We start from the raw sequence: 56,589 nt of genomic DNA on the forward strand, positions 1-56,589 counted from the left end.
AACCACCGTCAATCGGCCCCGGCCGGGCCACTCCATACGAGACAATCCGCACGAGTACCACCAGGAGCTGAAGGAGCACACCATGGGCCACACCGACCGCACCGCCCAGTCCGAGACATCGGACCAGTCCCGCTACGTCATCCGCGCCGGCGAGCTCGCCCACGACAGCTACGAGCTGGACCTCACCCCGGAGCGGGCCGGCTGGGAGTGGTCCTCCCTGCGCGTGGTGGCGCTCGCCCCCGGAAGGCCCCTGACCGTGCCCGCAGGCGAGCACGAGTACCTCGTCCTGCCCCTGTCGGGGGGCTGCACCGTCCAGGCCGGCAGCGAGCGCTTCGAGGTGGCCGGCCGCGAGTCGGTCTTCACCGACATCACCGACTACGTCTACGTCCCCCGCCGCACCGAGGTGACCCTCACCAGCGCCGACGGCGCCCGCATCGCCCTGCCCGGCTCCAGGGCCACCACCGACAAGCCGCTGCGCTACTGCCCGCGCTCCGAGGTCGGCACCGGCCTGCGGGGGGCCGGCCCCTCCTCGCGCCAGGTCAACAACTACGCCCTGGGCAACGACGTCGAGACCTCCCACCTGCTGGCCTGCGAGGTCCTGACCCCCGGAGGCAACTGGTCCTCCTACCCGCCCCACAAGCACGACGAGCACACCGAGGTCGAGCGGGTCCTGGAGGAGATCTACTACTACCAGGTCCGCACCGGCGAGGGCGACGTCGAGGGCTTCGCGCTCCAGCGCATCTACCCCTCGCCCGGCCACGACATCGACGTGTGCACCGAGGTGCGCGGCGGCGACGTCGTCGTCATGCCCTACGGCTACCACGGCCCCTCCGTGGCCGCCCCCGGCTACGACCTCTACTACCTCAACGTCATGGCCGGCCCCGCCGAGGACTCCGTGTGGCTCATGACCGACGACCCCCACCACACCTGGGTGCGCCAGACCTGGGAGGGTCAGGAGGTCGACCCGCGCCTGCCCATGACCCCCATGAACGACTAGCCGATCCGCCTTTCGACCGCCCCCACCACCTGAGAAGAGCAGAGAAGAACCACGATGAGCAACGAAGCCTACACCGGCACGATCCGCCTGACGGTCGCCCAGGCCACCATCCGTTTCCTGTCCAACCAGTACTCCGAGCGCGACGGCGTCGAGCAGCGCCTCATCGCCGGGGCCTTCGGCATCTTCGGCCACGGCAACGTGGCCGGCATAGGCCAGGCCCTCCTGCAGAACGAGATCGCCCGCGCCGACGGCGAGCAGGAGATGCCCTACATCATGCCCCGCAACGAGCAGGGGCAGGTGCACGCGGCCGCCGCCTTCGCCAAGACCACCAACCGCCTCCAGACCTACATGTGCACGGCCTCCATCGGCCCGGGCTCTCTCAACATGGTCACCGGGGCCGCCCTGGCCACCACCAACCGCCTTCCGGTGCTGCTCTTCCCCTCCGACCAGTTCGCCACCCGCGTCCCCGACCCCGTGCTCCAGCAGCTGGAGGACCCCACCAGCCTGGACGTCTCGGTCAATGACGCCTTCCGCCCCGTCTCGCGCTTCTTCGACCGCATCAACCGGCCCGAGCAGCTCATCCCCTCGCTGCTGAACGCCATGCGCGTGCTCACCGACCCCGCCGAGACCGGTGCGGTCACCATCGCCATGCCCCAGGACGTCCAGGCCGAGGTCTTCGACTGGCCCGTGGAGCTCTTCCGCAAGCGCGTGTGGCACGTGCGCCGTCCGGTGCCCGAGCCCGCCGCCCTGGAGCGCGCCGTCGCCCTCATCAAGGCCGCCAAGCGCCCCCTCATCATCGCCGGCGGAGGCACCATCTACGCCGGCGCCAGCGAGGAGCTGCGCGCCCTGGCCACCGCCACCGGCATCCCGGTGGGTGACACCCAGGCCGGCAAGGGCGCCATCAACTTCGACCACCCCAGCGCCGTGGGCGGTGTGGGCTCCACCGGCTGTGACTCCGGCAACCACATCGCCGATAAGGCCGACCTCATCATCGGCGTGGGCACCCGCTACTCCGACTTCACCACGGCCTCCAAGACCCAGTTCAAGAACCCCGACGTGAAGTTCGTGAACATCAACGTCACCCCCTTCGACGCCGCCAAGGAGAGCGCCGAGATGGTGGTGGCCGATGCCCGTGAGGCCCTGGCGGCCCTGACCGAGGAGCTCGCGGACTACCACGTCGAGGCGGCCTACTCCGAGGAGATCACCGCGGAGAAGGAGGCCTGGCTCAAGGCCACCGAGCGCTGCTACCACCTGGACCACGGGCCCCTGCCCGCCCAGACCGAGGTCTTCGGCGCCCTCAACGAGCTCATGGGGGAGGAGGACGTGGTCATCAACGCCGCCGGCTCCATGCCCGGTGACCTCCAGGCCCTGTGGCAGGCCCGCAGCCCGCTGCAGTACCACGTGGAGTACGCCTTCTCCTGCATGGGCTACGAGGTGCCCGCCGCCATGGGCGTCAAGCTCGCCCGCCCCGAGGCCGAGGTGGTCTCCATCGTGGGCGACGGCACCTACCAGATGCTCCCCATGGAGCTGGCCACGGTGGTCCAGGAGAACATCAAGGTCATCTACGTCCTGCTGCAGAACTACGGTTTCTGCTCCATCGGTGCCCTCTCGGAGTCCCGCGGCTCCCAGCGCTTCGGCACCAAGTACCGCCGACGCGGCGAGGGCAGCCACCTGGCCGACGAGCAGGTCATCGACGGCGTCGACATCGCCGCCAACGCCCGCTCCTGGGGCCTGGACGTCCTCGAGGTCCACACCGTCGCGGAGTTCAAGGAGGCCTACCGCAAGGCCGAGGCCTCCGACCGTCCCACGATGATCCACATCGAGACCGACCTCTACGGCCCCAACCCGCCCGGCTCGAGCTGGTGGGACGTCCCGGTCTCGGGCGTCTCCGAGCTGGAGTCCACGCAGCGCGCCTACGAGGACTACCTGCGTGACCGCAAGCCTCAGCGTCACTACCTGTAAGGCCTCTACCTGGAGGGATCGCAGGTAGGACGCGGAAACGGTGCGCTCCTGCGCCGACCGCGACGGCGGGGGTCCACGGCGAACGGTGCCGTGGACCCCCGCCGTGCGCGTTCTCCCCTCCGGGGCGGGTGCCCCTCGGCCACGGCCCCGGTGGGACGCCAAGATCACGATGTGGCCAACACCCCCATTATGTTCTGACAAAATCGCGCCATTGACCGTCTGGGACGTTAGGCTGGGGGCACATGCAAGACGCTGGGCGCCGGGCCGGTCCGCCACTGAGACCTTGGTCTGAGTCCGGCCCTGCCCACCCCCATAGGCGGGGCGGGTCCGCGAAACCGACAATCAGGAGTCGATAACGATGAGAACCATTGCGCACTGGGTTGACGGAAAGTACTACGAGGGAGACCCGATCGGCCGCTTCGCCGTCGAGAACCCGGGAACCGGTGAGGTCGAGGCCGAGCTGCTCCAGGCCTCCGACGCCGACCTCGACCACGCCGTCGAGGTGGCTCGCCGCGCCCAGAAGGAGTGGGCGAAGGTCTCGCTCGCCAAGCGCACCGCCATCATGTTCCGCATGCGCCAACTGGTCCTGGACCACACCGACGAGATGGCCAAGATGATCGTGGCCGAGCACGGCAAGAACTACTCCGACGCCGTCGGCGAGATCCAGCGCGGGCGCGAGACCCTCGACTTCGCCACCGCCATCAACCTGGCTCTCAAGGGTGAGCACTCCTTCGACATCTCCACCGGCGTGGACATCCACACCCTGCGCCAGCCGGTCGGCGTCGTCGCCGGCATCTGCCCCTTCAACTTCCCGGCCATGGTGCCCATGTGGATGCACCCCATCGCCATCGCCACCGGCAACGCCTTCGTCCTCAAACCGGCCTCGGCCACGCCGTCGGCGGCCCTGCTGACGGCCGAGCTCTACAAGGAGGCCGGCCTGCCCGACGGCGTCTTCAACGTCGTCTCCGGCAACCGCACCATGGTCTCCAAGGTCCTCGAGCACCCCGGCATCGACGCGATCTCCTTCGTGGGCTCCACCCCGGTGGCCCACATCGTCCAGAACACCGGCATCACCCACGGCAAGCGCGTCCAGGCCCTGGGCGGGGCGAACAACCACGCCATCGTCATGCCCGACTCCGACCTGGACTTCGCCGCCCAGCACATCTCCGCCGCCGCCTTCGGGGCCGCCGGTGAGCGCTGCATGGCGCTGCCCGTCGTCGTGGCCGTGGGCGGCTGCGGACCGGACCTGGCCCGCCGCGTCAAGGCCCACGCCGAGAAGATCAAGGTCGGCTACGGCATGGACGAGGGCGTCGAGATGGGCCCGGTCATCGACGCCAAGTCCAAGGAGTTCATCGTCGGCCTGGTCAACGAGGGCGAGGCCGACGGCGGTGAGGTCGTCCTCGACGGCCGCGACCTCGTCATTCCCGGCCACGAGAAGGGCCACTTCATCGGCCCGACCATCGTCGACAACGTTCCGGTGACCTCGCGCCTGTACAAGGAGGAGGTCTTCGGCCCGGTGCTCACCATCGTCCACGTCGACACCTACGAGGAGGCCATCAAGCAGGTCAACTCCTCACCCTTCGGCAATGGCGCGGCCATCTTCACCAACGACGGCGGCGTGGCCCGTCGCTTCGAGCTCGACGTCGAGGCCGGCATGGTCGGCGTCAACGTGCCGATCCCGACGCCGGTGGCCTACTACTCCTTCGGCGGCTGGAAGGAGTCGCTCCTGGGCGACACCCACATCCACGGCCCCGAGGGCGTGCGCTTCTACACCCGCGCCAAGGCGGTCACCAGCCGCTGGCCCTCGGAGAAGACCTACGCCGCGACCATGTCCTTCCAGCGCGAGGAGTAAACGCGGTCGCTCCGCCACCCGTCGCCGCGGACGCACCATAGACCTCAAGGGCTGATCCAGCAGGATGAGTCCGCGAGCCCGATGGTGCGTCCGCGCCTTGCTGGGGCAGAGGGCGCTCCCTACTTCCAGAGGTCCGCCACCGGTCGCCACAGGCGTGCGGCCGCGGGAGGGAAAAGTGTCAGGACCCGGTGGCGCAGTGCGTCCAGATCGCCGAAATCGCTCCAGACGAAGCGCTCAGTGCGCCAGCCCATCCTGACCAGCGCGTCATGGCGCTGCTTCTCCCTCCACAGTTCCTCGGGCGACGTGTACTTCAGCTGCCCGTCGAACTCCGCCAGCACCTTGAACTCCGGCCAGGCCTCATCGGGGAAGTAGAAGCGAGAGAGCTCCGGGTCCGCGATCCGCGCCTGGAGGCGCGGGGCGGGAAGGCCGAGGGCGCGCACGAACCAGTGCAGGGTCGACTCTCCCGGTGACTCCGCGAGTCCCGAGGTGATCCTCAGGACCGCTCGGGCCCGCCGTGCTCCTCGTCGGGGGCCCTGCGCGGCCACCATCTGTTCAAGCCGACGTCGAACCGCGTCCATACGCTGCTCGGAGTCCTCGGGGTGGAAGCGCGACGGACGGGCGAGGCTGCGCACGGCCGAGTCGACGACACAGATCGCCTCTCGCGCCGGCAGGTCGAAGGCGCAGTCCATAACCGTGCGCAGCACAGTCGTCACTGGCAGGCCCGAGACCGCCGTGATGTCCTTCCGCTCCAGACGGAGCCGGCGTCGTCGCAGAAAGACCCTGCCCCGTCCTCCAGGAGCCGGCGGAAGCAGCATGCGACTTCGGCGGGGGTGAAAGGGCATGACAAGACTGATATCGGGCTCGTGGTGGCGGACCCACAGACCATGGACAAGTGCTGCCGACTCGTGGCTCAGAGCAAGGGCTGAAGGGACCTGCATACAGGCGGCGGAGCAGCGGGCCAAACTGAGTTGTTGAGCCGCCTTCCACGGTTCCACTCCGCCTCTGCTGAGATCTGCGTAGAGGCCGTGCGCGACCCTCACCGGATGGTGCATCAGAGGTGGGGGACCGTTGCAGGCCAGAACGAGTGGAAGCTGGGGAGGTGCGGGGTAGGTCTCCATGCCGCCAGGTTGACGCTCGGGCGCGTGAGTAACCAGGGGAGCTTTCTGCCCTGTGGGTAAAGCAGGCTGCGGGTGCTCTTGTGGCCACCGGTATCGACGTCGTCGAGGACGCACGGTAGAGGGCGCGGGCTGCAGGGCTGGGGTCAGGTCTCGGGGCCTAGGGTGCGTCCTCGCGGAGTAGAGGAGAACTCGGTTGCCTGGGTGAGTGGAGGAACGTCAAAGATCAGACCTATTTGTTCGTACAAACCCCTAGATTGTTGGTCGGCAGCGGAGTACGCTGGATGTCACATCCGAAACGATTCGGAGATCGCCTCACGAAGGAGACAACGATGTCCAAAGCCGTCAACACCAACGACCCCAGGTACTCCAAGCTCACCATCGGCGTCTGCCCCGACCAGTGGGGCGTCTGGTTCCCCGAGGACCCCAAGCAGATGGCCCCCCGTCAGGCCTGGGAGGAGATGGCCGAGGCCGGCTTCGAGGTCATCGAGACCGGTCCCTTCGGCTACTTCCCGACCGATCCCAAGGAGCTCCAGAAGTGGTGCGACGAGTTCGGCATGAGGGTGGTGGCCGGAACCGGCTGGGGCATCCTGCACAAGCAGGAGGCCTGGGAGACCACCCTCAAGACCTTCCGCGCCATCGCGGAGACCCACGCCGCCGTCGGCGCCGAGTACATCGTCCACCTGCCCCCGCTCTACCGCGATGACAAGACCTGGGAGTGGACCGACGACCGCGTCCTGTCCGACGACGCCTGGAAGCTCTACGTCGAGCACGCCAACGCCCTGGGGCAGATGCTCCTGGACGAGTACGGCCTCAAGATGGTCCTCCACCCCCACGGCGACTCCCACATCGAGACCCCCGAGGAGATCGCCCGCATCTTCGACGCCACCGACCCCACCTACGTCAACCTGTGTCTGGACTCCGGGCACGTCGTCTACGGCGGCGGCGACCCGGTCGAGCTGTGCCGGAAGTACCCCGAGCGCATCACCTACGTCCACATCAAGGCCTTCGACGAGGACATCACCCGCGAGGCCCACGAGAAGGACTGGCCTTTCGGCGAGGCCGTCACCAAGGGCGCCTCGGTCTGTCCGCCCGCGGGCCTGCCCGAGATGCACGAGTTCGTCGACGCCCTGGCGGCCCTGGACAAGCCGATCTACGCGATCTGCGAGCAGGACTGCTACCCCTGCGAGCCCACCTTCCCCAAGCAGAACGCCATCAACATGCGCACGTACCTGGCCGAGTGCGGCCTGGGACTTGCCTGAGGCCTCCTGCCACGTCAAACAGCCGACCTACCACTGACACCACCTCAACGAGGAGACACGCATGACTGTACGCATCGGACTCATCGGCGCCGGCGGCATGGGCCGCGCCCACCTGGCCCGCATCGCGGGTGTCCTGTCAGGCGGCGAGATCGTCGCCGTGGCCGACATCAACCACGAGGCCGCGGTCTCGGCCGCGCAGCCCTACGGAGCCAAGGCCTACGACAGTGCCGACGAGCTCATAGGCGACCCGAACGTCGACGCCGTCCTCATCGCCACCTTCGGCAAGGTCCACGCCCCCGACGTCATCAAGGCCATCGAGGCCGGCAAGTACGTCCTGTGCGAGAAGCCCCTGGCCACCACCGCCGAGGACTGCATCGCCATCATGGAGGCCGAGCAGAAGGCCGGCAAGAAGCTCGTCACCGTGGGCTTCATGCGCCGCTTCGACGCCGCCTACAACGAGATGAAGAAGGTTCTCGACGACGGCGAGAACGGTCAGGCCCTCCTGGTCCACAACCGCCACCGAAACCCCACCGTGCCGGAGTCCTACACCTCGCGCATGGCCATCGACGACACAGCGATCCACGAGATCGACACGATGCGCTGGCTCCTGGGTGAGGAGATCGTCAAGGTGCGCGTCGAGCGTCCCAGGTCCACCACCCACCGCTTCGACCACCTCATCGACCCGGTCGTCGTCGTCATGTACACCGAGTCCGGCGTGCGCATCGACGACGAGGTCAACGTCAACCTGCAGTACGCCTACTCCATCGAGTGCGAGCTCGTGCTGGAGACCGCCGCGGTGAGGCTGGGCGACCAGGAGCGGATCCACGTCCGCGACATCCACGGCAACCGCAACGCCATGTGCCAGTCGCACATCGACCGCTTCGAGGACGCCTTCAACCGCGAGGTGCAGGAGTGGATCCACGCCGTGGCCCGCGACGAGCACACCGGTTCGACCTCCTGGGACGGCTACGCGGCCACCTCCGTGGTCGACGCGGCGGTCGCCTCGCTGGAGGACGAGTCCTCGCCGTTGGTCGACGTCACCCTCATCGACAAGCCCGCCTTCTACGCCTGACAGGCCCCTGTCGTCATCCCTCCCGGTGCGGCCAGGAAGCTCGCGATTGCTGCGTGTTCGCCAGTGCCCCGGTGACCGCTCTTGGACGGACGACGGCGGGGCTCACTCACCTCGATCGTCCTGGGAGGCATCCATCCCGCCTCCCAGGACGACTTTTCGGCGGCAGGACGGCATGAGTCTGCGACGCCGTCGAAGGATTCAAAAATGCTGGCCTCAACTACTTCCCCCGACGCAATTGTCATGACATTATGGGGGTGCTGACAGGGATGTCGGCGCCCGAGAGGAGACCTCCATGGTAGACATCGCCCTTGACCCGAACATGTACTACCGCACCATGCCCACGGTGCGCACGCTCTACAAGGCCGCCGAGCTGGGCTTCGAGCACGTCGAGCTCTCGCCCAACGCGGACTTCCACTTCTGGCACCACCGCCCCGCCGCCGACGACGCCTTCGTCGCCGAGCTCAACAAGGCTCAGAAGGAGACGGGTGTCAAGGTTCGCACCCTCAACCCCGTCTTCAACTGGTCCTCGCCCGACGAGGAGGAGCGTCGCGCCCAGGTGTCCAACTGGCGCCGCCTGCTCGAGCTCGCCGACCAGATCGACGTCCGGGAGATCACCTCCGAGTTCTCCGGAGACCGCAACCAGGCCCGCCGCAGCGAGGAGCAGTGGTTCCGCTCCATCGAGGAGCTCATCCCCGACTTCGAGCGCTACGGCATCCGCCTCAACATGGAGGCCCACCCCTATGACTTCGTCGAGCTGCACGATCCGGCCCTGAACCTTGTGCGCGCGGTCAACAAGGACTGGATCGGCTATGAGTTCTGCTGCCCGCACGCCTTCCACCTCTCCGACGGCGCCGGCGACGTCGAGCGCATGATCCGCACCGCCCACGAGGCCGGCAAGCTGCGTGAGGTCCACATCGCCGACGGCTTCAACCACCGCGCCAACGACGGTAACCGCTACATCGTCAACCCGCCCGGCGCCGACGTCACCGTCCACCAGCACAACGAGGTCGGCAACGGTGAGGTCGACTGGGACGCCGTCTTCTCCACGCTGCGCGACATCGGCTTCGACGGTGTGCTCTCCGTGTGCGTCTTCGGCTGGCACGAGCACGCCGATGACATCAACCGCCGAGTGCTGGCCAGGCTCCGCGAGGAGCTCGGCTGACCCTCATCGGCCCTCGCCGCTGCCGGTGAGGGCCGCTCACGCTGCCGGTTCCCGCTCCTGCGCTGCGGGGCGGTGACCGGCGGACCGGACCAACCGCTCCATCCAGCAGCGCTCTCTTTCGCTTCCGCCAACGATGGCGGACGACCCAAGGAGTTCCTTCAATGTCCACATCACCCACTTCTGCGGCGCAGTACACGCCGGAGAAGATCCAGGAGCTGGTTGACCAGACCCCCGCGTCGGGTCCGAAGCGCTCGCTCGGACTCATCGCCCTGGTCGCCACCCTCGGCTCGCTGCTCTTCGGCTACGACACCGGAGTGATCTCGGCAGCGCTGCCGTACATGTACCTGCCGCACGACGCCAGTGGCCTTCAGATCAACTCAGTGGAGGAGGGGCTCGTAGGGACCTTCCTGTGCCTGGGTGCCGCGCTGGGGGCCTCAGTCGGCGGCAAGCTCTCCGACAAGTACGGGCGCCGTCACAACATCACGCTCCTGGCCGCGGTCTTCTTCTTCGGCGCACTGGGATGCACCTTCTCCCCGAACATCTGGGTCCTCTACTTCTTCCGCATCGTCCTGGGCTTCGCCGTCGGTGGCGCCTCGGCGACGGTTCCGGTCTTCCTCGGTGAGACGGCCCCCAAGCGCATCCGTGGAACGCTCGTGGCCGTGGACCAGATGATGATCGTCTTCGGTCAGTTCCTCGCCTTCTCCATGAACGCGGTCCTGACCCAGATCCACGGCGGGCCGGAGGTCACGGTCGCCAAGGACGTCGTCAACAGCTCCGGTGAGGTTGTCGCCAAGGCCGGCGACAAGGTCGCCTGGGAGACCGTGCAGCACTTCAGCAACGTCATGGTCGAGTCCGGTAACGGCACGACCTGGCGTTACATGCTCGTGCTGGCCTCGCTGCCGGCCATCGCGCTGTGGATCGGCATCCGCCTCATGCCGGAGTCCTCGCGCTGGTACGTCGCCAACCTGCGTATCGCCGAGGCCATCGGCTCCCTCAAGCGTGTGCGCGACGAGTCCAAGGACGGACCCATCGCCGAAGAGGTCGACGAGATGCTCGAGGTCCAGCGCAGGGAGGCCGGCCAGGAGAAGTGGGGCCTGGCGCAGATCATGGGCGTCAAGTGGACCCGGCACCTGCTCATCATCGGCATCATCCTGGGCCTGGCCGACCAACTCACCGGCATCAACACGGCCATGTACTACACGCCCAAGGTGCTCTCCGCGGCCGGCCTGCCCATGAGCGACGCGATCTCCCTCAATGTCGTCTCCGGATTCATCTCCTTCGTGGGGTCGGCCGTGGGGCTGTGGCTGGTCACCAAGTTCGCCCGGCGGCACGTGGGCATCTACCAGGAGGCCAGCATCGTGGTCTCCCTGGGCCTCCTGGCCGCGGTCTTCTTCTTCCTCATTCAGCCCTACCAGGACGCCGACGGCAACATCAAGGGAGCTCCCGCCTTCGCCCCCTACCTGGTGCTGCTCATCGTCTCGCTGTTCGTCTTCGCCAAGCAGTCCGGAACGGTCACCTGGGTCCTCGTGGCGGAGATATTCCCCGCCAAGGTTCGCGGCACGGCCATGGGGCTGGCGGTCGGTGCTCTGTGGATCGCCAACGCGATCGTCGCCCTGGTCTTCCCCATCATGATGGAGAAGCTCGGAGGATCGGGCACCTATCTCATCTTCTGCCTCATCAACGTGTTCTCTCTCGTCTTCTACATGAAGTACGTGCCCGAGACGAAGTACCACTCCCTGGAGGAGCTCGAGGAGCGCTTCGAGAAGGAGTACAGCTGAGATCAAGGGGTGAGAGACTGCGGCAGTGGCCGGTGGGGCCGAACCGATCGGATTGAATCGACTGTCAGGCTCTGACACACTGTCGCAGTTCCCCCTCCCGACCTCTCCTCGTTCAGACAACTTCCCTTCCCAGCTGAGACCAACACATATCTGCCGCCCATGACGTACACGGTGACCGGTCCATGAACCCGCATCCGCCGCGCAGTGCGCCGCCAGCCCCGGCTCACCTCCGCCTGTACGCCTGGGCGGCCGGTCTGTTCCTCGGCGCCCTGGAAGGGGCCCTGGCCATCGGGGTCGCCGGCGCGCGCGGCAGCGCTCTGCCCCTGATCAGCACCCTCACTGCGGCGATGGTGCTGGGGACCGTCGCCGGTCGCCCTCCCGTCCGGTACCAGGGGCGACGGCGAATGGGCCTGCTCATGGGCGCTCTGGCAGTGCTGGGTGCCGGGGTCGCAGCCGGGCTCGGAGGCGTCGTCGGCCTGATCGGGGCGGGCCTGGTGGGCCTTGCCATGGGCGGGGTGCTCGTCGTGACGCCACTGGTGTGCCACGAGCTCTCCCTGCGCGGACACAAGCGACTCATGCCTCAGGCCATGGCCCTCGGTCCGGCCGCGGCCGGCGTGGTGGTCCTGGTGGCCTGGTGGAGTCCCTCGCGGCTCCTCATCGGCTGGGCGATGGTCGCCGTCGCCGCGCTGGTGTACCTGGTCTGCGCCCTGCTCCTGCCTGAGAGCCCGGTCTGGCTGGTGCGGCAGGGGCACGACGTCGAGGCCTTCGAGGCACTGCGCCGCCTGCACGGGACCCTGGAGGCCTCCGTGGCCATCGACTGGACCCGGCTGGACGCGGAGATGATGGCCGAGCAGCAGGCCATGTCTCCCGCTGAGCTGCGAGTGCCCGAGGTGCGTGCCGCCGTGCTCACCGGCGCTGTCCTCATCATCGCCCAGGAGGCGCCCCTGGGAACGGCTGCCCTGGTCCTCGCCCCGCTGATCGCCACCGAGCTCGGGCTCGCGTCCGCTGCGATCGCCATGAGCGCCGTGACCTGGATGGGGCTGGCGCTCCTCGCCCTGGCGCTGGTGACCCGGGTCGAGCGGCTGCGCTTCCTGCGGGTGGTGCTGGGAACGGTCGTCGCCGTCCTGGGGGCCACCTTCCTGGTGACCGGCATGACCATGGGGGGTGTGGGCGGCGCCTGGACGATCACCATCTCCCTGACGATCCTGGTCGCCAGCCAGACCGTCCTGGTCCTGCCCGCCTGCCAGGGGGCGATCGACCCGCGGATCCCGCCCTGGCTGGTTGAGGCGCAGCGGCGGGCCTCGGCGACCGGAGGGGCCCTGGCGCGCGCCGGTGTCCTCCTGGCCTCACTGATCATCGTGAAGTACTTCGGGACGCACGCCCTGTTCTGGGCGGCCTTCACGCTGTCGGTGCTCAGTGTCGCCGTCGTGCTCCTGCGGCTGCCGCGCGAGCTGAAGGTCTAGGCGAGCGCGGGGAAGCTCTGAAGAACGGTGTCCGCGCATCCGACTTCAGACCTATGATTTGTTAGGACAAATGTCGTATGGTTGGGGATGTGGCCGCAAGAGGCCACTCGGCGGCCCGACGTCGTCGACACCTGACAGAGAGGCACCTGAGCATGACGAGCAACGAGGCAGTCCAGGCCTCAGAGACAACCGTGTCCATCCCTGAGACCATGAAGGCCGCGGTCCTGCGCGACCACGAGGTCGGCCTGCAGATCGAGACCCTGCGCACCCCCCGGCCCAAGAGCGGCGAGGTCCTCATCAAGGTGGCCGCCTGCGGGCTGTGCCACTCCGACCTCCACGTCATCGGTGGCGCCATCGCCTTCCCACTGCCGGCGGTGCTCGGCCACGAGGTCTCCGGCACCATCGTGGAGCTCGGCCCCGGCAACGAGCACACCGGCCTGACGATCGGGCAGAAGGTGGCCGGCGGCTTCCTCATGCCCTGCGGCCAGTGCGACGCCTGCGCCTCGGGGCGCGACGAGCTGTGCGGCCCCTTCTTCGACCTCAACCGCCTCAAGGGCGTCCTCTACGACGGCACCACCCGCCTGGCCACCCCCGACGGCGAGCCGGTGGCCATGTACTCCATGGGTGGCCTGGCCGAGTACGCGGTCGTTCCCTCCACCGCCGTGGCCCCCGTGCCCGACACCATCGACATGGTGCCGGCCGCCATCCTGGGCTGCGCGGCCATGACCGGCTACGGGGCCGTGCGCCGCGGCGCCGACCTGCGCTACGGGGAGACCGTCGCCGTGGTCGCCACCGGCGGTGTGGGCACCAACATCGTCCAGATCGCCCGGGCCTTCGGCGCCAGCCAGGTCATCGCCATTGACGTTGATGACGACAAGCTCGCCCCCATGCTCGACTACGGGGCCACGGCCGTGGTCAACTCCGTCACCCAGGACGCTCGAGAGGAGGTCTTCCGGCTCACCGGTGGCAAGGGGGTTGACGTCTCCTTCGAGGCCCTGGGTATCCCCGCCACCTGGACCACCGCCCTGGATGTGCTGGCCGATGGTGGCCGCATGGTGCCGATCGGACTGGGGGCCGGCGTGCAGACCGCCGGGGTGGAGATCAACCGCACCGTGCGCCGCTCGCAGTCGATCCTCGGCTCCTACGGGGCGCGCACCCGCCAGGACTTGCCGGCTGTCGTCGACCTGGCCGACAAGGGCGTCATCAACTACCGCGATGTCGTCTCGCGCCGCCTGCCGCTGGAGGAGGCCGGCGCCGGCTACACCGCGCTGCGCAACCGCGAGATCCAGGGACGCGCTGTCGTCGACATGGCGCTGTGATCCCAGGCGGTCAAGCCCCGGTCGCCGAGGCTTGACCGCGCGCTCTCATCCTCGCGCCTCCTGCTCGGGCCTTGCAGGCCTGAGTGGGAGGCGCGATGCGCGATCCGAGACCGAGGCGGAGGGCGCTTGGTGTCCACATCTGCAGCAAAGGAGCCTGTGGCTCGATCAAACCGTTGATAGAACCGCAGAATCACGCGGTTTCATATTGGCGGTCCGAGCCCGGGGGAGGCCTTTGCTGCAGATATGGACATCTTGACCGCTCTTGCCGCCCAGGGAGGGCGGTAGCCGCGTCGGGAGGAGGGAGCCCTCACCGTCCTGGTTGTGCCGTAGTTCCGCCGTCACTTCCTCATGGCACAGAGGAGCGGGTATGAGAAGAGGGGCGCCGCGTGTGCGGTGCCCCTCGGGTTGCCATGGCTGCGCGGGCTTCCTTGGCCGCGCAGCCTCGTAATTTCTGCGCCCTTGCCGGGCTGGGTCCGGATCCTGCGTTGCTTGTGGTGCGTGGTCCGGATCCGGTGGAGCTCCAGTGAACTCGTTAGCATCGTCTACGCTCAGCGGGCCTCGAGGAGGTTGATGCCGGTGTAGATGCCCACTCCCATGGCGATCGCGGCCAGGACGGCGGCGGCGAACATGAGGGTCGGGATGCCGGTGACGGCACCGACGACGGCCATGACCATGACGGCGAACATGACGGCGATCATGGCGACGGCGAAGGTGAGGCGGTTGGTGTCGGTCTGCGCGCCGGTGGTCGTCTGGGTGGCGGTGCTGGCGGCGGTGGTCTCGACGGTCTGGGTGGGGCGCTCGGTGATGGTGGCGGTCATGTGAGTATTCCTCTCGGTGTGTGTCGAGCAGGTCCGCCTGACCATGAGTCGTGCGTCCCTGCACGACTGTGTGCAGCCCGTGGGCCGGACGGAGGTTTCTCCGTCACGTAGAACTCTAGGAACGCTCCACCTGATTGTCTAGACAAAGGATCGTGACGTGTGTTGCGTCGGTGGTTCGTCGATCACAGGGGTCGCAGGGAGATGGGGTGATCGCTCTTGGAGGGGTGCGCCCGAACGTGGCGTTATTGAGGGGATTGCCGGCCCCGGTGGGGCGTTGAGGGGATCAGCGTCACGCTGGTTTTGATACGGAAGCGTGACCTGTGTGGTAGGAGTGCGATGTCAACCACTGGTCTAGTCATCCTGTGGTGGCGGGCAACGCAGCGAGGTGTGTCGCCGGGCCTGGTCGCTCGCCTGTGCGGTCGTCTTCGTGCGCGGCATCAGGAGTGTGTACCGGCAGGGCGGAGTGTGGCTGACTGCTGCCCTGCCGTGGGGACGTACTCGTCGGCTGGGTCTGGGGCCTGCTGTCGTACTGCTGGTACTTGGCTGGGCTCCGGGCCGAAGAAGCGGCGGTGATCAGTAGTGGCTTGACAGGGCGCTGAAGAGGAGCGCGGCGTAGAGCATGAAGACGAGGCCGAACCAGGCGGCAATGCCGAGCAGGAGGCCTTTGATCATCGCGTGGTTGTAAGCGTGTGTGACGACGCCTAGTCCTCGAGCGGTGCTGTTGGCCGTGATCATGGGGATCAACCCGAACAGCCCGAAGAAGAAGCTGATCCAGAATGTTGGCCGTACCGAGGGCAGCAGCGCGGCGACGGAAGCGTCGTCTAAGGGGGTGCCGTCGGCGCCGATGGTCTGGTACGTGCGTGCCAGGATCGTTGGGCGTCCCGCAGTGACGCTCTGGGGTGACGTTCGTGCGGTCCAGGTGCCATCGCACCACTGCTTGAACGATGGGAAGAAGACTGGGATCGCGAGAGCGAGGGTTGCCACGCTTGCCGAAATAAAGTGTGCCTCAAAATGAGAAGTTAAATAACCACCTCCGAATGAACTACCTCTGGACACATAGTTCAACACTATCAACCCGACTCCTGCAACTATCGCCAGGAGTCGCATCATGGTGACATTCTTGCGGAGCGCCATCAGCACGAGAAGAGCGGTGCCGCAAACAAGAAGAAGGGTCGCTGCCGCAAGCATTAATAATCCGATACCGCGGAAATAATAAAGCATTAATCCGATATTGCGGAAATAATCAAGCATCCAGGTGAATAATTTAGTAGCGGTCCATAGTGAGGCGATGCCAAGGGCGCTCGCGGTGATGGCACTGCGGGGTGTGTGGGCGCGGTGCGGCAGGCGCCCCCACAGGGTGAAGCCGGTGATGACCAACAGGATCGCATAGGCGGCTGCGACAAGGGGGGTGTCGAGTTCGTCGTTGAAACCGGAGGCGGCAAGGAAAAAGTTTCTAACAAGTGAGGCAAGTGCAGTGATACTGGCTGCCACGAATGCAGTCGGCGCTGTTCTTCTGACGGTCTGAGCGATTCCTATGATGATGAGGGGCAGGTGACTGAACAGAAAAGAGCTCAGTAGGAGTGACGGTGATGCCCCTGCCCCTTCATTTTGTATATGGTTAAGATAGGCTCGATCGCCAATGGGGAGGTAGTAATACCATTGATATCCCAATGTGTACATCTCCAGGGCTGCGGCGAGGAGGGCGAGGATGAGGACTGCCAACTGTTGTCCTCGGGGCCACTGCGTGTTGCTGGCGGGAACCGCGGGCTGCAGCGCAGGTGCTGTGGCGCCTGCTGTGATGGTGGTGGCCGTCGGTGGAGGGGATGCCAGGTTCGATTGTAAGTGGGACGCCGTCGTGGGAGAGATTTCGGTGGGTGCGGCTCCTGCATCGAGTCGCTGCGGTGAACTCGCCGGTGGAGGGGGGACCGGAGCAGCCGGGAACCTACCGGTCGGCGGGGTAGGGGGAGGTGGTGTCGAGGTTTGGCGTGAAGGAGTACTGGCGGTGGGATCGTTGTTGGGAGGTGTAGTTGTAGGGACCTGCTGAGGGGGGCCAGCATCGGGGTGGGATTGCATGGAGGCGATAGTACCCGGTTCAAGTGAACCGCCCCCGGGTTTGATGGAGGCAGTGATGACACGGAAGGATCACTGCCATAGGACAGAAGAAGTAAGCGTGTTCGATGGTCTGTGCCAACCCCTCCGGCTACCCTGTTCGGGTGACGACCAGCCAGACCTCTTCCAGCGCCGTCGGCCCCGTCCTCGTGGTGGACTTCGGTGCCCAGTACGCCCAGCTCATCGCCCGCCGCGTGCGCGAGGCCGGTGTCTACTCAGAGATCGTGCCCCACTCCATGGATGCCGCCGCCATGCTGGACAAGCAGCCGTCGGCCATTATCCTGTCCGGCGGGCCCTCCTCGGTCTACGCCGACGGTGCCCCGTCCGTTGATCCGGCCCTCTTCGACGCCGGAGTGCCGGTCCTGGGGATCTGCTACGGATTCCAGGTCATGGCCCAGGCCCTGGGCGGAACGGTCGGGCGCACCGGCACCCGCGAGTACGGGCACACCCCCGCCCGCGTGGCGGAGGGCTCCTGCCTGTTCGACGGCACCCCGGACGACCAGGTGGTGTGGATGAGTCACGGTGACGCGGTCCAAGCCGCCCCTGAGGGCTTCACGGTCACCGCCTCCACCTCCCAGACCCCGGTGGCCGCCTTCGAGAACCCGGGCCGCCGCCTCTACGGGCTGCAGTGGCACCCCGAGGTCCTCCACTCCGAGCACGGGCAGGCCGCCCTGGTCAACTTCCTGCACAAGGAGGCGGGGCTACCGGCCACCTGGACGCCGGACAACATCATCGACGAGCAGGTGGCCCGCATCCGCGAGCAGGTGGGCGACGCCCACGTCATCTGCGGTCTGAGCGGGGGAGTGGACTCCTCCGTGGCCGCTGCCCTCGTCCACCGCGCCATCGGCGACCAGCTCACCTGCATCTTCGTCGACCACGGCCTGCTGCGCGCCGGCGAGCGCGAGCAGGTCGAGCACGACTACGCCGAGGGCATGGGTATCCGCGTCATCACGGTTGACGAGACCGAGCGCTTCCTGAGTGCCCTGGCCGGCGTCACCGAGCCGGAGGCCAAGCGCAAGATCATCGGCCGGGAGTTCATCCGCTCCTTCGAAGCCGCCCAGCGCCGGGTCATTGAGGCCGTGGGAGCCGAGGGCGGTGAGATCCGCTTCCTGGTCCAGGGGACCCTGTATCCCGACGTCGTCGAGTCCGGTGGGGGAGAGGGCGCCGCCAACATCAAGAGCCACCACAACGTGGGCGGCCTGCCCGAGGACCTCGACTTCGAGCTCATCGAGCCGCTGCGCGAGCTGTTCAAGGACGAGGTGCGCGCCATCGGCCGCGAGCTGGGTGTGCCGGAGAAGATCGTCGCCCGCCAGCCCTTCCCCGGGCCGGGGCTCGGCATCCGCGTCATCGGGGAGGTGACGGCCGAGAACCTGCGTGTGCTGCGGGCCGCCGATGCCATCGCCCGCGAGGAGCTCACTGCCGCCGGGCTCGACGACGAGATCTGGCAGTGCCCGGTGGTGCTGCTGGCCGACGTGCGCTCCGTGGGAGTGCAGGGCGACGGGCGCACCTACGGTCACCCCATTGTTCTGCGGCCGGTCAGCAGCGAGGACGCCATGACCGCGGACTGGACCCGCCTGCCCTACGACGTCCTGGCGCGCATCTCCAACCGGATCACCAACTCCGTGCCGGAGGTCAACCGGGTGGTGCTCGACTGCACGAGCAAGCCCCCGGGCACCATCGAGTGGGAGTGACGGGCGATTCGGCACGACTGCCTGCCGCTTGCAAAGCCCCGCCGGTGCGATGCGCCGGCGGGGCCTTGTTGTACTCGTCGCGATGAGCACGATCCGACGTGTCTGCTGGTCCTGGTTGGGGTAGGGCTGGCTGCCGGGCGGGCGGTGGGCCGGGCCTGTGGATCGAGGACTGCGATTGTCGTCGAGGACGTACGTATCCTCCAGATCACTGGGGTTTCCCCGCAGTGGTCTGTAGGAGAAGTCAGTCCTCGTGCAGGAAGTACGTCCCCGATCTGGTGAGGTATGGACTTGGGTCGGTGATTGCGTGAGCTGCAGGAATGACGGATGCTCGTCTGGGTATCAGTTGGAGTCTTGAAAAATCGCCGGCAGAACAATAGTGGTTCTCGAGTCCTGCGTTTCAATGGGCTTTGAGTCTGGGAGTGAATGATTGTTGACGCCTACTCCTTTTTCAGGGGTCGCCACATTTCTTCGGTTGGACCGTTAAGGTGCAGTGGACGATGTGCATAAATGTGCGTCCTGCGAGTAGCGTCACTCTGCTGTTGGTTGCGATGACATTAAGTTTCATTCGGAAGGTTAGTCTCCATTTTGGAATGTAATAATTCTGAATACTGTGCTTCTGGGCGTGCTGTCTGGGTGGTGTGCTGGTTACGATGAGTGGTGCAGCGGGTGTCGCTGCATTCGTTTGTCCCGTTTCGGCTTTCCGTCGAATATCAGGAGCCACAATGTCGTACCCTCCTCAGTCCATCTCTCCTCAGCAGTACCCGACTCAAGGTCAGGTTCCTGCACCGATGCAGCAGGCGCCTGCGCCGGTGAAGAAGGGACGCAACACCGTGGGCATCGTTGCTCTGGTGATGGCGATCATCGGGTTCATCTTCGCCTGCCTCCCCGGCGCGCTCATCGTTGGCTGGATCCTGCTGCCAATCTCCTTCATCGTCGGTTTGGTGGGCCTCTTCCGGAAAGGGGAGGCCGTTTGGCCTGCAGTCACCGCGGTGATCGTCTCGGTTGTCGGAACCATCGTCGGCGTCTTCGTCTTCCTGGTGGTTGTAGGCAATGCTGTCGATGAGGCGATTTCCTCCACGAGCGCCGTCTCTGCGGCACCGGCTCCCGATGGGGCGTCGTCGAACTCAGGAGGATCGGGCGCTGCAGACTCCGCACAGGGAAAGACTCGGGAGAACCCCTACCCTCTCCGTACCGAGATCTCCAGCAAGGACTGGAAGGTGGTGATTAACTCGGTCACTTTCAAGGCTGACGATAAGGTCGCTGCGGCCAATCAGTTCAACGAGCCTCCCGCTGAAGGGAAGGAATACGTTCTCATCAACTACACCGCCACCTACATCGGCAACGACCCGGCCGGAGAAACGCCTGCTTTTGTGCTGGTCGACTTCGTGACGGCGGATGGCGTCACCATTGACGGCGCCGACTCCATCGCCGTCGCCCCGGATTCCATCGATTCTCTGACAGTGCTGTATAAGGGGGCCAGCGTCTCAGGCAACGTCGTGCGCGCTGTACCGTCGGCCAACGCCCAGGATGGGGTTCTTGCGGTGACCCCCGGTCTTCTGGCAGACAAGGTCTTCGTCGCCGTGAAGTGACGACAGTGGCGCAAACCCGCGCAACGTGACGTTGGGGCCGGCCACCAGGTGGTGACCGGCCCCAAGGTCGTGTGGGACGGGTGCGCCAGCGTCCTACAGGGCCGACCGGGCCCGGGCACGCCCCACGGCCACGGCGACGGAGAAGACCGCGACGGCGAACAGGGCGCAGATGCCGCAGTTCCCAAGCAGCGGGCCAATGACGTCGGCGGACATGGAGGTCGCCTCGTACGCCCCGGAGATGGCCTGGTCCGCCCAGTAGCCGGGCGTGAGCCTCGCCGCCCGGGCGAGCGCGTCGGGCAGCCACTCGATGGGCACCCACGCACCGCCCAGGAAGGACAGAGCCATACCACCGATGTTGGCCACGGCGTTGGCCGCATGCTTGCCCACACCGATCTGCCCCATGAGGAATCCGAGCGAGACCGCCACGAGCGTGTAGCTGCCCACGGCCGCAGCGACCACCCCCAGAAGCGGCGCCGACGTCGCCACACTGCCCAGGCCGAAGACCGCCACTCCCAGCCCGAAGACCCACAGCCACCCGGCGAGCCCCACCACGAGGCACGCGCCCAGCAGCCCAAGGCTGCGGGAAGTGCCGCTGACCGGGGTGGCCTCGAGGCGTGCGCGCACCGCCCGGCGCCCCAGCGCCGCCATCAGCGTGGAGATCGTGACGATCGCAAAGGCCATGAGCGGGTAGAAGGAGAACCTGGCGTAGGTGACGAAGCTGTGGGACAGAGGCGTGGCGTCCGGGGTGATCCGTTTCGCGGGGGCGGAGTGGTTCATCGTCTCCTTGGCAAGTGCCACGGCCCGGGCCGGGTCGTCCGTGGTGGTCGTCAGGTAGTCGCTGACCTGCCCCACGTAGGAGTCGGTGCGCACATTCATAAGCGCGCCGGACGCCGACTCGTACCCGATGATCGTGTCCATGTGGGGCGGTTCGGTGCCCTCGCGAGCCGCCTGCTGCAGTCTCTGCCCGTAGCCGGCAGGAATGATGAGGATGTAGCTGATGCGGTTCTGCGCGGTGGCGTCCTGGAGGGCCTGCCTGGAGTCCTCAAGCGGCTGAGCCTCGCCGACGGACTCGACGTAGCCCTTGACCCCGCGGGAGATCGTGGAGCCGTCGCGGTCGATGACGGCCACACTCGCCGTGGCGGCCGTGACCTCATCAGAGCTGTCCTCGGACTTGGCCATTCCGGTCAGCAGGCCGAACAGGCTCAGCACCACCAGGTAGATGAGGATGTACAGCCGGTGAGCGGCCACAACCCTCACACACGTCTTAAAGGTGCTCATGGGTCATCCTCCTTGCACGGATCAGGGCGATGGTCAGGAACAGGCACGTCATGCCCAGCAGGACTGCGCAGCTGCGGGCGAAGGGCTCCAGGGAGTCGTAGTACAGGAGCCCGTAGAAGCAACGGGCCGTCTGCCACAGGGGATTGGCCTGCGCCAGCAGCGGTGCATGCTGCTCGATGGAGCTGGCCAGGGACTGGGATGCGGGCCCGTACAGGCCGGTGAACAGTGACAGCAGAGATGTGAAGCCGGAGATCATCCCGATCTCCAGGTGGGCCAGCGTCCCCAGGGCGGCGCCCACCGCGCTCGCCATGAGGCTGCAGACCCCGATCGCCACGAGGCACAGGAGCATGTGGGGCCCGAAGTCCACGCCCACGACCGAGGCCATGAAGGCGAAGGCGATGAGCAGACAGGCCAGCACGCACACCCAGGAGGCCGCGAGCGTGGCCGTTAGGACCTTCCAGCGGGGCAGACCCGCCAGGGTCTGCCGGGCGCCCACCGGCGAGACAGCCATAGTCCCCTTCACAGCCACCATGGCCACGGTCGTTCCCATGCCGCAGGCGAAGGCCAGCAGCGCGAAGTAGTAGTGGGTCTCCGGCTTGACGGGGGAGGGCGTCACCGAGATCGAGTGGGTGAAGGACTGGTCGGTCTCCAGCGCGGCCAGCTTCTCGGGAGCCGCCCCCGCCTTGGCCAGGGCCGCGTACTCGGCCTGCCTCTGGGTGTAGGAGTCCGTGACCACTCGCAGCACCCGAGTCGTCTCGGCCTCGTTGCCCTGCTGAGTCACGTGCAGCACGGGCTGGTCGCCCTCGATGGCGAGATACCCGTTGGTCTCTCCCCGCTTCGCGGCGGTCTCGGCCTGCGCGACCGAGGAGTGGATGACCTTCGTGATGAGGTGATGATCGGCGTCGTCGGAGGAGATGCGCTCCACGACGGCGTCCAGCCCCGGAGCGGTCCGGTAGGCCTCATCCTGGACGACGCCGAAGCTCATGGGGGTGGCTTCGAAGGCTTTCTCCAGGTTGGAGAACATCGCCATGAAGATGAGGGACAGGACGATGGGGAAGCCGAGCGTCCATACGAGTAGGACGCGGTCTCGCAGGAGCCTGAGCACTTGGTACAGGAAGACGGTCAACATCTCAGGCCGCCTCGTCTCGCAGGGCCCGCCCGGTGATCTCCAGGAAGACGTCGTTGAGGGTCGGGGGCTCGGAGGTCACCCGGCCGCAGGTTGCCCCCGCCGCGTCCAGTGCCCTCATGACATCGGTGAGGTTGTGAGCCCCGGGGGAGCACTCGATGAGCAGCTCACCGTCCTGGTAGGTGACCGTGCGCACATGCTCCAGGCGGCGCAGAGCCTCCAGGGCCTCGTCTCCCAGCGGGGCGGGGTCGACGACCTCCACCCGGATGCGCTCACCGGTGCCGATCATGGCCTTGAGCTCGTCGGAGGTACCGGAGGCCACCTGACGGCCGCGGTCCATAATGACGATCCGGTCGCACAGCTGCTCCACCTCCTCCATGTAGTGGCTCGTGTAGATGACGGTGGCACCGCGCTCGTTGAGACGCTTGATGCCCTCGAGAATGGCGCCCCGGCTCTGCGGGTCGACGGCGACTGTGGGCTCATCGAGGAAGATGAGGTCGGGGCCGTGGGCGATGCCGCAGGCGATGTTGAGGCGGCGCAGCAGGCCGCCGGAGAGCTTCTTGGGCTTGAACCTCACGAACTTCTCCAGGCCGACGAAGGCGATCGCCTCGGCCACCAGGCGGCGCCTCTCGGCGCGGTCGCGCACGTAGAGGGCGCAGAAGGCGTTGACGTTCTCCGCCACCGTGAGCTCATCGAAGACGGCGACCTCCTGAGGCACCACGCCGATGCGACGCTTGAGACCGTAGGAGGTGGGCGTCATCGGCTCACCGAAGACGCGGATCGAGCCCTTGTCGTAGGTGAGCAGCTGAAGGATGCAGCTGATCGTCGTCGTCTTGCCCGAGCCGTTGGGGCCGAGCAGCCCCAGCACCTGACCGCGCGGGATCGTCAGAGACAGTCCGTCCACCGCGACCAGCTCCCCATAGCGCTTGACCAGGGAGTCGACCTCCACCGCCAGGCCCGCCTCGTGGTTCTCATCCTCGCCGTCCATCTCGGGTCCTTCCTTCGTTGCGCCGGTGGTCCCCGGCTCATGACATCCATGGTCCCGGGGCGCGGGGGCGGCCAGAAGTGCCTGGTGTCATGACTGCGGCCGGCCCCCATGACTTCTGTCATGAGATGCCGCAGCGCGTCCGCCGACGGCATGCCGGGCCCACGAGCGCCGGCCATCGACCGATAATCGAGGGATGAGGGTTCTGGTCGACAAGGGCGTGCTGCTGTGCGGCTGCCTCCTGCTGGCCCTGCTCGTGGGGCAGGTGAAGACGGCGGCCGTGATCTGGCTGATCGCGGCCGTGACCGTCGCCGGCCTGAGCATGAGCGCCGACCAGCGACAGTGGGGCATCGCCGTCCCGGCCGCCTACCTCCTGGCGGGAGCCCTCTCGACGGACTCCGTGACCGGGGCGCCGCTGGTCGTCTATGTCCTGGCCCGCCTCGGTGCGCTCGGAACCCGGCACGCGCGAATGGCGGCGGCAGCCGCCTGCATTCCCTTCGCGGCTCTCATGGCCGCCCGGGTTCAGGACATACCCGTGCTGGCCCTGGCCCTGGTGTTCTGCGCGCTCGCGGCCCTCCTGGCGCTGCGCACCGTCCAGGAGGAGGCGGCACGAAGGAGCCTGCACGTGGTGCGCGACGACCTGCGCGAGAAGGTCCTCACCCTGCAGGACACGAACGCCCAGCTGCTCCAGGCCCAGGACTACGAGCTGCGCGCCGCCGCCCTGGCCGAGCGCACCCGCATCGCCCGCGAGATCCACGACGGCGTCGGCCACCTCCTCACCCGCCTCCTGCTGCAGGTCAAGGCCCTCCAGGTCGTCCACCGCGAGGAGCCGGGCGTCGTTGCCGACCTGGCCACCCTGGACAGCGGCCTGGACGAGGCCCTGGACTCCATGCGCCGCTCCGTCCACGCCCTGTCCGACGACGGCGAGGAGCTGGCCACCTCCCTCAACCTGCTGGGCTCGCGCTGCGGCATCGAGTCGGTGAGCGTGGACTGCTCCACCGACGTCGAGCCGCCGGCGGCGGTGGCGCGCTGCGTCGTCGCCGTCGTGCGGGAGGCCCTGACCAACGCCGCCCGCCACGGTGGGGCCCGCTCGGCCCGCGTGGCCGTCACCGACTATCCTGCTTTCTGGCAGGTGACGGTTGACAATGACGGCATCGTCCCCGCCGAGGGCGAGCCGGCCGTGGACGGCCGCGGCGGCTCGGGCCTGGGGCTGCGCTCCATGACTGAGCGGGTCGAGGTCCTGGGCGGCCGGGTGCGGATCACCCCGCGGCCACGGTTCACGGTCTTCGCCACGATCCCCAAGGACGGACAAGGTACACAAGGAGCATCATGAGGGTCCTCATCGTCGACGACGACGCGCTCGTCGCCCAGTCCCTGTCCACGATCCTGTCGGTCGAGGACGACGTCGAGGTCGTCGGCCTGGGCTGCTCGGGACCCGAGGCCACTGAGCGCTACCGGGAGCTGACCCCCGACATCCTCCTCATGGATATCCAGATGCCCGGCGGGGACGGGCTCAGCGCGGCCGAGCAGATTCTGGCCGAGGACGCCGGGGCGCGCATCGTCTTCCTGACCACCTTCTCCGACGACGAGTACATCGTGCGGGCCCTCAAGATGGGAGCGCGCGGCTACCTCATCAAGCAGGACGTCGCCCAGGTCGCCCCGGCGCTGCGCTCCGTCATGGCCGGGGTCTGCGTCCTGGAGGGGGAGGTGCTCGAGCGCAGCACCACCATGGGGCTCAGCGGAGGCACTGCAGGGCGGGAGCAGACCGAGGGAAGCTGGGGGCCGGCCGCCAAGGACCTGCGGAGCACCGCCTTCGCGGCGCTGACCGACCGCGAGTACGAGGTGGTCGAGGCCGTGGCCGAGGGTCTGGACAACGCCGAGGCCGCGGCGCGACTGTTCATGAGCGAGGGCACGGTGCGCAACCACATCAGCGCGATCCTGGCCAAGCTCGGCCTGCGCAACCGCACCCAGGTCGCGGTCATGTACTACCGCTCCGCCCAGGCCGGGTAGAGGGGTGCGTTGACGTACTGACGACGCCCAGGGCAGTCCGGGCGATTCCGCTTGGTGGGCTCGTCGTTCATCCGCTCGATGACGGTCTTGAGGGCACCGGTCATGCCGTGCCGGTAGACCGGAGTTCCCCATGCGAGCACGTCCGCCGCGCACATGCGCTCCCAGACCTGGGGCCACTGGTCACCGGGTGGCGATGAGCCTCGGGGGGATGGCGTAGTCGATGAGGTGGAGCGTCTCGTAGCCGGTTCCTGCAAGCAGCCTCTCCGCCATGGCAGTGGTGTTGCCGTCGCGCTTGGAAGAGGCGTTGACGAACAGCAGCATGTCAGTCCTTTCCAATGTGGCTGGCCCAAGGGCAACTGTTCACCATCGGTTGTTGAGCCTGTCCGGTGCGCTGCGCGGAGACCTTGGGATGCCTGACCCGGTTCTGCAGATCCCTCACGTCGAGTCCTGCAAACTCCTCACTCCATCACCTGCATATTCCCTACTAGGCTCCCTGCAAGTTCCTCACTTCACCTACACTATGACGTCATGGATACCGCTGAGGTCACAGGAACGAGCTACCTGCCGCGCGCCATCGATCCGCTGATGACCCGCGTCCTGGAATCGACCGGGGCGGCCATCCTTGAAGGCCCTCGCGGCTGCGGTAAGACGATGACGGGGCTGGCGCACGCGTCCTCCTACGCCCTGCTTGACACCCCCGAGGCGCAAACGGCTGCCGAGATCGACCCGCATGTGCTGCTGGCCGGAGCCAGCCCGCGCCTCCTGGACGAGTGGCAGCTCATTCCCCAGATCTGGAACCTCGCACGCAGAGAGGTCGACTTCTCTGCCGAGCACGGGCGCTTCATCCTCACCGGCTCGGCCGTGCCAGCCGCCGACCCCATCCGGCACACCGGCGCGACACGCTTCATCCGAGTCCGTCAGCGCACCATGACCTGGGCGGAGAAGGACAACCGTCTCAACGACGACGGCGTCTCGCTGCGCGCGCTGCTCGACGGGGTGCGCCCGTCGTCGTCCATGTCCACGGCTCCGCTCGACGAGATCATCCGTGGCATCCTGTGCCCCGGATTCCCCGGTCTGCTGAACGCTCCATCGGACATCGGGGCACGCAGCATGGAGAGCTACATCAAGGACATCGCAACCACAGACCTCAACCGACTTGCGAACCTGCGCTCCGAGCCGGCAGTCATCGAGCAGCTCATCACGTCACTAGCCTGCTCCACCGCAAGCGACGTCTCCCAGTCGACACTGCGTCGGGACATATCGCGAACGCTACCCGCACCCTCGGAGGCCACTGTTGCCAAGCTGCTCGAACTGTTGGAGCGCGTCTTCATCCTTGAGCCGATCCATCCCTGGGCGGTCTCCCTGCGCTCCAAGGCCCGTTTGCGTCGTTCACCCAAGTACCACCTGGCTGACCCGGCTCTGGCCGCGGCCGCATTGCATGCTGACGCCGCCCGTCTTGGCGCAGACCTTGAGACGCTCGGTTTCCTGTTCGAGTCCGCGGTCATCCATGATCTGCTGGTCTACACCGAGGCCTTGGGGGGACACCTCTACCACTATCGCGACTCCAACGGACACGAGATCGACGCGGTCATCACCATGCCCAATGGCACCTGGGCTGCCATTGAGGTCAAGATCGGTGGCGGGCAGGTACAGCGTGGAGCCCAGAGCCTGGCCTCAGCCATCGCCCAGATCGACATGGCACCTCCCGCATTCAAGGCGGTGATCACCGGGACAGGTTTCAAGGCGGCCCTGCCGGATGGCACGATCACGTTCCCACTGCACGAGCTTCGACCTTGAATCCGCATGGATAGAGCCCAGAGCGTAGACGTGTCCAAGGTGTCACCCTCGGCGAGCTGTCCTTGGCGCATGGACTGCCACGGACCCGGTCAGCGGTTGAAGAGCCTGGCCATGAACTCCCGGTCTTCAGCGAACAGGGTGTTGCCGGCGCCGTGCTGGTCGGAGGCGCCGCGCTGGGAGAAGTAGGAGCTCGGTTTAACGTCGAGCACCGTCAGCCGCGCTATCTCATCCGCACCGACACCCCGTGCCTCATGGAGTGAGACCAGCCGACGGTGACTGGCCCGGTCGGGGTTGGCGGCCTGGAAGGTGCCCTGCCGGATGATGCAGATGGGCTTGGTGCTGTTCGTGGAACCGGCCTTCAAGTCGGACGGGTTGGCCGAGGGGGAGCCCTGGGCGGCGGAGGCGGTGCTTACGCCCAGGGCCTGTACCGTGGCGAGGGACCCAAATGCCTGCCCAAGCGCGCGTCGCGTCATAGGACTCATTCGTATGTTCCTCTCAGTGTCGGGGGATGGAGGTGTCGACTGGTCGCGGTCAGGACATGACGTCCGGCCACCGCCTGGTCACTCGGTGTCGGACACCGGCTCGTACCACGCCAGCCGGTGATGAAGGCCTGGCCGCTCAGTACAGCGTCCCGCCGGCGAGCTGGTTGTTCTTTACGTAGTCGCGCAGCAGCCACATGACGGTCTTGGGGTCGTAGTGGTCGAAGATGCGCGGCAGGCTGCCGTCGTCGAGCGCGGAGAAGACCTCCATGTCCTTGGCGTTCAGCTCGAAGTCGAAGACGTCGAAGTTCTCCTCCATCCGAGGGCGGCGGGTGGACTTGGGGATGACGACGACGTCCTTCTGCATGAGCGCCCGCAGCACCACCTGTCCAGGCTTCTTGCCATACTTCTCGCCGATCTCAGTCAGGACCGGGTTGGCGAAGATGTTGTTCTGGCCCTCGGCGAACGGCGCCCAGGCCTCGTGGACGACGCCGAGCTCGGCCATGACCTCGTGGGCCTCGTCCTGCTGGCGGAAGGGGTGCGTCTCGACCTGGTTGACCGCCGGCGGCACCTCGGCGAGCAGGGCCACGTCGATAAGCCGCTCGGGATAGAAGTTGGACACCCCGATGGTGCGCAGCTTGCCGGCCTTGTAGGCGTCCTCCATAGCGCGGTAGGCGCCGGGGTAGTCGCCCATGGCCTGGTGTAGCAGCATGAGGTCGATGTAGTCGGTGCCCAGCTTGCGCAGCGACTCGTCGATGGAGGCGGTGGCTCGCTCGTAGGTCATGTTAGAGACCCAGATCTTGGAGGTGATGAAGACGTCCTCCCGCGGCACGCTGCTGGCGCGCACGGCGGCGCCGACGCCCTCCTCGTTGCCATAGGCCTGAGCGGTGTCGATGAGGCGATAGCCGACCTCGAGAGCCTCATTCACGTAGCGCTCGGTCTGATCCGGTGGGGTCTGGAAGACGCCGTATCCGAGCATCGGCATCTCGACTCCGTTGTTGAGGGTCTGGTAGAGCATGGGGTTTCCTCCTGGTTCAGCGGACTGCTTCGATCTCGTTGTTTCATGCATCAGTCTTTACGGCGATCTTCATTCTGTAAAATGCAAGTATCGGAACTGTTGATGCATGAGGTGCATCAAGGCGTGGAGGGTGCGGATGGAGCTGGAACAGCTGAGGCAGCTCGAGGCGATCGAGCGCGAAGGGACCATGAGCGCGGCGGCGCAGGTTCTGCACCTTTCGCAGCCGGCGCTATCGCGCTCGCTCGGGCGCCTGGAGAGAGAACTTGGCCAGTCTCTCTTCGATCGTGTGGGACGCCGCCTCATCCTCAACGACGCCGGTCGGGTCGCCCTGGAGCACGCAGGGCAAATCCTCAGGGCCGAGCGGATGATGCGCGAGGCACTGGCCGACGTCGCCCGTCGCACCCGTGCTCTACGGGTGGGGACTGTCGCTCCAGTACCGCTGTGGCGCCTGACCGCCCTCATGACCGAGCGGTTCCCCGGGCTGGTCCTCACCTCCTAGATGCTCGGCGAGGACGAGGTGGAGTGCGGGGTTGTCGACGGCGACCTCGACCTGGGTATCAGTCTGCGGCCCCAGGCGCTGCCCATGGTGCGCTCGACTCGGCTCATGGTGGAGAACCTCGCCGTCGTCCTGCCCTCCGAGCACAAGCTGGCGGGCAGGAGCAGCGTGAGCATGGCCGAGCTCGACGGTGAGACCTTCCTCCTGCTCAAAGACATCGGCTTCTGGCGTCAGGTGTGCGACCAGCATCTGCCTCACTCCGAGTTCATTGTGCAGGAGGACCGCGGTGTCTTCGAAGGGCTGGTGCGCAGCTCGCCGCTGCCCTCACTTCGTCACCGATGCGCCCTTCTTCTCGGACGCTGCACCCGAACGGGTCGTCGTGCCGATTCGTGACACGGCGGTGCACGCGACCTTCTACCTGCTGGTCCGTGCCGGCTGCCGTCAGGAGGCCGAAAACCTCTTCGACTGGGTGAGCCGGCAGTGACCAGCGTGCCTGACGGGAGCGACGTGTGCCGTCGGCGACATGCGTCCCGCTGGGATTCAGGAACCCTCCATATGGTCGATAAATGCCACATGCCGGATCGAAACGGCGCCACATGCCGGACTGGATGGGCGCCACCCGGAGGATCAGAACGGTGCCGGCTACCGGTTAACGGTGTCGGAAGGCCGGTGCTCTCGGTGCAACAACCTGTTTCTCGACGTCGGAGCGGGGCTGTGGTTACCTGATGAGCGTGGCCATGCAGAGGGCTGCGGAAGAGAGAGGGACCAGCATGAGTATCGGAGAGGTCATTAGCGCAGCCCGGGAGGCTCAGGGGATGACTCAGAGTGACCTGGCGGGCAAGGTCCTTGTCACCCGCCAAGCCGTCTCGAGGTGGGAGACCGGGGTGACGACCCCGGGTGTCGATATGTGCAAGCTCCTCGCCGGCGCGCTCGACGTTCCAGTCACACGGCTTCTGGAGATGCCCCCGGAGCCGTGCTGCCAGAGCTGCGCTCTCCCCTTGGGCAAAGAGGCGGACTACGGTGCCGAGTCCGACGGCACGAAGTCGGAGGAGTACTGCACCTGGTGCTATCCGGACGGGGCCTTCACTGGAGAGGAAACGCTCGATGCCTTCATCGAGCACGCCGCCCCCTATATGGCCGAGGGGGTCGGTGTCTCTCGGGACGAGGCCATCTCCTACCTGGCTGTCGTCCTACCGACTCTCAAGCGGTGGGCTCCCCGGTGACGAGGCGGACGAGGCTACGGCGCTCCAAGTGACCCTGTCAACCGGAAGCTAAGCAGATCCACCTTCTTCTATGACGCGCCATGTTCCTGCTCGAGCGCTCCCCTCTCTCCTCAGACGCCCCGAGCGGCGCAGGTCGGAGACAATACGCTCCGCTGTTCTGTGCGCGCACTCCAAATGGCCTGCCAGATCGGCAATGGTTGCACTCGGGTCAGCTTTGAAGAACGAGAGAGTCCGTTCCTGACGATCCTGGGCCGGAGAGTCTGATGCGTAGGGGATGAGGGCATCTCTGATGATCGTGAGCATGAAGGTGACAAAGGAATCGCTCGTCCCTGCCGTGTTGGAGCTCGCGATCGCTGCGTAGTAGTCGGCCTGGCGTCCGCGGATCACACTTTCAATCGGTAACCAGGCCAATGGGGATCGCCAGTGGGACAGCAGCAGCGTGTGCCATAGGCGGCCGGTGCGGCCGTTGCCGTCCGCGAAGGGGTGGATGAACTCGAACTCGTAGTGGAAGATGCAGGACACCAGCAGAGGGTGAAGGTCGGTTGACGACATCCAGCCGAACAAGTCGCCCATGACCTCGGGGAGGTACTGCGCCGGTGTCCCTGCGTGGACGAGTCTGCTCCCCTGAAAGACTCCTGCGTTCCCTGAACGGTATCGCCCGGCGTCGTCGATGAGCCCGCGCATCATGACACCGTGAGCTCGCAACAGGTCATCGGCAGAATGAGGGTTGAGGTCATCCATGAGCTGATATGCGAGACGGGCGTTGTCCACCTCGAGAATCTGCTCGGCGGGACCAAGAACCCGCTTGCCGTCGAGGATTGCCGTGACCGTCTCACGTGAGAGCGTGTTCCCCTCGATCATGAGGGAGGAATGGATAGTGGTGATGCGCAGCTCGCGGTGAAGGACAGGGCTCGTGCTGAGAGGGGAGGTTGTTCCCAAAGCGCCGACGAGCTCGGCGATCTCCATGCAGAGCTCGTCGATCTCGGCGGTGCGGTTCAGCGGTGGCTCGTAGCCCATCTGTTCTCCTCTGAGATGCTCTCGGCTTGTCGGGAGACCGTAATGTTGTCAGTGTGACGACGATTACCGCCACACTTTACCGCCAGTGGCGGTAATCGAGCGTGGTCAGGCGAGCTCGCCGGTGACGAGGCGGACGAGGTCTCGGCGCGCCCGGCGTCCCTCGGGAGTGGGGAACATTGGGTAGACGTGGTTGAGGCTCTCGCCGACGTGCAGCGTCGAGTCCACCCCGGCCTCCAGGAGCTTGGCATGGAAGAGCGCATTGTCCGGCAGGAGGATCTCCCGGGTCCCCACGAAGGTCGTCACCTTCTTCAGGCCCGACAACTCACCGTAGATGGGCGAGAGGTGCCAGTCGGTCAATGGGGTGCCGCCCGCCCAGGAGCGACCGATCTCCGTGAGGGGCCCGGGCGCCATGAGCGGGTCGGCGTCGACGTAGTCGGCGATCTCCGGGTTCACGTGGGTGATGTCGACCCAGGGTGAGATGAGGGCGAGCTCGTCGGGCTGGGCATCACCGGCCTCGGCCAGGGACAGGGCGATGACCGCCGCCAGGCCCCCGCCGGCACTGTCCCCCATGAGGACGATCCGCTTACCCGGGTTCTCCGCCACCGTGCGCCGATAGAGCTCCAGCACCAACCGGTGCGCCTCGGACCAGGTGTGGTGGGGCGTCAGCGGGTAGAGCGGCATGACAACGTCGGCCCCCGTCCTGCGGGCCAGATGATCGACCAGCCAGGCGTGCGCCGAGACCGCCGTCGAGATGTAGCCGCCGCCGTGCAGGTAGACGATGACCGCGCTCGACGGCGTCCGCGGGCGGACGTGGTAGACGGGCATGCCGGAGTCCTCGCGCCGCTCCAGGTCGTAGAAGAAGCGCCCCCAGGCCGGGAAGGTGACGGAACGGGCAGGCTCGGGGCGGCCTGCCAGACGCGCGATCCGCTCGGTGATCGGGACGCGCGCGCCCAGCGCCTTGACCGGCCGGGTGCCGTACTCCGCCAGGCTCGCCGCGGCCGAGCGACCATAGCGCTTGCGGGAGTAAAGGCTGAAGGCCCCCACCGTCAGGGCCGCACTGGCCACGCCGACAGCGATCCTGCTCCCGCTGAGTCCTTTGGGTGCCTTCATGATTCCTCCACTCCACAGAGCCCCGAGTGCTCTCCGACAACATCTCCGGATCCGGTGTCTGCTCCGTTATCGTAGGCAACAGAACACCGCGATGATGAGGTGAGCTCAGCTCGTTCACTCAGTGCGAGGCCTGCACGTGGCGCTGCCGTCGGCATGACAAGAGGAGATTGCGATATGGAAGCCTACGAGACCGACCACCTGGCCGCCATCCGCGCTCTCGCCCCCGAGTGCATGGTGCTGCTGCGCTCCAATGGCGCCTTCCCCCTGGCTGAGCCGGGCGAGATCGCCCTGTACGGCTCCGGTGCGCGACACACCATCAAGGGCGGAACCGGCAGCGGAGACGTCAACTCCCGCCACGTCACCACCATTGAGGAGGGACTGGTGACGGCCGGCTTCACCATCGTCACCCGGCCCTGGCTGGAGGCCTACGACCGTATCCGTCTGCAGGCCCATGAGGACTTCATCGCCGGCATCAGGGCCGAGGCCGCCAAGCGCGGCCTCCCCGCCATCATGGTCGGCATGGGCTCGGTCATGCCCGAGCCGGAGTACACGATCCCCCTCGACATCGAGACCGGCAGCGACCCGCGTACGGCCGTCTACGTCCTGTCCCGAACCTCCGGGGAAGGCAGTGACCGCACCCCCGAGGCCGGAGACCTCAGGCTCACCGACACCGAGATCCGTGACATCCTCGCCCTGAACGAGCGCTTCGAGCGGTTCCTCCTCGTGCTCAACGTGGGTGGCGTCGTCGACCTCAGCCCGCTCGATGATGTTGCCAATATCCTCCTGCTCTCCCAGCTCGGCGCCTGCATCGGCGACGCCTTCGCCGACGTCCTCCTGGGGCGGGCCTACCCCTCCGGAAAGCTCGCCACCACCTGGAGCGCCTGGGACGAGGGCGACCAGCTCGGCGACTTCGGCGACCCGGACGACACCCACTACCGTGAGGGCATCTACGTCGGCTACCGCTTCTACGACTCGGTCGGCAAGGAACCGCTCCTCCCCTTCGGATTCGGCCTGGGCTACACGACCTTCGACGCCCAGCCCCGCCAGGTGAGCCTCGACGGCGCCCGCGTGAGCATCGATGTCGACGTCACCAACACCGGCGGGTACCCGGGCAAGGAGACCATCCAGGTCTACGTCAGTGTGCCGGCCGGACGCCTCGACCAGCCCCTCCAGGCACTCGCAGGCTTCACCAAGACCGGTGAGATCGCCCCCGGCGCCACGGCACGGATCACCGTCGACGTCGACCTGACCGATCTGGCCTCCTACGACGAGGCCGCCCGCGCCACGGTCCTGGAGGCCGGGCGCTACCTGCTGCGGGCGGGGACCTCCAGCCGGCAACTGAGCCCCGTCGCCGTCGTCGAGCTCGCCCAGGACGCAACCGTGCGACACCTGGCCGGCGACCTGGGGGAGCCCGGCTTCACCGACTGGAAGCCCGAGCCCCCTGCGGTCCTCGACATTCCGGCCGGCCTGCCGGTGCTCGCCGTCGACCCGGACGACCTGCGCCTGCCGGATCGCGCCGCGCCCGATGAGCAGGTAGCGAGGGAGGACTTGGCCCTCACCCTGGCCCGGGACCTGTCCGACGACGAGCTCATCCATACCGTCCTGGGCGACTACCGCCGCGGTGAGGAGTCCGGCTCCATCGTCGGGGCCGCCTCCACCACCGTCATCGGCGCGGCGGGACAGGCCACCACCCGGATCCCCGGTCTGCCCGGCATCATCATGGCCGACGGGCCCGCCGGTCTGCGCCTGGCCCCCACCTACGGCGTCGACGCCGAGGGCCCCTTCTCCCTGGGCGACTCCAGCCTGCCCGCCACCTTCCTCGAGCTCCTGGACGACGCCGGACGTGAGGCCCTCGGCATCGCCGACGAGCCAGAACCCCGCGAACCCGCCGAGATTCGCGAGCAGTACACCACCGCCATCCCCATCGGCACCGCGCTCGCCCAGTCCTGGAACCCTGCGCTGGCTGAGCAGCTCGGCGACGTCGTCGGAGCCGAGATGGAGCGCTTCGGTATCCACCTCTGGCTCGCCCCCGCCATCAACCTGCACCGCAGCGTCCTGTGCGGACGCAACTTCGAGTACCTCTCCGAGGACCCGCTGCTGGCCGGACGCATCGCCGCCGCCATCACCCGCGGGGTCCAGACCCACCCGGGGCGGGGCGTGACCATCAAGCACCTGGCCTGCAACAACCAGGAGACCAACCGCCTCAACTCCAACAGCCGGGTCGGCCCCCGAGCCCTGCGCGACCTCTACCTGCGCGCCTTCGAGATCTGCGTGCGCCAGGCCCGGCCCGCCGCCGTCATGACCTCCTACAACCTCATCAACGGCGTCCACACCTCCGAGTCTGCCCAGCTGCTCGAGATGATCCTGCGCCGGGAGTGGGGCTTCGACGGACTGGTCATGACCGACTGGGTCGTCGACGGCATGACCCGCAGCGACATGAAGCACCCGCGTGCCACCGCGGCCGCCACCATCAAGGCCGGAGGCGAGCTCTTCATGCCTGGAGGTGAGACGGACCGCCAGGACCTCCTGGCGGCCCTGGAGCGGGGGAGCGCAGGGCGCGGGCCGGGTGGCCGGAGCGAGCCGGAGAACGGAGGCGCGGCCCTGACTCGCGACGAGCTCGAGACGCAGGCCGCCCGCGTCATCCGCATGGCCTGGAGGCTCGCGGGCTTTGAGCGGTGACTGCTCACGGACGTTCACGCCCGTGAGGCGCTGCTGCTCCAGTCGGGCAGAAGATCCAGGAAGGTTCTTGGTCCCTTGCGATACCCCGACAACCCCGGCATGGTTCATAGCAGTCCGCTCCGACGACGCCACCTGGGGCGCGCCGGAGGGTGCAAGGAGGAACCATCATGACCAGTATGTTCGACCTCAGTGGGAAGGTGGCGGTCGTGTCCGGGGCAAGCTCGGGCCTCGGTGCGGACGCCGCCCGTGCCTACGCCGAGAACGGTGCCGATGTCGCCCTGCTCGCTCGGCGTCTTGAGCGTTTGGAGGCTCTGGGCGAGGAGATCCGGGCGGCCGGACGCCGTGCGCTCGCCGTCCGCTGTGACGTCACCAGCGAGGAGAGCTGCCGTAACGCCGTCGAGAAGGTGGTGGAGGCCTATGGGCGCATCGACATCCTTCTCAACAACGCGGGGGTCGCCGTGCGCGGCGGTGTCGACACCCTCTCGGAGGCCGACTGGGACCGTTCCTTCGCCACCAACGTCAAGGGCATGTTCCACGTCAGCAAGTACGTCGTGCCCCTCATGCGTGAGCGCGGGTACGGCAAGATCGTCAATATCGCCTCGGTCAACGCCGTTATCGCCGACAAGCAGGACGTGTTCATCCGTCACGCCTACAACGCCTCCAAGGCTGCGGTCCTGGGGCTCACCAAGGGAATGGCCTGCTCCTACGCCCGTTACGGGATTACCGTGAACGCTGTCGGACCGGGGCTGTTCGCCTCCGAGATGACCGAGAGCACCCTGTTCAGCAGTGAGGAGTTCCTGACGGCCTACAACGCGCTGAACCCCGCCGGCCGCCCCGGAGGCAAGGGCGAGCTCAACGGGACGATCCTCTACCTCTCCTCCGACGCCTCCAGCTATGTCCAGGGACAGCTCATCCTCGTCGACGGCGGCATGGCACTGGTCTGAGAGGTCGCCCCGTCGCGAATCCGGCGACGGGGCGTAGCAAGCTCATCGCCGGGGCGGCCGACGTGACATGCTCGGATTTGAGCCGCCCGCACTGCATAAGGAGCCCCTCCATGGCGCTGACACCACAGGCACGTGAGACCTTCACCCGACTCTTTGGCCTGGAGCCGCAGCCGCATCCCACGGATCCCGAGCTCTTCGACATCCTCCAGAACGAGATCTTCGACGAGGCCTTCTCCACAGGAGTCCTCACCGACGTTGAGCGAGAGCTGCTCACCGTCACCGTCCTGGCCGCCATGCAGACCCTCCCGCAGCTCACGGCCCATGTGGGCGCGGCCCTCAACATCGGCGCCGGCCCGCTCCAGCTGCGCGAGACCATCTACCAGTGCGCCCCCTACATCGGCTTCCCCAAGACGCTCAACGCCATCGACATCGCCAACAAGGTCTTCGAGGCGCGCGGCATCTCCCTGCCCCTGGAGAGTGCCGGTACCGTCGACGCCACCGACCCCAGCGCCCGCGAGCAGGCCGGCGCCGCCATCCAGGCCCCGCTTTACGGCAACGAGGTCAAGGAGGTCTTCTCCGCCCTGCCCGAGCCCTTCGACCAGTTCGTGCCCCACCTGCTGACCTCCTCCGCCTTCGGCGACTTCGCCACCCGTGGCGGCCTCGACGTCGCCCAGCGCGAGCTCATCAGCCTCGTGGCCATCGCCGCCATCGGCGCCACCACCCAGCTGCGCCCGCACGTGGCCGGGGCGATCAGGGCCGGCTCCTCCCGCCAGAAGGTGGCCGCCGCCCTGGTGCAGGTCATGCCCTACATCGGTGGCCCCTACGCGCTGTCCGGCCTGGTCCTCGTGGCCCGTTACGACGAGAGCGCCTCGGCAGAGGCCTACCGCTGACGCTGCGCGTCCTCACCCGTCCGGCGGTCCGTCTACGATGGCCGCCGGGCCGGTTCTCGTTGCCGGCCCCAGGCAGCAAGGAGAACACGTGACGACGACGCAGCCCTACCTCTCACGGCAGGTCACCCTCACCGTCCAGGGGCAGGGGGTCGGGGGACTGACCTACGTCCCGCGCACGGCGTCGTCGTCCCCCGCGCCCCTGGTCATCTGCTGCCACGGCATGGAGGGCTCCCACACCCGCGTCGCCCCCATGGCCCGGCGCTTCGCCGCGGCCGGGGCCGTGGCCGTCTGCTTCGACTTCCGCGGGGGCGGCGGCAGCGCCAGCCAGGGCGAGACCACCGCGATGTCGGCCCTCACCGAGCTGGCCGACCTCGAAGCCGTCCTCGCCGCCGCCTGCGCCTGGCCGGAGGTCGACGCCTCCCGGGTCGCCCTGTTCGGGCTGAGTCTGGGCGGGGCGGTCGCAGCGCTCGCGGCCGCCCGTCACCCGCAGCGGATCACCGCCCTGGCCCTGTGGTACCCGGCCCTGCGGCTGGGGGAGAACCTGCGCGCCGCCTTCCGCACGCCGGCGGCCGTGCCCGAGGAGTTCGACTGGGCAGGCATCCGCCTGGGGCGCGTCTACGCCGTCGACGGCTGGAACCTGGAGGTCGGGGCCGAGCTGGCCACCTACCGCCGCCCCGTTCTCATCGTCCACGGGGACCAGGACCGCGCCGTGCCCATCGAGGTCTCCCGGGCCGCCGTGAGCGCCCTGCCCGACGCCGAGCTCGTCACCATCCCCGGCGCCGCCCACGGCTTCGGCGACGCCAACTGGGAGGAGGCCGTGCGCCGCACCATCGGCTTCCTGGCCTGGAACGGGGTCCTCGAGGAGGACTGAGCCGCGCGGCGGGCAGCGGCAGCGGGCGGCCCAGCCCGTTTTCTGACAGCGGTGGTTCCCGGGCCGCCGACGTCGCAGAATTGCTGGCATGAGCGCACACGGGACTGTGGACCTGACCAGCGTCAGCAAGACGATGCTGCTGACCCTCCACGCCAGGGCGGAGCACACGCTCTGCGAGCGGCCGCGCTTCACCGACCCCGCCGCCGTCGAGCTCGTCTCCCGGCTCGACTACGACTTCACCATGGCCAGGCAGGACCGGCTCATGGCTGACGGCGTCGTGCTGCGCACCCTCACGCTCGACCCGCTCGTGGCCGGGTACCTGGCCACCCACCCCGGCTGCACAGTGATCAACATCGCCTGCGGGCTCGACACCCGCTTCCAGCGCCTCGACGACGGGCGCGTCACCTGGTACGACCTCGACCTGCCCGACGTCATCGCGCTGCGACGCCGGCTGCTCGAGGACGGTGAGCGTCACCGCACCATTGCCGCCTCCGCCCTCGACCCCGCCTGGCCCGACCATCTGGAGGACATGAGCCGCGACGTGCTCGTCATCATCGAGGGACTGAGCATGTACCTCGAGCAGGAGGAGGTTCGCACGCTCCTGGACATCATCGCCGCGCGCCTGCCCGGTGCGACCGTCCTCATCGAGGTCATGCCCCGCCTGTTCCAGAAGTACGGCCGGGAGCGCTCAGTGGAGGACGCGGGGGCGCGCTACACCTACGGCTGCTCCAGTGCCGCCGAGTTCCGCCGCACGGTGGCCCCCGGCTACACGCTGCTCCACGACGTCCCCTTCACCCGCACCATCGCGCGCTACCACCCCCTGCTCGCGCCCCTGACGCGGCTGCCGCTGGTGGGCAGACTCTCCGAGCGCATCGTGGTACTGCGAGCGCGCCATTGAGACAGGGCCTCGGTGATCTCCTTGAGTGAGAGCTTCCCAGCGGCGACGTCCATCACCATCCGGTAGGCGTCGTCGTCGGGCGCCTCGACCCAGTGGCCGTTGATGTCCAGGAAGACCAGCGTGGCCAGCCACCCCAGGCGCTTGCCGCCATCCACCGGTGGATGATTGTGGACCAGGGAATCAAGCAGAGCCGCGGCCTTCTCATCGATGGTGGCGTAAGCGTCGCGTCCCCAGAGCGCGGTCGCAGGTCGGTGCAGCGCCGAGTCGAGCAGGCCGAGATCGCGGACCGGTCCCGCAGTGAGGTCCTCAATGAGCGACAGCGCGTCCTCGAGTGTCAGGTACTCGACCATCTCTGCCCGATCAGCGGCCGAGGCGTTCCAGGACTTCGGCGTACCGGTTGCGGATGCGGGCGGAGGCGTCTGCGACTCTCTGCTCATGTCCGCGGCGCGCGGCCGCCTCGTGGATCGCCCGGATCGTCGCCTCCTGGCGGCTGACCCCGTCCTCCTGCGCAAGGAGCGCGAGCAGCCGCTCATCCTCTTTGCTCAAGCGCAATGTCATCGCCATACGTCCACAGTAGCAGGTGGTACCAGACTGGTATCAGGTGGGTGTGTTTTCAGGATCGACCGGATTCCGCTGCGCACCCGGCCGGTATCGATGGGGTGAGCCGGCACTACTATTCTCCCTGGACGTGCCCGCAGCGCCGCGGGCACGGGTGATGAGGAGGAATCATGGGTGAGCCGATGACGACGTCGGATGAGGATGCTCAGACGGCCGAGGAGCAGGAGCGTGGCTACTGGCTCTACGTCCCGGGCGAGGGCGCCGGGAAGTGGGAGGAGTTTCGAACGGCCGGGATCATGGCACTCAACTGGGACCGGATCGGCGACCCCACGAGCTACCCGAACGAGGAAGCCGTCATCGAGGCTCTGGAGGCCGGCTACGGGGACTGGGGAGGCAGGCCGACAGGCGCGGCGGGCATGATCCGGGACTTCACCCGCACGATGCGTCCCGGCGACGTCGTCTACGCCCGGCGCGGTCCGACCGAGATCATCGGGCGCGGCGTCGTCCGCTCGGAGTTCCGCTACGACGATGCCCGGCCCTCCTACCGCTGCGTGCGTGACGTCGAGTGGACGCATGTCGGCTCCTGGCCGCTTCAGCGAGGCGTCCGCCGAGTGACACTGCAGCGTCTCACGCAGGAGACCAGTTACAACCCGGCCCAGCTCGAGTCACTGTTCGAGGATCGGAACGACCCTGACTCGTCCACGATCTCCGCCTCCGCCGCGAGTCCCCGGAGCGCTGATGAGCCCGACGTCGTCGCCGACGTCTACACACGGGAGAACTTCCTGGCGGAGGTATTCGTCGATCCCGAGGACCTGGAGCAGATGCTCGGGCTGCTGCGCCGCAAGAAGAACCTCATCCTCCAGGGCGCTCCGGGTACGGGGAAGACCTTCGCGGCCAAGCGCCTGGCATACGCCCTCATGGGGCAGACGGATGACTCGCGGGTGGAGGTGGTGCAGTTCCATCAGTCGACCGCCTACGAGGACGTCGTCGTCGGGCTGCGCCCTACGGCCGAGGGCGGGTTCGCGGCCGCCGAGGGCGTCTTCGCCAGGTTCTGCCGGCGTGCCGCCGCCGACCCTGGACGGGACTACGTGTTCATCATCGACGAGATCAACCGGGCCAACGTCTCCAAGGCCTTCGGCGAGCTGCTCATGCTTGTTGAGGCCGAGCACCGTGGGGAGGCGCTGCGTCTGCCCGTGTCCGGGGATCTGCTGTCCGTCCCGAAGCGGCTCCACATCATCGGCATGATGAACACCGCCGACCGGGGGCTGGCCCTCATCGACTACGCGCTACGGCGCCGCTTCGCCTTCTTCGAGATGAGGCCGGCCCTCGACCACCCTGGGTTCCTCAGGCACGTCGAGGCCGTGGGCAGCTCGAGGCTGGAGGCGCTGGTCGACGTCGTACGCCGCCTCAACCAGCGGATCGTCGAGGACGAGGCCCTCGGCCCCGGGTTCCAGATCGGCCACTCCTACCTGTGCCTGCCTGCGGCCGGCCCCGAGAACCCTGCGGGCATGGATGCGGACGTGACCTCGGTGGTGCGCTACGAGCTGGAGCCACTGGTGCGCGAGTACTGGTTCGACAATCCCGCAGCGATGGACGAGAGCATTCACGAGCTGGAGAGCGTCCTGGTATGACGGAGGCCCTGCCCGGCCGGGCGCGAGACGGGGCTTCCGGCCGACCGCACCAGCGTGGTCCCAGCACCGTCCTGCTCAAGAACGTCTACTACATGCTCGCCTACGCCTTCAAGGCGCTGGAGACCGGTGAGCACCGGCGCCTGGCGGCCGAGGACTTCGAGCACGTCCACGACATGCTCGCCGCGATCCTGGCCGGTGGGCTGGACAACCAGCGCCGACGTGGTTTCGAGCGGGACTATCAGCCCTTCAGTGAGGACCTGACGGTTGTGCGAGGACGCATCGACCCGGCCGCCACGATGCGTCTGAGGGTGTGTCGCAGGAGCCTGGTGCGCTGCGGCTACGACGAGCGCACCGAGAACACCCTCATGAACCGGCTCCTCAAGACCGCCGCCCTGCGCCTGATCCTGCACGGCGACATCGTCCCAGCCCGCAGGACGCGCCTGAAGTCGACACTACTCGTCATGGGCGACGTCAAGGTGATGAGCACCGGGGACCTGCGGCGGCTGCATTGGGAGAGCTTGCGCTTCCACCGCGGTAACCGCTCCTACCGGCTGCTCATGGGCGTGTGCCGACTCATCCTGGACGAGCGGCTGCTCAGCGGCGCAGATGGCGCAGTCAGCCTCGCCGACTTCCTCGACCCCCAGGAGCTGAGCGCGCTGTACGAGCGATTCGTCCTGGCCTACTTCCGCCGCCACCACCCCCACCTGCGCGCCGGCGCTCCGTGGGTGAGCGGCGGCATCGAGGACGCCCCGGTCTTCCTCCCGGGGCTGCACACCGACATCGTCCTGACCGGGCCGGAGCGGACCCTCATCATCGACACCAAGTGCTACGGGCGCATCCTCGGTTCCCGCTACGACAGGTCGATCCTGTCCCCGGCCAACCGCAACCAGATCTACAGCTACGTCATGCACGAGGCCAGCGACCCCCGGCAGGCCGGGCGCGAGGTCGCCGGCATGCTGCTCTACGCCCAGACCGCCGTCGACCCGCCGATCCGCGAGACCTGGACCGAGACCGGGCACCGCTTCCACGTGCGCACCCTCGACCTGGACCGGGACTTCACTAAGATCGCCGTTCAGCTCGACGACGTCGCCGCCCTGCTCACGTCAACCTGACCACTCGCGAGTCGAGAGCGCGCCGTTCCGCACTGTCCACATCGTCCCTCCTTCTTCCGTCTGCGGGGACATTCTGCGCGTGGGGGTGCGCTTTCTTCCGGCCGGGGGACGTGCTGCGCATAGGGGGACAGGATTCCGGTCCCCGACGGCGTCGAATGCCCCCGGCCGTCACTGCGTGTTGGAGACCAAGAGGCGCGGGACGAGCACCGACGACGCCGGTGTCCACAAGGGCGACTGTCTTGCCGCGGAATCCCCGTGTTGTGGAGTCCGAGAAGGGCTGCCGGCGCCCGTTGGCATGATGGGTGATGCCTCCCATGGCATCTTCTCCCGGAACACTCATGTCCTTGCCGGGGAGGAAGGAGCCGGGAGGAGGTGAGGGCCGTGTCCAAGCCGAGAGGACGACGCGCAGAAGTCCGCAAGGGCAAGGTAACGGCCCGGAAGGTGAGCGAAGTCTTGACCGCTGTCGCTCGCCTGATCCGGGCCGTCGGTGTCCTTGTGGATGCCCTCAGTAAGTGGATCGGCTAGGCCGTTCCCTTGCGAGGGGAGTCAACCGGTAGCAGCCGGCTGGCTCCCCACCATTATGGGGCCGTCGATCCGCACTGTCCACATCGTCCTTCCTTCTTCTGTCTGCGGGGACATACTGCGCGTAGGGGTGCACTTTTTCCGGCCGGGGACATGGTGCGCGTAGGGGGACAGGATTCCGGTCCCCGACGGCGTCGAACGTCCCCGTCCGGAGGGACACGCCCCCCGGCCGCGTGGAATGTCCCCGGCTGCAGGCGCACGCATCTACCTGCATGGAATGCCCCGGCCGTTGAGGCATGTGGGACACCGGGAGGGACCGTGCGGACAGACACAGGACAACCCGGCACAGGGCAGGCGGACACGCACGGACTTCTCGACCGCGCATTCGGCTGTCGCCTGCGGGGAAGGACTGGCAGCATCGGAACCGTGACCGAGAACCACGCCCAGCCCAGCCCCGCCAACCCGGACGACGTCGTCAACCCCCTCCTGCTCCAGGCCTTCGCCTGGGACCTGCCCGCCGATTCCACTCACTGGCGCCTCCTGGCGGACAACGCCGCCCTCCTGGTCGACTGCGGGGTGAGCTCGGTGTGGCTCCCACCCGCCTACAAGGGGCAGGCTGGCGTGGAGGATGTCGGCTACGGCGTCTACGACACTTACGACCTGGGTGAGTTCGACCAGAAGGGCACCGTCCCCACCAAGTACGGCACCAAGGAGGACTACCTCGCCGCCATCGAGGCCCTGCACGCGGCCGGCATCAGCGTCGTGGCGGACATCGTCCTCAACCACCGCATGGGCGGGGACGACACCGAGGTCGTGCGCGCCACGCCCGTCGACCCCCACGACCGCACGCGCCCCATCGGGCAGACCGAGGAGATCACCGCCTGGACCCGCTACACCTTCCCGGCGCGCGCCGGCGCCTACTCGGACTTCACCTGGGACTGGACCTGCTTCCACGGCACCGACTGGGACGAGGCCCGCCACCAGCAGGGCGTCTGGCTCTTCGAGGGCAAGCAGTGGAACGAGAACGTCAACGACGAGCTCGGCAACTACGACTACCTCATGGGCTCCGACGTCCACGTCGTCGACCCCGCCGTCAGCGCCGAGATGGACCGCTGGGGGCGCTGGTACGTGGAGACCACCGGCGTCGACGGCCTGCGCCTGGACGCCCTCAAGCACGTCGGCGCCGACTTCTTCGCCCGCTGGCTGCCCGATCTGCGCCGCGCCACCGGCCGCGCCCTGCCGGCCGTGGGCGAGTACTGGTCCCGCGACGTCGCCGAGCTGGAGGGCTACCTGGAGGCCGTTCCCTTCATGAGCCTGTTCGACGTCCCCCTCCACTTCCACCTGCACGCCGCCTCCACCTCCAACGGCGACGTCGACCTGACCCGCCTCTTCGAGGACACCCTCGTGGCCGCCGACCCCGCGTGCGCCGTCACCTTCGTGGAGAACCACGACACCCAGCCGGGCCAGTCGCTGGCCTCCACCATCGAGTCCTGGTTCAAGCCCTCGGCCTACGCCCTCATCCTGCTGCGCGAGGCCGGAACCCCCTGCGTCTTCTGGGGCGACCTGTTCGGCACCCCCGAGACCGGCGACCTGCCTGCAGTCACCGAGCTGCCGCTGCTCATGACCATGCGCCGCGCCCTGGCCCACGGCCCCCAGCACGACGCCCTCGACGACCCCGACGTCGTCGGCTTCGCGCGCGAGGGCGACGAGGCCCACCCCGGCTCCGGGCTCGCCGTCGTCCTGTCCGACCGCAGGGCCGCCACCAAGCGCCTCCACGTCGGGGCGCGGCACGCCGGCGAGCAGTGGATCTGCGTCCTGGGCGGGCACGAGCCGGTACTCGTTGGTGACGACGGCGATGTCGAGCTGCCGGTGTCCGACGGCGGCCTGAGCGTCTACGCCCCCGAGGCCGCCTGGCCGATCCTGGACAGCGCCGAGCAGCACCTCCTGCGCCAGCGCTGAGCTCGGCGAACCACTCGCGAGGCCCAGCGCCGGCGGCACTGAGGAACGCGCGACGACGCTTCTACTCCGCAGGGAGCAGCCACGCCTTGTGGGACTCGATGGAGACGCGTACGGCCTGCCCCTCCTGGAACAGCTCATCCTGACGAGGATCGGAGACGACACAGACCATGGACCCGTACTCGGTCTCGACCTCGTACTCGACGGTCTCCCCGTAGAAGACACGGGTGATGATCTGTCCCAGCGACCCCGAGATCCGCTGGACCGGCTCCTGGACTGCGGCCAGTCTCACCGACTCGGGGCGGACCATGAGCACAACCTCCTGGTCGCCGTCCACTGCACTGGGATGACTGGGAACGGTCGTCTCAGAACCGAGCACCTCCACCTTCGCTCGCCTCCGCGTCTGGGAGGGCGCATCGAGCGCCTCGATGAACGTGGCCTTGAGGAAGTTGGCGCGTCCCACGAAGTCGGCCACGAACACCGATGCGGGATGCAGGTAGATCTCCTCGGGGGTGTCAACTTGTTCGATACGGCCCGCATTCATGACGACAATGCGGTCAGACATTGCCATTGCCTCAGACTGGTCATGAGTGACGTAGACCGAGGTGATCCCCAGTCGTTTCTGCATGTGGCGGATTTCCAGGCGCATTTTGATGCGCAGCTTGGCATCGAGATTGGAGAGGGGCTCGTCGAAGAGCAGCACCTTGGGGCGCACAACCATGGCGCGGGCGAGGGCGACACGCTGCTGCTGGCCGCCAGAGAGCTGAGACGGGGCGCGTTTGGCCATAGCCGTCAGGTTCATCGCGGTCAAAGCCACCTCAATGGCCTCGTCCATCTGTGCCGCCGGCATCTTCTGCAGCTTGAGACCGTAAGCTACGTTGTCCCGCACTGACAAATGGGGGAAGAGGGCGTAGGACTGGAAGACCATCGACATCGGGCGCCGGTTAGGGGGAATGACCGCCATGTTGTCGCCGTCGAGCATGACCTTTCCGGATGATGCATCTTCGAAGCCGGCGATCATTCGCAACGTAGTGGTTTTTCCGCAACCTGAGGGACCGAGGAGCGTGATGAACTCCCCTGGGTCGATGTCGAGGTTGATGTGGTCGACGGCAGTCACCTCTCCGCTTCCGTCACCGAATGTCTTGGTGAGTTCCATGAGGGACAGGCGACCGCTCTTGGTGTCGGAAGTCTCGTGGTCGGAGCTGGAGCGCACCTTCGTCTTGTCGGTGGGGTTCATTGTGAAAGTCCTTTCTGAACGGGGTTACAGGCTCGTACGGGCTGACGATGCCACCGAGGTGTCGCGGACCAGGAGGTTGGTCGCGCCGATGACGAGCATGACGATGACGATGAGGATGGTGCAGAATGCGAATGCGTTCCCGAATCTTCCTGCGTCAACCTCGGCAAGGATTTGGGAGGTCATGATTTTGGTTTTCGGGGTAGTGATGAATACGATCGGGGATAGGGTTGTCATGGAGCGGGCAAATGCGTATGTCAGGCCGGCGATAAAGGCCGGCCTAATGAGCGGCATCGTCACCTTGGTGAAGGTCTGCAGGCCCGAGGCGCCCAGGGATGTTGATGCCTCATCGATGGACTTGTCCACCTGCTGAAGGCTCGCGATGCCTGATCGCTGACCTGATGGCATGGAGCGGGCGATGTACACCATAATGATGGCAATGGCTCCGCCGAAGACTGCGCTTCCTCCGGCGAGGGCGGGCATGAACATGAGGTGGCCGAAGATGACTGGCTTATTGAAGGTGATGAGGTAGCCAATGCCCAGGACTGTTCCGGGAACCGATAGTCCCAGCATTCCTAGGAAGTCCATGAGGCCGGCACTGGCCTTGAGGCGTACGACGACGAGCCATGCTACAAGCATTCCCAGAACTCCGGCGATCGGAGTGGCGATCAGCGCCAGGATCGTCGTGTCGATCATGGCGTCGTTGCCGATTCCGGACAGAACGTACTGGAAGTTCTTGAGCGTGAATGTGTTGTCCACGCCCAGGATTTTGACGAAGGATCCCAGGATGACAGTCGCATAGATCGACACCACGAACAGCGCCAGGGCGGCCGCCGTCGCAGACAGGGCGATGCGGGGAAGCGGAGCGCGAACCAGACGGACCCTGCCGGTGGGCTTCCCCGTGACGGTCACAGCGGAGCTGCGTGACGCCCAGTACCTCTGAAGGACGAACACCAGCAGGGCCGGCACCAGGAGTACCAGGGAGTAGGCGCTCCCGGCGGCGGTGTTGTACTCACCGTTGACTGCGATGTAGGCGCGAGACGCCAGCACGGTGAAGTCCCCTCCGATGACCAGTGGATTCGCCAGGTCGGCAATCGCTTCGACGAAGAGCAGGAGGAAGGAGGAGGCGAAGCCCGGGATAAGCATGGGGAGGGTGACTGTGCGGAAAACCGTCCAGGGTGAGGCGCCCAGCGATGCTGCGGCTTCCTCCATGGCTGGATCCAGGTTGCGCAGCATGCCGAGCATGTTCATGTAGGCGACGGGGAAGAAGGACAGGGACAGCACCAGGGTCAGGCCGGGGAGCCCGTAAATGTTCCACTGCTGGCCCAGCAGCTGAGTGGAGACGATCCCGTTGCGTCCGAAGAGTGTGATGGAGGCCGTGGCGACGGCGAAGGGTGGGGAGACGATGGGGATGAGGCAGATGAGATGAAGGAGACGTTTACCGGGTATGTCGACACGAGCCTGCACGTAAGCGAAGAAGAAACCGATGAGTGTTCCGACGGTTCCGACGACGAGGCCCAGAACGACAGTATTGATAACCGTTGTTCGGTTCGTCGTGGAGCGCAGCAGGCTGGTGAGGACCTCTGAGCCGTTGGCGGAGAAGGCCTGAGAAAGGATCGTCACCAGAGGAAGGACGATGAGGATGATGAGGACAAGGGTGATAGCAGTAACGATGCCGATGGTCACGGGGTCTCGACGGACCTTGGTGGAGCGTCGTGTCGTTGCTGCGGAAGGGGCAGGAGTATGGGGACGGGGCAGCGTTGAGGCCGCGGAAGACATGGAGGACTCCGATCGAGGGGGCCGCTCGGCTGGTGGCGGCCGTGGGAAGGGTGGAGAGAGTGTTCCGGGACCGACTGGTCCCGGAACACGGAAGGAGAGGGCTTCGTCACCCCTTCGGTTGTGCGGCGATCTCCTCGTCGAAGCGTTTGGTCAGCGCGGGCTTGGCCTCTGCTGCGGCCTTGAAGTTGTAGTCCACCAGGGTGACGTCGTCGAGCTTGACCATCTTGTTGCTGGTCTTGGCGTCGGGGTTGGTTGGAATCTGGTAGGACCCCACGGTCTGTCCGATGTTCTGCGCGTCGGCCGAGATCGCCCAGTCGATGTACTTCTTGGCTGCCTCGGAGTGCTTGGACTTGGCCACCAGGGCCACCCCGCCGACTTCGTATCCGGTTCCCTCCTTCGGGAAGGACACCTGGAGGTCGGACATGCCCTCTTCCTGGTACTTCACGCAGTCGTGGGAGAAGACCAGCCCCACGGCCACTTCACCGCGGCCCGCGATCTGTCCCGGCGCGGTGCCGGACTTGGTGTACTGCAGAACGTTGCTGTGCAGCTTCTTCATGTAGTCCAGGGCCTGGTCCTGCCCGCCCAGGCGGACATTTTGTGTCCACAGGGTGGTGAAGGCGGTTCCGGAGGTTGACGGGTGAGCGGTAGAGACCTGCCCCTTGAATGCAGGTTTGAGCAGATCGTCCCAGGATTTCGGCGCCTCCGCGCCCAGCTTTTTCAGGACCGTCTTGTTGGAGCAGAACCCCAGGACTCCCACGTAGACACCGGTCCACTTGTGGTCGGCGTCCTTGTACTTGTCAGGGATCTTGGCGGCATTGGGTGATTCGTAGGTCTCAATGAGCCCCTTGGCTGCTGCGGTACCGTAGCCATCCACTGGGCCTCCGTGCCAGACGTCGAACTCAGGGCTGTTCTTCGCCGAGTCGAGGCGGGCGACGGTCTCACCGGATGAGAGCCTCACGTAAGTGGCTTGGATCCCGGTCTGCTCGGTGAAGGTCTGAGTCCACTTCTGGCACAGATCCTCCATGGCTCCGCAGGCGATGGTGATCGAATCGCTCTTCGACTCGTCAACCGCGCAGCCGGTCAGGGCCAGGGCACTCGCGGTGGTGGCGGCAAGCAGGGCAGAGAACAGCCGCTTCCTCATGGGATTCTCCTTTGAATCAAGTGGGATCGGGTGGCGGGAGGTCTTTGATGCATGGCGTCCCACCGGGCGCCCTCATCATCTCTGGTGTCGGAGGCCATTGAGGTGTCGGGAAGTAACGGTTGGTAACACCGCCGTCACCATCATGGTGTGGTGGGTGAAGCAGCTGCAGGATGCGGTCCTGCCGCGTCGCCAGATGTGCTCTCCGCCAGGCGGGGCATGGTGTAGCCCTCCCCTCGCACCGAGTGGATGTACCTCCTGCCGTCCTCACCCAGAGAGCGCCGCACCCTGTAGGCGGTGGTCTTGATCATGTCCTTGCCGCCGCTGTGGTCCTCTGTGCCCCAGACCTGGCTGAGCAGGTCTGTGTATGTCACCACGTGCCCGATGTTGCGGGCAAGGACCTCCAAGAACCTCACCTCGGTGTCGGACATGTCCAGCGCCGAACCATGGAGATGGACCCGGTGCGAGGCGGTATCGATCATCAGGTCTCCGTTGGAAAGCGCAGGGGAGTGGCGGCCGTGCCATCTGCGTACGAGGGCCTGGGCTCGCAACGTGAGCTCGCGGGGACTGAACGGCTTGGTGACGTAGTCGTCGGCTCCTGCTTCCAGCCCGCGGATCCGGTCCGGCTCGTCAGACAGCGCGGTGATCATCATGATGGGTACATCGGAGATGCCTCGGATGCGTTCAGCCACGGCGACTCCGGAGACCACCGGTATCATGAGGTCAAGAACCACGAGATCGAAGCGACGCTGTTTGAAGGTGGACCATGCCTGTGCGCCATCGGTCGCGGTGACAACAGCGAAACCCGCTGTTTCGAGGGCGAAGCGCATGATCATCAGGATCTGTGGTTCGTCGTCGACGACGAGAACCTGGGGCGCGCCTGCTGACTGGATCGTGTCATTCACTGGTCATCGCCTCCTTGTGGTCGGGTTCCCGCCACGTGCGTGGAAGAGTGAGAAACACAGTTGTTCCTTTTCGAGAGATGGTGTCGACGAGGACTTTTCCGCCATGGAGCTCGACGATGCGTTGGGTGATCATCATTCCCAATCCGGTGCCCGGGCGTCGGGAACCTCCGGTGGCGAAGGGAGTGAACAGTAAAGCCCGGTCTTCCGGGGTCATGCCTGTGCCGTTATCGGAAACGGATATGGTGACGGTTTCTTCGGATTCAGTGATGCGCACCAGGATGGAGACGCCTTCGCCTGCGTGTCGGGCGGCGTTGTTGACAACGTTCGTGACGGCCTGCCCCATCAGGCGAGGGTCCACTTGAATGCGCAGCGGCGCCCCGTGGTTGTCCAAGCGGATGGAAGCATTGTGAACCCGGCGTAACTGAGCAACGCACTCGCGCACCAGCTGACGCATCTCAGTCCACTCCAGGCGCAGATTGAATAGATCGGACTCCAGGCTGGCTTCTGCCAGGAGGTCGGAGGCCATGTCGATCACCTGGTTGGAGTTCTCCGCGATGGTCTGAATGAAGCGTTTCTGGTCGGGGTTGAGAGGGCCGGCACTCTCATCGAGGAGCAGCTCGGCAGCGCCGCGTACGACGGTCAGGGGTGTGCGTAGCTCATGAGACAGGACATTGGGGCGCCGCATCCTTTCCTCATGGAAGGTGCGAAGGCGGGCGAGCTCTCCCCGGGTGCGTTGCAGAGAGCGTCGGTAGTGGAACAGGAGCGCACTGCAGACGATCACAGCGAGAACGGCTGCGCACAGGGCTGCCGTGCACCACGCCATCGTTCGCCTCCCGATGCTGCTTGAGCTGTCGGAGCGAGCCGCAGCCGACAATGATCGACTTAGACTACTCCCGGCGTCGAGCTGCCGATCAGTGCGGATGAGCCCATACGGTTCCTGCCACCGGTGGCCGGCGCGTAGGGTGATAGTGGCAGCCGTACTGACCTGAGCCGACCTTCCTGGAGGAGACATGCCCGCTTTCCACACGCCCACTGACCAGAGGACCGACAAGACCGTCGCCGTCTTCATCGCGCCCGGGCTGGAGGAGGTCGAGGCGCTGGCGACCGTGGACATCCTCTTCCGCGCCGGCATCCCCACGACGATGATCTCGGTGACCCCCGAGCGGGCCGTCGTCTCCTCCCACAACATCGTCGTCACCTGCGACCTCACCCTGTCCGAGGCGAACCTGGCCGACTACGACATGCTCGTCCTGCCCGGCGGCATCCCCGGCACCCCCAACCTCAAGGCCATCGATCCCCTCATGGCCGCGGTCACTGAGCGGGTGCGTGCCGGTCGGCCCGTGGCCGCGATCTGCGCCGCCCCCTCGATCCTGGCCGAGCTGGGCCTGCTCGAGGGCCGCCAGGCGACGTCGAACCCCGGCTTCGTGGGCGTGCTCGCCGAGCACGGTGCGCAGGTCAGTCAGGCCGCTGTCGTGACGGACGGCCCCGTCATCACCTCCCGCGGCATGGGCACCGCCATCGACTTCGGCCTGGAGATCGTGCGCCACTACCTGGGCGAGGAGGCCGTCGACGACGTCAAGGCCAAGATCGTCTACCAGGGCTGAGCGCCCCAGCCCTGATGTCGACCACTCCCGACCGGCTCCCTCACCCGCGTCAGTGAGTGGGGGAGCCGACCTATGCGCTCTGCGTCAGCGCCACAGCGCACCTGTGGGCCTGAACGTGAAGGAACGCGATGCCGGCAACCGTCTGCACCAGCGTGAGGACCAGGGGGATCAGGATCGAGATCGTCGCGGGCAGGGCCGCCTGAATGGCGAAGAGGACAGCCGAGTCGAGGAGGACCACGCCCAGTCCCATGGTCGCCGTCGCGCACCGGGCCTGCATCGTGTACCAGTTCTCCTCCGAGCGCAGCGCGATCTCGTAGCGCACTCCCGCCCACGAGCTCGGCGGGAGCCTGCGCTGCGCCATCCGGCGTCCCAGCACCACGAGCAGGATGCCGGTCATGCTCAGGATGAGGCTCATGAGTACGGAGAATGCTGTCTCAACCATCGATGTCCCTCGTCATCCGTCGCAGTGGTGGAGGTTCTCGGTTCCGGTGAGTTCTCCAAGACATCGTACGCCGCGAGGACGCACATTGGGTCTCGCGGCCGCACCGTGGAGGTGCAGTCGGCGGGCCCTGAGGTGCGTCCTCGCGGCTCGATCGAGTGGGTACGGGGTGAATGTCAGCGGATCAGGGCTTGATGCTGCGGCGCCCCTTGGGAATGAGGGCGGCGACGACGAGCAGGCCCCCCAGGCCCGCCAGGCAGGCGATGGCCGTCGTCGTGAAGTCGAAGCGCAGCCCCAGGCCCGCCGCGATGAGCAGCCCTCCCACCAGGAGCAGGAAGGCCCCCCACAGGAGCGTGGAGCCCTTGATGTCCTGGGGCTTCTGCGGCCGGTCCCGGTCAGTGACTGTCCCGGCGCTCCACACCGGGCTCGACGTCGATGACGCGGGTGCCGAGTCCGCGGACGTGACGCGGCCCTTGCCGTTCTTACCTTCCCGTCCGAAGGGATCGGTATCGAAGGCGGTGGAGAATCCGTTCTGGTTCTGGGCTGAGCTCGCGGCCGGAGAGGTGGGTGCATCGGTTGGCGCTTCCGCCTTGCTCTTAGCGTCGGCATCGTCGGTACGGGCGACCTGATCGGTGCCGCCTGGTGCGCCTTCGGTGCTCAGGACATCAGTAGCGACACCGTCGGACGTGGGAAGCGGCATGGTGAGTGGTCGGGTGTCGCCGGTGGCCGGGAAGGGCCTCGTGGCGTCCTCGCCGGTCGCCTCGGTGCTGTTGCTGCCGGCGTCGTCGGGCGACGTCGTGGAAGAGGTGCTGCTCATTGGGGGTCTCCTTGGGTGGGGCCGGGGCACGCCCGGGGAAGAGTTCTGGTGGCTGAGGCCGGTGCGCGGGCGCGGGCGCGATCACCCGGCTGTCGGGGTGGCCGTGGCGGACTGCTTGGTGGCAGCCGGGGACGGTGTCGGAGCGGCCGATCCGGAGGGACTCGGGGTCGCACTGGGCTGCGCGGCGCCCTGCCCGGACAAGGTCTTCTGCACGCAGGAGTCGTAGGAGGTGCGCTCCGCGGAGGTCAGGTCGGACAGGTTGCCCCAGCCGACGTCCTCGCTGCGGTTGTCCTCGTTCACGCTCTCGTGGGCCGTGCGGATGCAGGTCTCGGCCTCATCGGCCGTGATGGCCTGGTGGTTCATACCCGGAACCGGCAGGTCGTCGCCGTGGGCATCACCCTTCTCGTCGTACCAGGCGCTGACGATCCACACGGGCTCGTTGGTGCTGCCGTACCAGGAGACGGTGCTGCTGCGCTCCTCGATGTCGATCGTCCCGGTGTCCACTGAGGCGTTGATGGTGATCTGCTGCCGCCCGTCATCGCTGCCGGGGGAGGCCAGGGTACGTTTGATACTCAGACCGCCGCTGGAGCTGGCGTAGGTGGAGATGCTCTTGCCGGTCACGTCATAGCGACGTGGGCCCTCGTTGTTCTGATCCATCTGCCGGCCGTCGATGGTCCAGGCCCGGGAGACCTGTGAGTCGATCGCCCCCATGTCGACGTCGGCCTTGACCGTCACCCGCTGGTTGGTGTCGGTCTTGATGCGCAGGGTCCCGACGTCGAGATGGGCGGTGACGGTGGAGAGCTTGCCGGCCTCCTCGGCGGGCATGCCGCGCAGATCCAGGGTGAGGTCACCGATGTTCTTGCTGCGGCTGACGCTGCCGCCGCTGGCCGACGCCGTCAGCTCATTCCAGGTCACCGTGCTCGAGGCGGCGGTGGTCGAGTTCTTGAGGGTCTCGAAGGGCATGCGGGCCAGGCTCGTGGGGACGATCGAGGCGGTGGCCAGAGCGGGGATCGCCACGACGAACAGGACCGGCCAGCCCAGCACCGTCATCCAGCCGCCGTGCCGACGACGCAGTCCACTGGCGACGATGCCCGCTCCCAGGAGGGCGACCAGGGTACCGATGAGGAGGAACTGCCCCTGGAGCAGACCGATACGGTGAGTCGCCGTGGCGTACCAGGTGCCCGCCCCGGCCAGGAGCCCCAGGCCCAGGAACGCCAGCGACAGTGAGGAACCAGGTCCGGGACGGCGCGGGCGCGCCGGGCGGGCCGGCATGGGGGCCTGCTGGTAAGGCGGGTACTGCCGGTAGGAGCGGCTCTGCCAGCTCGGGGCGCCGGTCAGGTGGTTGAAGGTCGGGGCGCCGGCGCCGGGCACCGAGGAGTCCCAGGCCGATGCGGAGCCCGCCGCCGAGGTCTGCCAGGGCTGGGGGCCCTGAGGACCTCGAGCGGCCTTCCGGCTCGCGCGCCGGTCCTGGGCGCGGCGGATGAGGAAGACCATGCCCAGGATGAACAGCCCCAGCCAGAACAGGGGCCACATGGCGGCGGCGATCCCCGCCCCATGGATGTACCAGCTGGGGATGAAGCCGTTGTCGAACGTCGACATGCCGATGACCGTCATACCGATGGCGCCCGCCAGGCCCGCGTTGAAACGGCCGGAGAAGGCCTCCTCCAGGTGGATGCGCCCATCGGACTCCTCGGGCAGGAGGGCCCAGGCCAGCCCGTAGAGGACCAGTCCGACACCGACGAAGAGCGAGAGCACCACCCACATGCAACGCACCAGGGTGGGATCCAGGCCGAAGCGGTAGGCCACGCCACCGGCCACGCCCGCCACCCAGCGCTCATTGGTGCGCATGAGTCCCGAGCCGCGCAGGGAGTCGAAGAAGCGGTGGGTGGATTCGCTCTGAGGCCCCGGCTGGGGGCCTCCGTACTGCTGGAAGGAGGGCGCGGGGCCCGGCTGCGGTTCGTACTGCGGGCCGTACTGCGAACTCTGCTGGGAGTCGCGCTGGGTGCCGCCGGCGCCGTGGGAGTCGGCAGGGGAGGAGGATGCGGAGGAGCCAGAGGAATCGGAGCCGGTGGGAGAGTCACCGTCAGACGGGGAAGCAGGCTTGTCGTTCATGTCAACAATTCTTCGCGCCCCAGGCCTGCAGCACGATCAGGGGAACCCCTGAATGATCCCGGATTGTCCCCCGAATCTCCCGGAGGACAATCGGAACGGCGACCCTGACGTGCCACGATGGTGCCATGACGACAGCTCAGCAGTGGGGCGCGCAGCCCGGGCCGACCGCCGGCGGGCCGGCGTCCTCCTGGAGCCCCCCGCGCCAGCTGCAGCGACGCCCCCCTCTGCGTCGTCTGCCCCACCACCTGGGGCCGGCTCCGGCCGACGTGTCCGTCGAGACCGCCCGTATGCGCCGCCCCGCCCGCATCGCCGGCGTCTGCGCGGGACTGAGCCTCCATCTGGGCGTCCCCGTGCGATACGTCCGTGCGGCCATGGTCGTCCTCGCCCTCGGCGGCGGCGCGGGTGCCCTGCTCTACGCCCTGCTGTGGGCGACCCTCTCCGGGGAGAACGGCCCGGCAGGAGAGGAGTCCGGCTTGGCGGCCTCTCGTGCCCGCCTGGCGGCCCGCCTCAGAGGTGGGAGAGGCGCCGCAGAACGCAGGGTCGACGGCGGAGCCGTCCTGGGCTTGTCACAGACGGTCATCGACGGCGGCGCGCTCCTCCTGGCGGCCCTGTTCCTGGCCTTCTGGCGCTTCGGGCTGCTGGACCGGATCGGGGCGGTGGGAGTCATCGTCGTCGTCATCGCCGGGGCGGCCCTGGCCTGGTCGCAGATGGACAACCTCGTCGGCACGGACCGCAACCTGAGCGCTGTTGTGCGGGTCGCGGGCGGGGTGTGCCTGGCCGTCGTCGGCATCCTGGTGTGGGTGGCTGCGGACAGCACCCCCTACAAGCTCATCTCCGGGCTCGTCACCGGCGGGGCGCTCGTGGCGGGCATCGGCGTGGTCCTGGCGCCCCTGTGGCTGCGGACCAACCGGGCCCTGGCCGACACCCGCGCCGCCGAGATCCGCGAGGCCGAGCGCGCCGACATCGCCGCCCACCTGCACGACTCCGTCCTCCAGACCCTCACCCTCATCCGCAAGCGCGCCGACGAGCCCGAGACGGTGGCCCGCCTGGCCCGCTCCCAGGAGCGCGAGCTGCGCGCCTGGCTCTACACCGACCGTCCCGCGCCGGGCACCTCCGTGGCCGACGCCTTCACCGACCTGGCCGGTGAGATCGAGGACCGCTACGGCGTGGCCGTCGACGCCGTGTGCGTGGGCGACCGGGCCCCCGACCGCGACACCGAGGTCATCGTCGCCGCCGCCCGCGAGGCCCTGTCCAACGCGGTGCGCCACGGCGCCCCGCCGGTCTCCCTCTACGTGGAGGCCGGCGAGGAGGGCCTGGAGGTGTTCGTGCGCGATCATGGCCCCGGCTTCGACCTGGACGCCATCGCCGAGGACCGCCACGGCGTGCGCGAGTCCATCATCGCCCGCATGGAGCGCCACGGCGGCAGCGCCCGGGTGCGCCGCATGTCCACCGGTACCGAGGTGGCGCTGACTCTCCCCGTGCGAGCCCACTGAGCCGTCTATCGTTGCTCCCATCTCCTTCGGCCCCACTCAAGCCCCTTCATCCTTCATCACCCCCACGTCACCACCAGGAAGACCCCATGGCTGACACGCCCGCCGGTACCACCACAGACCACCACCAGTCCGCTGAGCCGAGCGCGTCCCTGCGGGTCCTGGTCGTCGACGACCACGCCCTGGTCCGCTCCGGGGTGCGCTCCGAGCTGACCGCCCACGCCCCCGACCTGGACGTCATCGCCGAGGCCGACGACGTCGAGGGCGCCATCGCCGCCGTCC

Annotated in this window: 50 protein-coding genes (1 of these 50 cut by a window edge); 28 read left to right on the top strand and 22 right to left on the bottom strand. The window is 67.2% G+C overall.

The features are described from left to right. The first annotated feature begins 82 nt into the window (after positions 1 to 82). From iolB to BKH32_RS09135, 3 genes are all read left to right on the top strand, one after another. Entirely contained in the window at positions 83 to 997 is a 915-nt protein-coding gene (iolB, locus tag BKH32_RS09125) for a 5-deoxy-glucuronate isomerase (RefSeq protein ID WP_075249733.1), read from the top strand. Between the two features lie 54 nt (positions 998 to 1,051). Beyond that, a complete protein-coding gene (gene iolD / locus BKH32_RS09130) occupies positions 1,052 to 2,959 on the top strand; it encodes a 3D-(3,5/4)-trihydroxycyclohexane-1,2-dione acylhydrolase (decyclizing) (protein WP_075249734.1) in 1,908 nt (635 codons plus the stop codon). A gap of 358 nt (positions 2,960 to 3,317) precedes the next feature. Further along, a complete protein-coding gene (locus BKH32_RS09135) occupies positions 3,318 to 4,811 on the top strand; it encodes a CoA-acylating methylmalonate-semialdehyde dehydrogenase (protein ID WP_075249735.1) in 1,494 nt (497 codons plus the stop codon). A gap of 119 nt (positions 4,812 to 4,930) precedes the next feature. Here the strand turns inward: BKH32_RS09135 and BKH32_RS14480 are convergent, their stop codons facing one another. Next, complete coding sequence (locus BKH32_RS14480) at positions 4,931 to 5,515, bottom strand: hypothetical protein (RefSeq protein WP_256691500.1); 585 nt, start codon at positions 5,513 to 5,515, stop codon at positions 4,931 to 4,933. Positions 5,516 to 6,258: 743 nt separating this feature from the next. On the opposite strand from BKH32_RS14480, the gene BKH32_RS09145 reads away from it, so the two are divergent. The 6 genes from BKH32_RS09145 (at position 6,259) to BKH32_RS09170 (ending at position 13,982) form a co-directional block, all read left to right on the top strand. Beyond that, positions 6,259 to 7,188 (top strand): sugar phosphate isomerase/epimerase family protein, encoded by a 930-nt coding sequence (locus BKH32_RS09145; protein WP_075249737.1) that lies wholly within the window; start codon positions 6,259 to 6,261, stop codon positions 7,186 to 7,188. A gap of 61 nt (positions 7,189 to 7,249) precedes the next feature. Beyond that, positions 7,250 to 8,260: a Gfo/Idh/MocA family protein gene (locus tag BKH32_RS09150; protein WP_075249738.1), complete on the top strand. Its 1,011-nt coding sequence runs from the start codon at positions 7,250 to 7,252 to the stop codon at positions 8,258 to 8,260. 292 nt (positions 8,261 to 8,552) lie between these two features. Continuing rightward, entirely contained in the window at positions 8,553 to 9,422 is an 870-nt protein-coding gene (locus tag BKH32_RS09155; protein WP_075249739.1) for a sugar phosphate isomerase/epimerase family protein, read from the top strand. 161 nt (positions 9,423 to 9,583) lie between these two features. Then, positions 9,584 to 11,200, top strand: a complete 1,617-nt coding sequence (locus BKH32_RS09160; RefSeq protein WP_075249740.1) for an MFS transporter — start codon at positions 9,584 to 9,586, stop codon at positions 11,198 to 11,200. Positions 11,201 to 11,382: 182 nt separating this feature from the next. Next, a complete protein-coding gene (locus BKH32_RS09165; protein ID WP_075249741.1) occupies positions 11,383 to 12,663 on the top strand; it encodes an MFS transporter in 1,281 nt (426 codons plus the stop codon). A 152-nt stretch (positions 12,664 to 12,815) separates the two neighbouring features. Then, positions 12,816 to 13,982 carry a zinc-binding dehydrogenase gene (locus BKH32_RS09170; protein WP_075249742.1) on the top strand — a complete coding sequence of 389 codons (1,167 nt, stop codon included), beginning with the start codon at positions 12,816 to 12,818 and terminating at the stop codon, positions 13,980 to 13,982. Positions 13,983 to 14,530: 548 nt separating this feature from the next. Here the strand turns inward: BKH32_RS09170 and BKH32_RS09175 are convergent. Beyond that, the gene (locus BKH32_RS09175; protein WP_075249743.1) at positions 14,531 to 14,800 is read right to left on the bottom strand and encodes a hypothetical protein; all 270 of its coding nucleotides are present in this window, start codon (positions 14,798 to 14,800) and stop codon (positions 14,531 to 14,533) included. A 573-nt stretch (positions 14,801 to 15,373) separates the two neighbouring features. Then, positions 15,374 to 16,522, bottom strand: a complete 1,149-nt coding sequence (locus tag BKH32_RS13635) for a hypothetical protein (protein ID WP_143222785.1) — start codon at positions 16,520 to 16,522, stop codon at positions 15,374 to 15,376. Positions 16,523 to 17,013: 491 nt separating this feature from the next. On the opposite strand from BKH32_RS13635, the gene guaA reads away from it, so the two are divergent. Both guaA and BKH32_RS09190 read left to right on the top strand, forming a co-directional pair. Beyond that, positions 17,014 to 18,600, top strand: coding sequence for a glutamine-hydrolyzing GMP synthase (gene guaA / locus BKH32_RS09185; RefSeq protein WP_075249844.1), 1,587 nt, complete (start codon positions 17,014 to 17,016; stop codon positions 18,598 to 18,600). Positions 18,601 to 19,322: 722 nt separating this feature from the next. Continuing rightward, a complete protein-coding gene (locus tag BKH32_RS09190) occupies positions 19,323 to 20,189 on the top strand; it encodes a hypothetical protein (protein ID WP_075249745.1) in 867 nt (288 codons plus the stop codon). A gap of 93 nt (positions 20,190 to 20,282) precedes the next feature. Here the strand turns inward: BKH32_RS09190 and BKH32_RS09195 are convergent, their stop codons facing one another. The 3 genes from BKH32_RS09195 to BKH32_RS09205 are packed head-to-tail and all read right to left on the bottom strand — an operon-like array spanning position 20,283 to position 23,581. After that, a complete protein-coding gene (locus tag BKH32_RS09195) occupies positions 20,283 to 21,467 on the bottom strand; it encodes an ABC transporter permease (RefSeq protein ID WP_256691505.1) in 1,185 nt (394 codons plus the stop codon). Beyond that, positions 21,454 to 22,596, bottom strand: a complete 1,143-nt coding sequence (locus BKH32_RS09200) for an ABC transporter permease (protein ID WP_075249746.1) — start codon at positions 22,594 to 22,596, stop codon at positions 21,454 to 21,456. The genes BKH32_RS09195 and BKH32_RS09200 overlap by 14 nt, the downstream gene beginning before the upstream one ends. A gap of 1 nt (position 22,597) precedes the next feature. After that, positions 22,598 to 23,581: an ABC transporter ATP-binding protein gene (locus BKH32_RS09205; protein WP_075249747.1), complete on the bottom strand. Its 984-nt coding sequence runs from the start codon at positions 23,579 to 23,581 to the stop codon at positions 22,598 to 22,600. A gap of 193 nt (positions 23,582 to 23,774) precedes the next feature. Here BKH32_RS09205 and BKH32_RS09210 point away from each other — a divergent pair, with 193 nt between their 5' ends. Together BKH32_RS09210 and BKH32_RS09215 are read left to right on the top strand one after the other, a co-directional pair. Continuing rightward, on the top strand, positions 23,775 to 24,911 hold the full coding sequence (locus tag BKH32_RS09210) for a sensor histidine kinase (protein WP_075249748.1): 1,137 nt from the start codon (positions 23,775 to 23,777) through the stop codon (positions 24,909 to 24,911). Further along, positions 24,908 to 25,588, top strand: coding sequence for a response regulator transcription factor (locus BKH32_RS09215; protein ID WP_075249749.1), 681 nt, complete (start codon positions 24,908 to 24,910; stop codon positions 25,586 to 25,588). The genes BKH32_RS09210 and BKH32_RS09215 overlap by 4 nt, the downstream gene beginning before the upstream one ends. On the opposite strand, the gene BKH32_RS13290 is transcribed toward BKH32_RS09215, so the two are convergent. Both BKH32_RS13290 and BKH32_RS13945 read right to left on the bottom strand, forming a co-directional pair. Beyond that, positions 25,564 to 25,728, bottom strand: a complete 165-nt coding sequence (locus BKH32_RS13290; RefSeq protein ID WP_252862928.1) for an NAD(P)H-dependent oxidoreductase — start codon at positions 25,726 to 25,728, stop codon at positions 25,564 to 25,566. The two genes, BKH32_RS09215 and BKH32_RS13290, sit on opposite strands and share 25 nt — an antisense overlap. 40 nt (positions 25,729 to 25,768) lie before the next feature. Next, positions 25,769 to 25,909, bottom strand: coding sequence for a hypothetical protein (locus BKH32_RS13945; protein WP_178384594.1), 141 nt, complete (start codon positions 25,907 to 25,909; stop codon positions 25,769 to 25,771). Between the two features lie 207 nt (positions 25,910 to 26,116). Here BKH32_RS13945 and BKH32_RS09225 point away from each other — a divergent pair, with 207 nt between their 5' ends. Next, a complete protein-coding gene (locus BKH32_RS09225; protein WP_075249751.1) occupies positions 26,117 to 27,385 on the top strand; it encodes an ATP-binding protein in 1,269 nt (422 codons plus the stop codon). Positions 27,386 to 27,474: 89 nt separating this feature from the next. Here the strand turns inward: BKH32_RS09225 and BKH32_RS09230 are convergent, their stop codons facing one another. Continuing rightward, complete coding sequence (locus BKH32_RS09230) at positions 27,475 to 27,858, bottom strand: hypothetical protein (protein ID WP_075249752.1); 384 nt, start codon at positions 27,856 to 27,858, stop codon at positions 27,475 to 27,477. Positions 27,859 to 28,003: 145 nt separating this feature from the next. Then, the gene (locus BKH32_RS09235; RefSeq protein WP_075249753.1) at positions 28,004 to 28,882 is read right to left on the bottom strand and encodes an aldo/keto reductase; all 879 of its coding nucleotides are present in this window, start codon (positions 28,880 to 28,882) and stop codon (positions 28,004 to 28,006) included. A 106-nt stretch (positions 28,883 to 28,988) separates the two neighbouring features. On the opposite strand from BKH32_RS09235, the gene BKH32_RS14090 reads away from it, so the two are divergent. The 3 genes from BKH32_RS14090 (at position 28,989) to BKH32_RS09245 (ending at position 30,601) form a co-directional block, all read left to right on the top strand. After that, positions 28,989 to 29,381: a LysR family transcriptional regulator gene (locus BKH32_RS14090; protein WP_218638462.1), complete on the top strand. Its 393-nt coding sequence runs from the start codon at positions 28,989 to 28,991 to the stop codon at positions 29,379 to 29,381. Next, positions 29,382 to 29,771, top strand: coding sequence for a LysR substrate-binding domain-containing protein (locus BKH32_RS14095; protein WP_218638463.1), 390 nt, complete (start codon positions 29,382 to 29,384; stop codon positions 29,769 to 29,771). A gap of 377 nt (positions 29,772 to 30,148) precedes the next feature. Then, entirely contained in the window at positions 30,149 to 30,601 is a 453-nt protein-coding gene (locus BKH32_RS09245; RefSeq protein WP_075249846.1) for a zinc ribbon domain-containing protein, read from the top strand. Between the two features lie 48 nt (positions 30,602 to 30,649). Here BKH32_RS09245 and BKH32_RS09250 read toward each other — a convergent pair whose 3' ends face one another. Together BKH32_RS09250 and BKH32_RS09255 are read right to left on the bottom strand one after the other, a co-directional pair. Beyond that, positions 30,650 to 31,618, bottom strand: a complete 969-nt coding sequence (locus BKH32_RS09250; protein ID WP_075249754.1) for a Fic family protein — start codon at positions 31,616 to 31,618, stop codon at positions 30,650 to 30,652. A gap of 105 nt (positions 31,619 to 31,723) precedes the next feature. Beyond that, entirely contained in the window at positions 31,724 to 32,728 is a 1,005-nt protein-coding gene (locus BKH32_RS09255; RefSeq protein ID WP_075249755.1) for an alpha/beta hydrolase, read from the bottom strand. A 174-nt stretch (positions 32,729 to 32,902) separates the two neighbouring features. Between BKH32_RS09255 and BKH32_RS09260 the strand changes: the two genes are divergently transcribed. The 5 genes from BKH32_RS09260 to BKH32_RS09280 all read left to right on the top strand — a co-directional run bounded on the left by BKH32_RS09260 (position 32,903) and on the right by BKH32_RS09280 (position 39,010). Next, complete coding sequence (locus BKH32_RS09260; protein WP_178384596.1) at positions 32,903 to 35,407, top strand: glycoside hydrolase family 3 protein; 2,505 nt, start codon at positions 32,903 to 32,905, stop codon at positions 35,405 to 35,407. Between the two features lie 167 nt (positions 35,408 to 35,574). Beyond that, complete coding sequence (locus BKH32_RS09265; RefSeq protein ID WP_075249756.1) at positions 35,575 to 36,351, top strand: SDR family NAD(P)-dependent oxidoreductase; 777 nt, start codon at positions 35,575 to 35,577, stop codon at positions 36,349 to 36,351. Positions 36,352 to 36,461: 110 nt separating this feature from the next. Beyond that, positions 36,462 to 37,241 (top strand): carboxymuconolactone decarboxylase family protein, encoded by a 780-nt coding sequence (locus BKH32_RS09270; protein ID WP_075249757.1) that lies wholly within the window; start codon positions 36,462 to 36,464, stop codon positions 37,239 to 37,241. An 88-nt stretch (positions 37,242 to 37,329) separates the two neighbouring features. Next, positions 37,330 to 38,112 (top strand): alpha/beta hydrolase family protein, encoded by a 783-nt coding sequence (locus BKH32_RS09275; protein ID WP_075249758.1) that lies wholly within the window; start codon positions 37,330 to 37,332, stop codon positions 38,110 to 38,112. Positions 38,113 to 38,200: 88 nt separating this feature from the next. Then, positions 38,201 to 39,010, top strand: a complete 810-nt coding sequence (locus BKH32_RS09280; protein ID WP_075249759.1) for a class I SAM-dependent methyltransferase — start codon at positions 38,201 to 38,203, stop codon at positions 39,008 to 39,010. Here the strand turns inward: BKH32_RS09280 and BKH32_RS09285 are convergent. Both BKH32_RS09285 and BKH32_RS09290 read right to left on the bottom strand, forming a co-directional pair. Beyond that, positions 38,923 to 39,360, bottom strand: coding sequence for a type II toxin-antitoxin system death-on-curing family toxin (locus BKH32_RS09285; RefSeq protein ID WP_075249760.1), 438 nt, complete (start codon positions 39,358 to 39,360; stop codon positions 38,923 to 38,925). The two genes, BKH32_RS09280 and BKH32_RS09285, sit on opposite strands and share 88 nt — an antisense overlap. 10 nt (positions 39,361 to 39,370) lie before the next feature. After that, on the bottom strand, positions 39,371 to 39,574 hold the full coding sequence (locus tag BKH32_RS09290; protein ID WP_003789504.1) for a hypothetical protein: 204 nt from the start codon (positions 39,572 to 39,574) through the stop codon (positions 39,371 to 39,373). A 164-nt stretch (positions 39,575 to 39,738) separates the two neighbouring features. Here BKH32_RS09290 and BKH32_RS09295 point away from each other — a divergent pair, with 164 nt between their 5' ends. The 3 genes from BKH32_RS09295 to BKH32_RS09305 all read left to right on the top strand — a co-directional run bounded on the left by BKH32_RS09295 (position 39,739) and on the right by BKH32_RS09305 (position 44,792). Continuing rightward, the gene (locus tag BKH32_RS09295; protein ID WP_075249761.1) at positions 39,739 to 41,199 is read left to right on the top strand and encodes an McrB family protein; all 1,461 of its coding nucleotides are present in this window, start codon (positions 39,739 to 39,741) and stop codon (positions 41,197 to 41,199) included. Next, on the top strand, positions 41,196 to 42,311 hold the full coding sequence (locus BKH32_RS09300) for a 5-methylcytosine restriction system specificity protein McrC (RefSeq protein ID WP_081376768.1): 1,116 nt from the start codon (positions 41,196 to 41,198) through the stop codon (positions 42,309 to 42,311). Before BKH32_RS09295 ends, BKH32_RS09300 begins: the two co-directional genes overlap by 4 nt. A gap of 948 nt (positions 42,312 to 43,259) precedes the next feature. After that, a complete protein-coding gene (locus BKH32_RS09305; RefSeq protein WP_075249762.1) occupies positions 43,260 to 44,792 on the top strand; it encodes an alpha-amylase in 1,533 nt (510 codons plus the stop codon). A gap of 61 nt (positions 44,793 to 44,853) precedes the next feature. Here BKH32_RS09305 and BKH32_RS09310 read toward each other — a convergent pair whose 3' ends face one another. The 5 genes from BKH32_RS09310 to BKH32_RS09330 all read right to left on the bottom strand — a co-directional run bounded on the left by BKH32_RS09310 (position 44,854) and on the right by BKH32_RS09330 (position 50,530). Beyond that, complete coding sequence (locus BKH32_RS09310) at positions 44,854 to 46,026, bottom strand: ABC transporter ATP-binding protein (RefSeq protein WP_075249763.1); 1,173 nt, start codon at positions 46,024 to 46,026, stop codon at positions 44,854 to 44,856. 24 nt (positions 46,027 to 46,050) lie between these two features. Next, entirely contained in the window at positions 46,051 to 47,802 is a 1,752-nt protein-coding gene (locus BKH32_RS09315; protein WP_143222786.1) for an ABC transporter permease, read from the bottom strand. A gap of 106 nt (positions 47,803 to 47,908) precedes the next feature. Next, entirely contained in the window at positions 47,909 to 48,943 is a 1,035-nt protein-coding gene (locus BKH32_RS09320; protein WP_075249764.1) for an ABC transporter substrate-binding protein, read from the bottom strand. A gap of 140 nt (positions 48,944 to 49,083) precedes the next feature. Continuing rightward, positions 49,084 to 49,845, bottom strand: coding sequence for a response regulator transcription factor (locus BKH32_RS09325; RefSeq protein WP_256691518.1), 762 nt, complete (start codon positions 49,843 to 49,845; stop codon positions 49,084 to 49,086). After that, entirely contained in the window at positions 49,838 to 50,530 is a 693-nt protein-coding gene (locus BKH32_RS09330) for a sensor histidine kinase (RefSeq protein ID WP_252862861.1), read from the bottom strand. The genes BKH32_RS09325 and BKH32_RS09330 overlap by 8 nt, the downstream gene beginning before the upstream one ends. Positions 50,531 to 50,855: 325 nt before the next feature. Here BKH32_RS09330 and BKH32_RS09335 point away from each other — a divergent pair, with 325 nt between their 5' ends. After that, a complete protein-coding gene (locus BKH32_RS09335; protein WP_075249766.1) occupies positions 50,856 to 51,449 on the top strand; it encodes a DJ-1 family glyoxalase III in 594 nt (197 codons plus the stop codon). Between the two features lie 70 nt (positions 51,450 to 51,519). On the opposite strand, the gene BKH32_RS09340 is transcribed toward BKH32_RS09335, so the two are convergent. From BKH32_RS09340 to BKH32_RS09350, 3 genes are all read right to left on the bottom strand, one after another. Then, the gene (locus BKH32_RS09340) at positions 51,520 to 51,891 is read right to left on the bottom strand and encodes an SdpI family protein (RefSeq protein ID WP_075249767.1); all 372 of its coding nucleotides are present in this window, start codon (positions 51,889 to 51,891) and stop codon (positions 51,520 to 51,522) included. A 181-nt stretch (positions 51,892 to 52,072) separates the two neighbouring features. Then, entirely contained in the window at positions 52,073 to 52,705 is a 633-nt protein-coding gene (locus BKH32_RS09345) for a hypothetical protein (RefSeq protein WP_075249768.1), read from the bottom strand. Positions 52,706 to 52,786: 81 nt separating this feature from the next. Beyond that, a complete protein-coding gene (locus BKH32_RS09350) occupies positions 52,787 to 54,817 on the bottom strand; it encodes a PspC domain-containing protein (protein WP_075249769.1) in 2,031 nt (676 codons plus the stop codon). Between the two features lie 125 nt (positions 54,818 to 54,942). Here BKH32_RS09350 and BKH32_RS09355 point away from each other — a divergent pair, with 125 nt between their 5' ends. Together BKH32_RS09355 and BKH32_RS09360 are read left to right on the top strand one after the other, a co-directional pair. Next, entirely contained in the window at positions 54,943 to 56,310 is a 1,368-nt protein-coding gene (locus BKH32_RS09355; protein ID WP_430383797.1) for an ATP-binding protein, read from the top strand. Positions 56,311 to 56,396: 86 nt separating this feature from the next. Next, on the top strand, positions 56,397 to 56,589 hold the start of the coding sequence (locus tag BKH32_RS09360; RefSeq protein WP_075249770.1) for a response regulator. The gene runs 521 nt beyond the window's last position; only the first 193 of its 714 coding nucleotides appear in the window; the start codon lies at positions 56,397 to 56,399; its stop codon lies beyond the right edge, outside the window.

Source organism: Actinomyces oris, assembly GCF_001929375.1.
GTDB lineage: Bacteria > Actinomycetota > Actinomycetes > Actinomycetales > Actinomycetaceae > Actinomyces > Actinomyces oris_B.

Bases quoted from the DNA above. Each gene is read 5' to 3' on its own strand.
- iolB (WP_075249733.1), top strand. From the start codon at position 83: ATGGGCCACACCGACCGCACCGCCCAGTCCGAGACATCGGACCAGTCC.
- iolD (WP_075249734.1), top strand. From the start codon at position 1,052: ATGAGCAACGAAGCCTACACCGGCACGATCCGCCTGACGGTCGCCCAG.
- BKH32_RS09135 (WP_075249735.1), top strand. From the start codon at position 3,318: ATGAGAACCATTGCGCACTGGGTTGACGGAAAGTACTACGAGGGAGAC.
- BKH32_RS09145 (WP_075249737.1), top strand. From the start codon at position 6,259: ATGTCCAAAGCCGTCAACACCAACGACCCCAGGTACTCCAAGCTCACC.
- BKH32_RS09150 (WP_075249738.1), top strand. From the start codon at position 7,250: ATGACTGTACGCATCGGACTCATCGGCGCCGGCGGCATGGGCCGCGCC.
- BKH32_RS09155 (WP_075249739.1), top strand. From the start codon at position 8,553: ATGGTAGACATCGCCCTTGACCCGAACATGTACTACCGCACCATGCCC.
- BKH32_RS09160 (WP_075249740.1), top strand. From the start codon at position 9,584: ATGTCCACATCACCCACTTCTGCGGCGCAGTACACGCCGGAGAAGATC.
- BKH32_RS09165 (WP_075249741.1), top strand. From the start codon at position 11,383: ATGAACCCGCATCCGCCGCGCAGTGCGCCGCCAGCCCCGGCTCACCTC.
- BKH32_RS09170 (WP_075249742.1), top strand. From the start codon at position 12,816: ATGACGAGCAACGAGGCAGTCCAGGCCTCAGAGACAACCGTGTCCATC.
- BKH32_RS09175 (WP_075249743.1), bottom strand. From the start codon at position 14,800: ATGACCGCCACCATCACCGAGCGCCCCACCCAGACCGTCGAGACCACC.
- BKH32_RS09190 (WP_075249745.1), top strand. From the start codon at position 19,323: ATGTCGTACCCTCCTCAGTCCATCTCTCCTCAGCAGTACCCGACTCAA.
- BKH32_RS09195 (WP_256691505.1), bottom strand. From the start codon at position 21,467: ATGAGCACCTTTAAGACGTGTGTGAGGGTTGTGGCCGCTCACCGGCTG.
- BKH32_RS09200 (WP_075249746.1), bottom strand. From the start codon at position 22,596: ATGTTGACCGTCTTCCTGTACCAAGTGCTCAGGCTCCTGCGAGACCGC.
- BKH32_RS09205 (WP_075249747.1), bottom strand. From the start codon at position 23,581: ATGGACGGCGAGGATGAGAACCACGAGGCGGGCCTGGCGGTGGAGGTC.
- BKH32_RS09210 (WP_075249748.1), top strand. From the start codon at position 23,775: ATGAGGGTTCTGGTCGACAAGGGCGTGCTGCTGTGCGGCTGCCTCCTG.
- BKH32_RS09215 (WP_075249749.1), top strand. From the start codon at position 24,908: ATGAGGGTCCTCATCGTCGACGACGACGCGCTCGTCGCCCAGTCCCTG.
- BKH32_RS13945 (WP_178384594.1), bottom strand. From the start codon at position 25,909: ATGCTGCTGTTCGTCAACGCCTCTTCCAAGCGCGACGGCAACACCACT.
- BKH32_RS09225 (WP_075249751.1), top strand. From the start codon at position 26,117: ATGGATACCGCTGAGGTCACAGGAACGAGCTACCTGCCGCGCGCCATC.
- BKH32_RS09230 (WP_075249752.1), bottom strand. From the start codon at position 27,858: ATGACGCGACGCGCGCTTGGGCAGGCATTTGGGTCCCTCGCCACGGTA.
- BKH32_RS09235 (WP_075249753.1), bottom strand. From the start codon at position 28,882: ATGCTCTACCAGACCCTCAACAACGGAGTCGAGATGCCGATGCTCGGA.
- BKH32_RS14090 (WP_218638462.1), top strand. From the start codon at position 28,989: ATGAGGTGCATCAAGGCGTGGAGGGTGCGGATGGAGCTGGAACAGCTG.
- BKH32_RS14095 (WP_218638463.1), top strand. From the start codon at position 29,382: ATGCTCGGCGAGGACGAGGTGGAGTGCGGGGTTGTCGACGGCGACCTC.
- BKH32_RS09245 (WP_075249846.1), top strand. From the start codon at position 30,149: ATGAGTATCGGAGAGGTCATTAGCGCAGCCCGGGAGGCTCAGGGGATG.
- BKH32_RS09250 (WP_075249754.1), bottom strand. From the start codon at position 31,618: ATGGGCTACGAGCCACCGCTGAACCGCACCGCCGAGATCGACGAGCTC.
- BKH32_RS09255 (WP_075249755.1), bottom strand. From the start codon at position 32,728: ATGAAGGCACCCAAAGGACTCAGCGGGAGCAGGATCGCTGTCGGCGTG.
- BKH32_RS09260 (WP_178384596.1), top strand. From the start codon at position 32,903: ATGGAAGCCTACGAGACCGACCACCTGGCCGCCATCCGCGCTCTCGCC.
- BKH32_RS09265 (WP_075249756.1), top strand. From the start codon at position 35,575: ATGACCAGTATGTTCGACCTCAGTGGGAAGGTGGCGGTCGTGTCCGGG.
- BKH32_RS09270 (WP_075249757.1), top strand. From the start codon at position 36,462: ATGGCGCTGACACCACAGGCACGTGAGACCTTCACCCGACTCTTTGGC.
- BKH32_RS09280 (WP_075249759.1), top strand. From the start codon at position 38,201: ATGAGCGCACACGGGACTGTGGACCTGACCAGCGTCAGCAAGACGATG.
- BKH32_RS09285 (WP_075249760.1), bottom strand. From the start codon at position 39,360: ATGGTCGAGTACCTGACACTCGAGGACGCGCTGTCGCTCATTGAGGAC.
- BKH32_RS09290 (WP_003789504.1), bottom strand. From the start codon at position 39,574: ATGGCGATGACATTGCGCTTGAGCAAAGAGGATGAGCGGCTGCTCGCG.
- BKH32_RS09295 (WP_075249761.1), top strand. From the start codon at position 39,739: ATGGGTGAGCCGATGACGACGTCGGATGAGGATGCTCAGACGGCCGAG.
- BKH32_RS09300 (WP_081376768.1), top strand. From the start codon at position 41,196: ATGACGGAGGCCCTGCCCGGCCGGGCGCGAGACGGGGCTTCCGGCCGA.
- BKH32_RS09310 (WP_075249763.1), bottom strand. From the start codon at position 46,026: ATGAACCCCACCGACAAGACGAAGGTGCGCTCCAGCTCCGACCACGAG.
- BKH32_RS09315 (WP_143222786.1), bottom strand. From the start codon at position 47,802: ATGTCTTCCGCGGCCTCAACGCTGCCCCGTCCCCATACTCCTGCCCCT.
- BKH32_RS09320 (WP_075249764.1), bottom strand. From the start codon at position 48,943: ATGAGGAAGCGGCTGTTCTCTGCCCTGCTTGCCGCCACCACCGCGAGT.
- BKH32_RS09330 (WP_252862861.1), bottom strand. From the start codon at position 50,530: ATGCGGCGCCCCAATGTCCTGTCTCATGAGCTACGCACACCCCTGACC.
- BKH32_RS09335 (WP_075249766.1), top strand. From the start codon at position 50,856: ATGCCCGCTTTCCACACGCCCACTGACCAGAGGACCGACAAGACCGTC.
- BKH32_RS09340 (WP_075249767.1), bottom strand. From the start codon at position 51,891: ATGGTTGAGACAGCATTCTCCGTACTCATGAGCCTCATCCTGAGCATG.
- BKH32_RS09345 (WP_075249768.1), bottom strand. From the start codon at position 52,705: ATGAGCAGCACCTCTTCCACGACGTCGCCCGACGACGCCGGCAGCAAC.
- BKH32_RS09350 (WP_075249769.1), bottom strand. From the start codon at position 54,817: ATGAACGACAAGCCTGCTTCCCCGTCTGACGGTGACTCTCCCACCGGC.
- BKH32_RS09355 (WP_430383797.1), top strand. From the start codon at position 54,943: ATGACGACAGCTCAGCAGTGGGGCGCGCAGCCCGGGCCGACCGCCGGC.